This window comes from Schinkia azotoformans (assembly GCF_035811335.1).
Taxonomy (GTDB): domain Bacteria; phylum Bacillota; class Bacilli; order Bacillales; family Bacillaceae_J; genus Schinkia; species Schinkia azotoformans.
Map to the genome: position 1 here is coordinate 1 of NZ_JARSMD010000022.1, position 57671 is coordinate 57671.

Consider the following 57671-nt stretch of genomic DNA (forward strand, 5'->3'; position numbering starts at 1 on the left):
CTTTTATAGTTTAATAATAGGTAACAAGTTACTACTTCATGATTGATTCGTTTATCAGCACGTTTTTCAGTTCGATTTATGTCACTGTCGTGCCTCACAAGTTATATTAAACTACTTTTCAACGATCATCTCAATGACAATTTTCTTCCAGTTTGGGTTAAATCTCCTTATAGACAATATTCTAAAATAATAAAACTCTTATCCATTAAACAGACAAGAGTTTTATTAGTCTTTTCAATTAATCTTATTAATCTTCAGTTCCCACAGCAATCGAATTTTCTTCATATGTAATCCAATCGCTCCAGCTTCCTACATATAGTTTTACATTATTAAATCCTATTTCATTTAATGCAACAATATTAGGACAGGCAGATACTCCTGATCCACAATATACAATGATTTGATCGTCACTGTTTAATTTCTTAAATTGTTCCTTTAACTCGTCTAAGGACTTCCACTCATTTTGCTCATTGATGACATCTTTCCAGAAGTAATTAACCGCTCCCGGAATATGACCTGCCTTTATATCAATGGTTTCATTTTCACCTAAATATCGGTCTTCTGCTCTTGAATCAAGGAGAACTGCTTTTTTTGTTTCAATGTTTTTCTTAACTTCTTCTACACTGCTTAAAAGATCGTGTTGAATGCTTGCTTGAAATTCTTTGCGTGGAAATGAAGGAATTTCATCATTTACCGGATATCCTTTTGACAGCCATTTGCTAAAACCACCATCTAATACATAAACTTTTTCATGTCCTAAATATTTTAGCAGCCACCAAAAGCGTGATGCCATCATACCGCCTTGATCATCATAGGCAACCACTTTCGTATCAGCATCAATTCCTGCAGTACTTAGCTTGTCTATCATTCGGTCTAATTCCGGCATAGGGTGTCTTCCACCATGCTCAGTAACCTTGCTAGACATATCCTTTTCTAGATCAAAATATAATGCACCGGAGATGTGTTCCTTTACATAATAGTCAAGGCCTTTTCCTGGGCTTCCTAATACAAATCGACAATCAACAATACAAACGGAAGGATTATCAAGGTTCTCATAAAGCCAGTCTACATTCACAATATTTTTCAAATTCTCCACTCTCCTTAAGCAATCTTTCTTTTTTAGTTTGATATCTTTTCAACATACTCCTTCACCATTTCAACAGTAACCTGTTTTCTAACAGGTAAAGAGGTAACAATTCCTTTTTTGCCAAGTTCATTCATTTCTTTCGTAACGGCATTAATTTTATCTGTTGAAAATGCCTCACCTTTTTTACACAATTCAACCGCTTCTTCTATGTAAGCTTCTCTTTGTTGGTCTAATTCAGTAAATCTTTTCACTATGTAATGTTGTTTTTCTGAATGATCGCTTATCGCATGATGTACACTCACCGCTAGTCTCTCCTTTATAATTGTTTCTATATTATTATTCATTTTATATGAATTAGATAAAAAGTACAAAAATACTTTTGCTTTCTTTTTTAGTATTCACCAAAGAAGTCTATCTTCCTTTAAAATTTTAAAGGAAAATTAAAATTTTAAGCGAAAACTAATATATGTCAGTATAATATTTCATTTTTTACATTACAAAGGAGATCGATATAAATGAAAATTGGTTTTATCGGACTTGGAAATATGGGCTTGCCTATGGCAAAAAATTTAGTGAAGGCAAACTTTGAAGTTGTAGGAAAAAACCGCAGCAAAGGCAAAGAAGATCTTTTCGTTGAGGCGGGCGGGAAAAGCGGAATATCAGTTGCCGAAATGGCAAAGGAACTTGACGTAATCTTAACATGTCTACCTTTACCTGCAGATGTGGAGGCTGTTTATTTCGGAGCAGATGGCTTAATCGAAAATGGCCATGAAGGACTAATTTTAGTTGACCATAGCACGGTTGCTCCAGGTTTAAATAAGAAAATTGCGGATGTAGCAAAAACAAAGGGAATCGAATTTTTAGATGCTCCAATCAGCGGTGGTAATTTCGGAGCAGAGGATGGAACGTTAACCATCATGGTTGGCGGTAAAAAGGAAATATACGAAAAGGTCCTTCCCTTATTTAATGTAATGGGTAAAAACATCTATCATATTGGAGAGATTGGAAGCGGATCTGTGGTTAAATTAATCAATAATTTGATGGTTGCCTTTCATACACAGGCCGTTAGCGAGGCTGTAACATTGGGTAAAAGAATGGGTGTGGACTTAGACCTCTTATTTAATATTTTAAACAACAGCTATGCTCAAAGCCGTATTTATGATCGTCATTACAATAGCTTTATAGCAAAAGACCAATTTGAAGCTGGATTTGCAATTAAGCTTTTACATAAGGATATGAAACTTGCTGAAGAAATGGCAAGTGGAGCCAATATGGAATTGCCGATCGGTGGACAGCTGACCAATATTTTGAAGGATGCGATTGAAAACGACCTCGGTGAACAGGATATGTCCGCACTGTATGTTCTTTTAAATAAGAAATTATCAAATTTAAATTAACGATAAAAGCCAACATTTCTGGGAATCATAGAAATGTTGGCTTTTCATTCATTAAGCTAAAAACGGTATTCGTACCATATCAAACGGGGTGGCCAGCCCTAGTAATTCTTCATCGGAATGGCCATTTTCAGTTATTAACACCGCTTCAAGTCGTGTTGCAAAAATGTCAAAATGATTTAAAAACTTTTCACGGACATCATATATATTTTGATTTTTATTCATAAAAATATAGTTTCTTTTAATTTTTTCAAAAGACATTACATCTGAAAGATAGGCGTCTAAACAGCTGTCCATTGGAGTCTTTTCGATATTCTGGGAAATCCACATTGTTATTCCCTGATTCGTTAAAAGACCTACAAATTTGTTATTATCGTAAACAGGGAATTGCGAATAACCATGTTTTTTTATAGTTTTTAAAACAGCTGTTAAATGGTCCGTTTTCTGGAACGTTTTAACCTTTCGTTCAAAAAACGGAATAATCGTTTTTGGTTTTGTTAATTCGCCTGCAATCTTTTCAACTAGTTCAACGACTGATAGATGCGGCTCCGCAATTGTAAACGCTGGATAGTGACGTCCATGGACAATCGCATTTCTAAGTTCAGATAATTCTTTTAGATCGTCTTTATAGGTCATAATTAAACCACTTTTCTTCTTCGCCATATCAACCAGACGATAAAAAGGAATATGACCACGTGCATCGACCATTTTTTCAATTTCACTGTTAATGATATTAAATGCACTAAGAAAACGCTCGGAGTTTTTTAAATCTTCTCTATTAGCTGTATTTTCCATGTTTAGTTCTCCTCATAGATTGTGTATCCATTGTCTAGATCCAGCGCCTATCGCCTAGCAAACTTCAGGTCTCCTCCCTACGATAAGTCAACATCGATTCATTTCGTTCATCGTGTTTCCATTATCTCAGTCGAAGCCCCTCCAGTTTGTACGGCGATGAACAAGGCGCTTGCGCTTTTCTTATAAAATAGATTGAATTTTTGATCTTGCGCTTTCAAGTTTTTCAATATCAATTGTTTCAGACAGTGCTGCAAAATACCCTTCAAAATAGTCATCAACTTCAATAGCGATTTCTTTTAAAACGTCTTCAAGAGACGACAATAAATAGGTATGATATACATCTTTTAATAGAGCTGTTTGTTTTTCAATATAGGAATGAACAGGTTCCTTAAGCTGTTCTTCGAGTCCATCCTTTAATTTACCTTTACCACCTTGTTCAAAAAACGATTTTGGACTTTTAAATATGGATAAAACAGATTTAAAAGGATCCCGTGAAATTTTTTCAAGGGCATTCTCAAAATCCATTGTCTCAAAATGGCGGGCTTCAACAGGTAATAAAGGAATTGGATGAAGCTCATCAATCATTCCTTCCATACTACGGTGTACTTCTTTCAATAATTTATTAATATGGTTTTCAATACGTAATGACGTAGCTCGTAATTCCTGGGACAAGTCAAAACCGATATGAACTAGCAATTCATCCAAACAGCTTTGGATTGCCTTTTTCAAATCCCGACCATCATCTCGCAATGATGATGGGTTAAAGGCTTCATTGTAAAAATCACTAAAGCGGTAAAAGACACGTTGGGCCACGTAGAAAAGTAATTCTTCGACTTCCTGTGCTAACGACCTTTCTTCTACCTTGAATTCCTTTGATTTTAGTTTATCATGAATTTGTCCTTTAGCTTTCTCGGCATTTTGACGTTTTTGTTCCTTTACCTCATCACTTTCCTTAGCTGTCGCAATAATATTTTGAAGCGCAGCTACAGATCGTTTTAAGTCCTCGTGTGCCGTTTGAATGGAAATTTGGACTAAATCGTTCATAATAAACGAATAGAATGCTTGTTCAAAGGCGGTGATTCTAGATTCACTTGAAACGGACTTCCCTTCTTTTGCTTGTAATTTCTCTTCTAGCGCCATCTTACTTGATAACGGATAAATCCTTGGGAAGCGAATTCCAAATTTCTTAAGCTCATCACCTACATAATCAACAACCAATTTTAATTCTTCCTCAGACTTCGCAAGATCGGCTGCATTGACAATAAAGAACATCTTGTCCATTTCAAATGCTTCTTTCACCCGTCCAAGTTGAATTAAAAACTCTCGATCCGCTCTTGAAAACGCATGATTATAATAGGTTACAAACAAAATGGCATCTGCATTTTTGATATATTCAAAAGCAACTCCTGTATGTCTTGCATTAATAGAGTCCGCTCCTGGCGTATCTACCAATGTGATTCCTTGCTCTGTTAGTGGACAATCATAATAAAGCTCAATCCATTCCACAAAACAAGATTTTTCCTCTTTGGCAACATAATCTTCAAATGCCTTCAAATCTACAGTTAACAATTCCCCTAAATGTGGAGCAATGAAATCATAGCCAATATGAACAGCCTTCAAAAACGAATAATGCGGCTTTTCCTTCGGATCATTCCCTTCGTATAATAACGAGTTAATAACTGAAAGGGCATCTTCCATGGAAGCACATTTCTTTTGAAACAAGGCTAATGACTGTTCAACATCTTTAAAAATTTGCTCTTTCGTTTTTATTTTAACTAAAACAGTCCCATGCGGATGTTCAGCGCTCGATGGCAATATTTTATTTATCGTCGCTGTAGTCGGGTTTGGTGAAACAGGAAGCAACTTATCACCGATTAAAGCATTTGCAAACGATGATTTACCAGCACTAAATGCTCCAAATAATGCAATCGTAAAACGATTGTCATTTAATCTATTTGCTTTTGCCGCCATATCACTAGCAAGGGTATGAATACCTTTAATCCCGTTTAATGAACTAATCGCCGTTTTTAATTTTGCAACCGTTTCTCCTAAACGTTCTTTAACATTAAAGCTATCTACAGATTGAACAAGATCTTGCTCAGGGTTCATTTCTAAAACATTGTCAATCACTTGATCAGTAGGCTCAATAGATGCTCCATTCAACTCTTTATGTTCCGCCATTTCCATTTGCTTAATTTCAATCGATGGCGTAGTTCCCTTAAACTGTTTCAACCAGTTATTAGTAGCTTCAAGAACATACTGCTCTAATGTTTCCGATAAAAGCGCCAATAATTTTATTTCTACGCTATTTCTTTCTTGTTGAAGCATTTTCAATCCATCAACAGCGCGCTTATATTGCGTGTAGTTCGCTAGGTTTGCTTCAACCTCGGAAAGTTCACGATCGATAACTGAATAAATGAGGTCCTTACCCTCTTCAAATTTTTCCAATGCACGATTTTTATATAATCGTTTTAATTCATTCGAAACATCGTTTGTATAATTTAAAATATATTCCCCGGTTAGGCCTGCTCCCTTTTTAACAAGCCCTTCTAAAAGCTCCGAACTAAATCCTACTGTTAATTCTTCAAAAATACTGTTAATAAAATCCTCATTATCTATTTGATTTTGCTTGAAAAATTTAACGGAAAAATCTTTTATATGCCAATCAAGCTGTGCCTCTACTTGCTTCTTAAAACTCTCATAAAAAGCATTTAATCTTAATACTCTTTCCTCTTCTGTTTTCTTTTTCGAAAAAAGAAATCCAATCTTAAAATCAGGCTGACAAGCCTCTATAAAAGAATGGGCTAAATCCCTTGTTGCTGCAGGCATTAAATAAGCATTATCAAGAATTTTCTTAATTTCATCTTCATATTGCTCTTTAAGGTTATTTTTTCGATATTGTAATGAAGCTTGACTTTCTTCTAAATCAGTAACCTCTTGAAGAACCTGCTTTCTTTCATTTTCAGGTAAATCCTCCAGTTGGGCTTCAAAATCCTGCCGCGCGTCATCATGCTCATTGTCAAAATATAGCAAATGGTCTTCTATCAGCGGTTTTGCTGAATTTAATACACTTTGAAGCAACAGTTCTTCTTTATTATTAATCTGGTTTTTCAAAAATTGGTCGAGCTTGCTATATTCATTTAACGGATGATTCAAGTCTTTTAATGATGTAAAAAATAAACCATCGATATTGACGCCCCAGCTTTTGAACGACTCTACTACACTAGTTTTGTACGATTCAAAGCTTAACTCTTCCTCATTGTGTTTATCGATCATGTTGATTACAAGGTAAACTGGTTTTTCGCGGTCTTTTAATGTTTTCGTAAACGAAAAATTCAGCTCTGATTGAACATGATTGTAATCCATTACATAAAGAACAATATCTGCTAAATGCAGAGCAGATTCAGTAGAAATACGATGGGCATCATCTGTTGAATCAATTCCGGGCGTATCCATAATGGCAACACCTTCTGGGAGGCTTAATCTATCGTCACTAATTTCAATTGAGATGATGTTTTCGCCATCTTTTGCAAAGTTTTTAACTGCTTCAAAATCATATGGAGCCGGAAATTCAACAGGATCGGCTTCTTTGTAATAAACCCTTGCATAGCTTTTTCCTTTTTTGATTTTAACAAGGTTCGCACTTGTCGGAATTGGACTGGATGGTAAAACTTCCTTTCCCATAAAATGGTTCATCATTGTCGATTTTCCTGCAGAAAAGTGCCCGCAGAAAGCGATCATAAATTCTTTGCTTTTTACTTTTTCGACAAGCTGCTTCACTTTTTCAGCGTTGTCATTGTCCCCTTTTTCTTGCAATTCTAAGTATAGTGCTGCTAAACGATTAATTTCTAACATAATAGTAATCTTTCCCCCATATATAGTGCGGTAACTAAATAAAGTAAACCCCTTTTTATGTTATCAATTGTTAAGCTTTTGCTCAATTGTTTTTCACATCCAGTATCAAATTTTGTCAGAAAAAACAAAAAAGACATAAGGAATCAACCGATCATTCCTCATGTCAATAAGATACATTGAAAATTATGTAGTTTAAAAATACACGGTCTTAGGTCTTTAAAGGCTTAATTTGACCGTGTACGTGGGTCGACTTTGTGAAGGATATAATACATTAAAGTTCCATAAGTAACAAATGTAACCGAAATAAACGCAAATACCATTTTCCAACACCATCCAATCCCGAGTTATTACCATACCGATAGTGATAATTATTATCAATTACCCGTTACCTTTATTATAATACCATTGAGACACATTTTCAATAAGAAATTTGTAACCGATTTCTTCCTTGCCCAATTTTTTATGTTCGCTCTCTCGTAGGTGCAAATCGAGCCCGTTGATGAAATACTGCTTTGTAATTCGTTTCCCTAATTAACGCATTTTCCTCGATTGGTATGCGTATGCTTAAGACAACCATGTTTAGAAGGGTAAAAATGATGGCTGTTAAAAACGCATTAAACATCAAAGGTATAACCAATAGTTCAACTACCACCACTAAATAATTGGGATGGCGGATAAATTTATATGGTCCAGTTGAAATAATATTGACATTAGGCATGATAATGATTTTTGTATTCCAAAACTTTCCTAAGGATAAAAGGCTCCACACTCTAAGGCCCTGAGCTAAAGTGAAAAAAAATAAAAAAACGATCCATTGTGATGAAGTTGCTTTATTAAAAAACGATACTTCCATCATTAATGACATAAAAAACAGAATGTGGACGATCACAATATACTTGTAATGTTCCCCGCCAACTTCAAAACCACCATTGGCTTTCATCCATTTTTCATTCTTTCTGGCAATCCCAAGCTCCGCTAATCTTTGTAATATGACTAAGGATATGAAAAGCGAAAAAAACATAGTATTCCCTCTATTCCCAACGTAATAGTAATAATTCAGAGCTAAAGCCCGGTCCGACAGCTGCTGCCAGTCCTAAGTCGCCTTTTTTAGAGCTATTTTCAAGAAATTTCTTCAAGACATATAAAATTGTTGCCGATGACATATTCCCATAATTCGTTAAAATCTCAAGTGAATTGTTTATTTTTTCTTGACCCATTCCCAAGGTTTCAACATAGGCCTCTAAAACCTTTTTACCTCCAGGGTGAGCAACAAAATGTTCGATATCCTGAATTGTCAGTTCTTGCTCGTCCAAAAAGTTTTGAACGTTTGATTTTACCCATGTCCGAATGATCGTCGGAATATCTTTTGAAAAAATAACAAAAAATCCTTCCTTTCTAATGCTCCAACCCATGACATCCTCTGAATCGGACATCAGCATGGATTGTGTTGCTAAAATCCTAGGTAAAGCTATACTTGAATCTTTAAGTGAAAGATCAGCTTCTGAACCCGTTATTAAGGCACAAGCAACACCATCAGCAAAAAGGGAGGTCCCAACCAAATTACTTTTGGAATGATCATCTTTTTGAAAAGTTAGACTGCAAAGCTCAACACTTAATACGAGAACTTTTGCTTTCGGAAATGCCTTACAATATTCAAAAGCCCTTGAAAGACCTGATGCTCCTCCAGCACACCCCAACCCCCAAATCGGGATTCGTTTACAAGACTTCCTAAACAACAATTGATTCATAATTTTCGCATCAATACTCGGTGTTGCTAGACCACTGGACGTTATGTAAAAAATAGCATCTATGTCCTCAAATGGAATTGGTTTCTGTAAATAGGTTGGGTTATGCAAACATTCTTTAATCGCTGAAATGCCAAACTCAACGGCTTTTTCAATAAAGATTTCATTCTTTTCAGCGAAGCTATGGTCCTTGCTAAACCATTCCAACGGAACAGAAAAATAACGTTCCTTTATTTGACCGTTTTCAAACACCTTCAACAAGCGCTCGATTTCATGAAAGGAATCCTGAAACAACTCTCTTGCAAATTCGACTGTTTTTTCCTGTGAGATCCGATAGGGAGGTGTACAAAGACCTACAGATACAATACTAGCCATAAGTTCCCTCTTCTCTTTATCCATTTACTGTTATATTTTCCAATTAATAATATTTTAGTCATTAGAAAATTTTACTTATCAGTGCGAAAAAAAACCTCCCTGAATTAGAGAGGTTGAAAAAGCGGAATTCATTTAGAAAACCGACGTTTTGAAGGTTTGTTGTGCAGTTTTATTATAACCGATTCTACCCTTCATTACATTGTAAATTATTGCAAAATTAATATAAAATTTATGAATATGGAAGATTCCTAATTTACGATAATCATTTTTATGGTATCATGTACCTATTCTATTTTACATAAAAAGAAATATAGGGGGGTGGGTAAACTGTCTTTAAGCGGGAATATTACTCATATATTAAACGGAACGTTGGAATCGGTTAAAAGTGTAATCCCAATGCCACTTGTAGTCGGACAACCTTCACTTATGACAGCACCGTTGGAACAAACCGAGATTGGAGTTTTAATAGGGATGGTTGGTCATGTAAGAGGTCGGTTGGTTTTAGAAAGCGCAGCCAAGACATTCGGGGCTATTGGGGAAGCAATGTTCGGCATGCCTTTAGAAGGTGAAATGCTTCAATCATTCACAGGTGAGCTTGGAAATATGCTTGCAGGTAAGCTTTGCACAATCGTGGCCTCACATGGAGTGGATATAGATATTACTCCTCCAACGGTAATGGTTGGTTCCTCCAAATTATATGGATTTGATCGTGCTTTTCGCGTACCTGTGGCAATTGAAGGAAAAGGCGAAATTCATATTATCCTAATGCTGGAAACGAAATAGAAAAGCGGAAGCGCCCGTTTAGCGACGAGCGCTTCGACTGAACCTTTATCATATAATGGGCAGGTGTTTCACTAGCGAATCGGTTTATTTTTTTTCAATTTTTGTTCTGCCTCTGATTTGAATTTTTTCAAATTCAGCACAAAATCGCGATTCTAATATAGCTATTTCTCCATCTAAAACTAATGGTTTATGTTTTTCTAAAATATCTATTTTTCCTTTAATTTTTAATATGGCTAAAAAAAGACATTCTATTAGATAGAATGTCTCAAATCATCTTTATTCGATTTCTCAATATGTTCATTTCCATCAACAATGACATCTAATTTGCCTGTTTCTGGATCAATAATTAACCCATGTACTGGAACATCCTTTGGAAAAAGCGGGTGATTCCTTATACTGTATACAGATTCTTCAACACTTTCCGCACCATTAGTAAAACCTTTGAGCCAATTATCAATGTCAATACCTGCATGACGTAGAATGTCAATTTTCTCTCTCGAAATACCGCTTAATATGGACTTGTCCAAAATTTGATTTGCGGACAATCCTGTCATCCCACAATCATGATGTGCTACTACGAAAACTTCCTTAGCGTTTAATGAATAAACAGCAACGAGAATACTTCTCATAATACTTCCGAATGGGTGAGAGACAAGAGCCCCGGCGTTTTTAATAATTTTCGCATCCCCATGACCCACATTCATTGCTTTCGGCAATAAGTCAGTCAACCTCGTATCCATACAAGTCAAAATAACCATATTCTTATCTGGATATTTAGTTGTTTTAAACTGTTCATACTCTTTGTTGTTCACAAATTGTTCATTATGGGAAAGAACTTCCTGTAAACGATTCATAACCATGACCCCCTAGATGTTTTTTAATTTTATTATTTTGATGCATGTTTCTTCCAAAGAATAACATTTTCTCTAAATAAAATCCAAAAGCAAATGATATTTTCCAACTATGGAATGAACATTTTTGAACACTGTCTTCACATTATGTTCACATTTTTCAAAACAAAAACCCTTATGCATCAAGGTTAAAGTAATTTTCACTATTTCAATAGTAATTATACTACTTATGAACATTTTGTGAAAAGTAAAAAAATGTGATGGATTCGATTTATTTCTTTTGTAATATAAAAGCATACAGAAGGTTCACTTTTTACACTAAAATGTTTTAAAACTTAAGATCAATCGAAGGGAAGTGATTCTATGGCGAAACCAGAGCTACATCGTAAAACTGAGGTAGAAGATAGCAATTCTTTAAAAGGAACCCTACTATCTGTAGGAATACTTGGACTTATTCTTGTTGGTACTTGGCTTGGTGTTTTTAATCTATTCTTACAACGTTAATCACACAATTTGAAAGGAGTTTCAGAATCCATGCACATTCATAAGTATGAAAAGATTTGGTTGCTATTTGGTATTATATCATTACTCGCATTCACAGTCACAATTGGAGTTAGTGCATTCTACATGGGTAATCAACCACCAAGCTGTCTTGTAACGGTCGACCCTACTAAACTTGATACAACTGCTCCATTTGATCAACCCGGTCTAAAGCAGGTTGGAGAAAAAGATTATGAATTAGTTATAGTTGCTTCAGCATTTAACTATGACGTAGGTCCTGAAAAGGTAATTCAAGTTCCTGTTGGATCTAAAATAAACTTTATTGGTACTACGAAGGATGTAATCCATGGTTTTGAAGTAGCTGGTACAAACGCAAACATGATGCTTGAACCCGGCTATATTAACACAGTTGAAACAACTTTTAATAAACCTGGTAAATACACAATCGTATGTAATGAATATTGTGGTTTAGGACATCACTTAATGTTCGCAACTGTGGAGGTGGTTGAATAATGAAAGGTGTTGCAAGTATCGATAAACGAGATGCAAAACTTACAATGGCGCATCTTTACGTTGCATTTGTAGCTTTATTTTTGGGTGCTACCGCTGGTCTACTTCAAACTTTAGTTCGTTCAGGTAAGGTAACATTACCAGCTGGAATTAATTATTATCAAGTATTAACTGTTCACGGTGTTTTATTAGGTCTCGTATTAACTACTTTCTTTATTATCGGTTTTATCATAGCGGGACAAAGTAAAGTTTGTGGAACACTATCAGCTGGCGAACGTCGCTTTGGTTGGATCGGTTACTGGATGATGACAATCGGTGTTGCCATCACTGCAACATTCATATTGCTTGGTGAGGGTTCTGTTCTTTACACAATGTACGCACCATTAATGGCACATCCATTACACTATACCGGTCTTACACTAGTAGTTGTAGGTAGCTGGGTAGAAGGATTTGTTGTATTCCACCGTCACGCACGTTGGAAAAAAGAAAATCCTGGTCAAACAACACCATTATTAAGCTTCATGGGTGTTGCAACATTGATTCTTTGGTTAGTAGCTTGTCTTGGTTTAGCAACAACTGTTTTAGTACAAATTATTCCTTGGTCTATCGGACTTGTACCAACAATCGATGTTTTAATTAGCCGTACTTTATTCTGGTACTTCGGTCACCCATTAGTTTATTTCTGGTTAATGCCGGCATATATGGCATGGTACGTAATTATTCCTAAAATTATTGGCGGTAAAATCTTTAGTGACTCTTTAGCACGTCTCTCATTTGTATTATTCTTGTTATTCTCAATGCCAGTTGGATTCCACCATCAATTATTAGAGCCAGGTATTGATCCATTCTGGAAATACTTACAAGTAGTATTAACATATTTAGTAGTTATACCTTCATTAATGACTGCATTCTCTTTATTCGCAACATTTGAATTACGCGGTCGCGAATTAGGAGCAACAGGTATTTTTGGTTGGTGGAAAAAGCTTCCATGGAAAGATGCTCGTTTCTTAGCTCCATTCCTGGGCATGTTATTATTCATTCCTGGTGGTGCCGGTGGTATCGTTAACGCATCCCACCAAATGAACCAAGTTGTCCATAATACGATCTGGATTACTGGACACTTCCATTTAACAGTTGCATCAGCTTGTGCTTTAACATTCTTTGGTATCACATTCTGGATGGTTCCTTCTATTACTGGACGTAAGTTGACAGAAAAAATGAATAAAGTAGCTCTAGCTCAAACTTGGTTATGGACGATTGGTATGGTATTTATGTCTGCATCAATGCACGCAGCAGGCTTATTCGGAGCACCACGTCGTTCAGCGTTCTCAACATATGCTGGTAACGAAGATTCCCTAGCTTGGATTCCTTACCAAATTGCTCAAGCTGTAGGTGGTACTATTCTTTTCCTAGGTGCTTTATTAATGGTCGTAATCTTTATTAACTTAGCATTCTTTGCACCTAAAGGTGAAGAAGAATTCCCTATCGGAGAAGTACACGAAAAAGCTGAAAAAGTTCCTGCTATCTTTGATAATTTTAAAGTATGGATCGCAGTTACATTTACACTAATCCTATTCGCTTACACCATTCCATTTATTGATATGATCCAAAACGCACCTCCAGGATCTCCTGGTTTCACTAACGTAATTGGACGTCAATAAAAACAGCAAAAGTCTAGGGTACAATCACTGGACAATTATGGAAAATTATATAATATTCTATCAAAAATTACAATCCCCTTGTTATAGTACAAGGGGATCATTTTTTTAAAGATCATATATTTTTGTGTATTTTTCTTCAAGGTATTGTATTAAATAATTAGGATTTAATCCCTCACCTGTTACATCCTTGACAATTTCTAAAGGTTTTTTTATTTTTCCGTACTGATGTATATTTTCTGCTAACCATTCTTTTATCAGTACTAGATTTCCAGCCTTCAACAGATCACCTAAGTTTGGTAAATCTTTTAACAGGGCTGCTCTAAATTGCGCTGCATATATATAACCTAGTGCATAGGATGGAAAATAGCCGAAGCTTCCACCGGCCCAATGAACGTCCTGTAAGACCCCTTCCCCATCATGTTTAGGAGTAACCCCAAGATATTCTTCCATCTTTTGATTCCAGATCACCGGTAAATCCTTTACCTCTATTTCATCATTAAATAAGCCCTTTTCAATTTCATAACGAACCATGACATGGAGCGGATAAGTCAGTTCATCTGCTTCAATTCTTATTAATGATGGTTTTGACTCATTGATTCCTTTGTAAAAATCATCAATAGCAACATTGTCAAATTGTCCATTTGAATAAGCTTTTAATTTTTCATAGAAGTAAACCCAGAAATTATAGTCCCTGGCAATATAATTTTCCCAGAACAACGATTGAGATTCATGAATTCCCATCGATGTCCCTTCGCATAATGGTGTCCCAATTAGATCTTTAGATATATTTTGCTCATATAGGGCATGGCCACCTTCATGAATGGTTCCGAAAACAGCAACTCTAAAATCATTTTCAACATATTTTGTTGTCACTCTCACGTCACCTGGATTTAAGGTAATTTCAAAAGGGTGAACAGTTTCATCAAGCCGCCCCGCTTCAAAGTCATACCCCATCTGCTTCAAGACGTCTATACTGAAAGCTTTTTGTTCCACTTTAGGAAATGTCTTAAATAAAAAGTCCGTCTTTGGCTGATCTTGTGATTCTGAAATTTTCCGTACAAGCGGTACAATTTTCTCTCGTAGTTTGCCGAAGGTCTCATCTAAAATTGCCACAGTTACACCAGGTTCATACTGATCCAATAATATATCGTATTTATTTCCACCCTCCTTAGGTGGTCCCCAGTAACCAATAAATTTCTTATTAAATTCAACCAGCTTTTCTAAATAAGGGCGAAACATTTCAAAATCTGCTTTTTCCTTTGCTTCCTCCCATACTGATTCAGCTTTTGATTGAAGAATGACATATTCCTTATATTCCTCTTTTGGAATTTTCGTGTTGTGCTCATAATCCTTTTTGCACTCTTCCACCGTTTTTTTCGTTATTTCAGAAAGGTCTTTCACTTTCTCTAAGGTATCAATGTAATTCTTCATTTCTTCGGATACAGACATTTGAAATACTTCCTGCGAAATCATCCCGACGACTTCTGACCGCTGCTCGATTCCTTTTTTTGGCGCCCCTGTTCTCATATCCCAGAAAATTAACGACAAGGCTTCATTATAGGCAGACATTTTTTTTACATATTCTAAAAACTCGGATTCCACTTTTTGAATTGATTGTTCCATTAACAATCCCCCTTACTTTATTCAACTATATATATTCTACATTTGTAGGTAATACTCCTAGTACTTGTTCTACAACCTTTTGATCCCTTAATGGCATAAAGATTGTTACCATTCCACTGTCATGATGTGTCCTAATCAAACGGCCGACACCCTGTCTTAAACGCAAAAGCATATAGGGGATGTCCATATCCCAAAAGGGATCTTCAACCGTTTTTCGTTTTGAATCGAATACTGGATCATTCGGTGGAAATGGCAAGGACCAAATGATTACATTTTTAAGTGAGGGACCAGGGATATCAAGTCCTTCCCATAAATGGACTGAACAAAGGACAGCTGTTTCATCGTTTTGAAATTTAGAGACAAGGTCACTTATTTCTTGATCTCCTTCAAGTAATACCGGCCATTCCACCTTAATATTAGATAGGTATTTTTTAAATCCTTGCAAATCTTCCTTTGAATTAAAAAGGACGATGGCTCGACCACCGGTCTGATTAATTTGATGAATCGTCAACTGGCACTTTTCATCATGTGAAAGCTTTTCCTCATTATTTGGAACATAAATCTTCATTTGATTGTCATAATCAAATGGAGAGTCTACTGAAAAAGAAAGATATTCCTCAATCCCTAAACTATCCGCCATATATTGAAAACTTTCATTTTCCGAAAGAGTCGCAGATGAAAAAATATAGGGCTGCTTTTTCGAAAATAAGTTTTCCTTTAACGTTTCTTTTACAGCCCTTGGCATAATCACAAGTGTAAGATGATAATGCTCCTCCTGCACCCAGGCAATGCCATGAGCTGAATTTAGGAATAAATGTAAGGCATATTCTGCTCTTTCAATATGTTCATCTACAATATGTAATAAATAATGATCAATCGTATAGGTTTCACTTTCAAAAACAAGTTCATCAGCTAAATTTGCCAGGAGATTTTTTAAAGACCGTGCTTCTTTTTCAAGCTTATCTGTAAAAATAATTTCTTTTCGAATTGAACCTTCTATACTAATAATACTTTTACGTAATTCTTCAAAAAATACGACACTTTGATCAATCGTAGCTTCAATTAGTAAAGCAAATTGTTCGCGAACATCATTTTCAAGTAATCTAGTTAAAATATCTTCCATGATATTTTCTTTCAATCTGTAGGTTAAAGCTTTTTGAGCAGCAAATTCCAAAAGATGCCCTTCATCAAAAATAACGGAACTGCTTTCCGGTAGTAACGGCAGCTGTCCTTCCCGTTTTCTTGAATCATGGGTCCATATATGTTCCATATAAAAATCATGGGAACAAACAATGATGTCAGTCGTTTTTCGATAATAATCTCTTGATAATGTTTGCCCACAACGGTGACGGCTTTCACAGGCGAAACAATCTTTGAATGGATCCCAAGCCACCTGTTCCCACTCATTATCGTTTAAGTGAGCATAGTCCTTTCGATCGCCATAGTGGTAAAAAGATTTCATTCCTTTAGTATCAAACACAAAGGACGGAAGGGATTGATGGATTCGATCATACATTCCATCTGAATCATTTAACAGGGCTCCATCCAATTTTTGAAGGCACAAATACTGATCAGGAGATTTAGCTAACCTCACATCTATAGATAAACCCAAGTGCTTTTCAAGCTTTTTGATATCTCCCTCTTCTTTTACAAGCTGTTCAATTAATGTTTCATCAGCGCAAGCAATGATGGCGGGTTTTCCAGTATAACGTGCATAGCATATGGCGTAAAGCAGATACACAAGCGTTTTCCCAGTACCTACCCCAGCCTCCGCAAACATCACTTTTTTCTCTTTAAAAGCACGTTCAAGTTGAAAGGCCATAAAAACTTGCTCATCACGAATTTCAAATCCTGCATCTGGCAGAATCTCATAGAAAACATCGCCAATCCAATCACTTAGTTTTTGATAAAAATTTTCTGTTTTGGAAAAGGCAAATGGAATACGTTCAATTGACTTCAAAATATTTCCTCCGTTAACAATGACTTCTTTGTTACTATATCATTTCCATTATGAGCATGTCTTTCTCCAAATACCCTTTTATGCTAGGAAGAACAATCTAGCATAAAATTGTTATTAAATGTAAATACTTTTTCTAACATAACTATTGGAGGTTCAATTATAATGGAGATACTCGTTCTTATTGGAAAAGATATTGCAATAACAATCGCTGGGATGGCAGTTTTCACAATGTTTTTTTCCTTCTTGGCTTACACTTACGTAAATATGTTAAGATGACGAATGACCAAATCGCGGTTGATTTGGTCATTTTAATTTGATCATTTCTTTTGTGGGCGCTTGCCCCAATATTGATAATAATTTGTTTGAATAAAGCCATTAAATAGCTTTCTTTTCTTTGTTGCATCTTTTCCGTATAATTTTTCAAAATCCGGATGCGAGGTTAACATGTAGACGGACCAGGTATCATATGGCTCAAAAGCTTTTCCCATTTCTCTGTACATGTGTTCCACTTCTTCTTTTTCCCCAAGCCGTTCTCCATACGGAGGGTTGCCAACGATGACCCCGTACTCTTTCTTTGTTGTGAAATCTTTAACTTGCATTTGTTTAAAATTAATAATATCACCAAAACCCGCTTCTAGAGCATTCCCTTTTGCGATTTCAATCATTCTGTGATCAATATCTGAGCCGGAAATATCTAGAGCTTGATCATATTTGGCTAAATCCTCCGCTTCTTCGAAGGCTTTATCCCAATCTTCCTGACGAATCCAGTGCCAATTCTGTGAGACAAATTCACGGTTAAAACCCGGTGCAATATTTTGACCAATGAGCGCTGCTTCTATTGGGATTGTTCCGGAACCACAGAAAGGGTCCACAAACGGACGATCTGGATGCCAGTTGGTTAACAGGACGAGGGTGGCTGCCAATGTCTCTTTAAGGGGCGCAATCCCCTGTTCTGCACGGTATCCACGTTTATGCAATCCTACCCCACTCGTATCAATTGTTAATGTTGCTATATCTTTTAATAAAGCAACCTCTATACGAAATAATGGCCCATTTTCCTCAAACCAGGTCGTACGCTTATAGTGATCTTTTAAATTTTCAACCACTGCTTTTTTAACGATCGCTTGACAATCGGAAATACTAAAAAGTTTAGATTTATGCGATTTCCCAATAACCGGAAATTCTCCATTTTCGGGCAGAATATCCCCCCAAGGTAATGCTTTAGTTTTTTCGAACAGCTCATCAAACGTAGTTGCTTTAAACTCGCCCACTTTTAATTTGATGCGGTCTGCTGTTCTAAGCCAAAGATTCGTGCGGCAAATCGCTGATTCATCAGCTTCAATTGTCACTTTCCCATTATCAACGGTAACATTTTCATATCCTAAATCTCTTACTTCCTTTGCTACTAGTGCTTCAATTCCCATGGCTGCTGTTGCTATTAACGTTATTTTACTCATCGTATTTGCTCCTAAAAAAAGCCCCCTCTAACATCAGTCTTTTAGAAAGAGCTTTTTCACATTTTCATATGTACTTTTAATCAAATAATTTACTACCGAAAACATGCTTCTCTAAATTCGATAGACGTTTTAAAATATCATAATTTGTATTGCCGGTACCAACACTGCTAGCTGGCGGAGTTGTACCTTTTCTATGATTTTCCTCAAGCTGCTTTTTTAATCGGAGATTCTCTTGTTGAAGGGTTTCGATCTCCTGATGAAAGACTTCATAATCTTTAATTATTAAATCAAGGAATTGGTCGACTTCATCCTTGTTATATCCTTTAATACCACTTTTAAAATCTTTTTCTAATATTTCTTTAGCCGTTAATTTTACTTTATCTGAAAGCATGAATATTCACCTCTATATTATACCCCTACTATATTATTTTCTTCTATTTTTTCAAAATATGTGTAAAATGTCAATGGGACTGTTGTCACTAGCATCACCAATATTCTCCATCTTCCATCTGTTCTTCTTCCGCTAAAACCTGTATATCATACGGTGTAATTGATTTAATATGAAAAGTTTCGTCTTTCTCTTGTTTCTTCCTTGCTATTTCAAGAATATATTTCGGTGACCCCAGCGTATCTTCATCATATAATATTAATAACCCATTGCTTTTATTAATAAAAAATTGGTTTTTCATTCGAAACTGTGATGGGTTCTCATACGGTCTCTTTGTTAAACTATCAACAAAATCTGCTTGGGCAAGGATAAATTGATAATATTCCTGCTTTTCCTCTTTCCAGTTTGCTTCCTGTTCTAAAAACGGAGTGATAATTGCTAGTTTTAAATCAGGAAAATCTTCCTGCAACTCTATCGTAACCTCTGCCGCCCAGAGCTCTACACCAAGTTGACCGCTGACAAGGACCCATTCCAGTGCTTCATTTTCTATTAATTGAATGATGTTCTTTTTTAATGCTTTTTTAATATATTCTACTCCAGGGTGCCGGATATCATTAAATATTCCTATTTCATGGGGCTTGTAGCCTGTAACAGTATAAATACTCAAACGCAAAACCTACCTTTGACTTTTTGCAAATAAAGAGGAATCGGTCTAATACTACGACCAATTCCTTTTTATTATACTACTTACGGTCTAAAAAATGGATTTAAGCGAGGAGCTAACATCATTTCTGGTGCCATACCCATGCCCGGTCCTGGTACCATGCCTGGTGCAAAGCCAGGTGCCATGCCTGGTGCAAAGCCAGGTGCCACGCCTGGTGCAAAGCCAGGTGCCACGCCTGGTGCAAAACCAGGTGCCATGCCTGGCGCAAAGCCAGGTGCCACGCCTGGTGCAAAGCCATCAGCAAAGCCATCAGCAAAACCAGGTCCTACTCCCACACCTCCCATAGGTCCTGAACAGCAATCGAAATGCTGTTGAGCAACATCGCAAACTTGAGAAACTGTGTGCGGGCACGTGTGTACATGTTCAAATAACTTGTGGTTATGGAATGTTGTGTGTGTTGGATGAATATGAGGTACTTGGAACACCTCCAAATTATGAACATCGCAACATTTCGTTGGGTGTATAATTGGGCATAATACTTTAGGTCCACATTGCATATCTTCCAATCTCCTTTCTTTTTATCAGGTTCACTAATAACCTATGAAATCGAAAGGGTACATGTACTAATTGAAATACCTATTTTTATGAATTTATTTTTTCTTGCAGTCTTTCAATCCTTTTTAAAAATGCTGTTTTTTCCTGTCGTGCCGTAGTTCGTATAATTCTCTTTTTATTTTTCCAAGCATTATAGCTCATTGTTGCATAATATAACGCTTTTTCATAATCCTTGTGTTGGTGTTCATACAATTTAGAAAGTTCAGTAGCAATTTCGACATCAACTGCAGAATTGCTTTCTATTAATCTTGTCCAAATTTGCGAAGCTTTCTCATATCGCTTTTGCTTTTTATAAAGCCCGCCCAAGGCTTTCGCTGCATTATTTGCCACCTGATTTGGACTGTACGCAAGGTTTTCATACAGGCTGATTGCAAGGTTTATTTGTCCTACCGCTTCATACCAGCGAGCAATTTCATACTTTTCCTCCATGCTTGTGTGAATAGTCGGTATAATTAATAGTTTTTTTGCAATATGAATATATAACGTTATTAAAGATAAAACATCAATCTCATTATGGATAAATACACCTTCAAGTCCTTTTGGATTATGGTCCTTTAAAAAGTCAAAATAAAGCATAGGTGCCAAATACCCAGGAACATCGTGATCACGCTTAATATTTAATATTTCTTTTTCTACTATCGACAACCGGACAGATGGAAGATTATTTTTCCAAAGGCGCCTTGCCGCATGAAGCAAATCAAAATGACCAAAAGCCGGTAATTTGGGAACGGTATCCCGTAATAGGGTATGCCTTGTTTTGATCTGAGGCCAATCAAAAGCCTTGCCATTATAGGTTGTTAATTTCATCGACTGATAATCACCAATATCAGTTAAAAACCCTTGATACAAAGCAACCTCGTTGCTTGGGCTCGGTAAAAAATGCTGCTTTACAACAACATAATCAGAAAATACTTGGGCATAACCAATAAGGAATATAGTATTTCCAACCCCACCGCCAAGTCCCGTCGTCTCCGTGTCAAAAAACACCATTCTTGAAGGCTCTTCCTTTGAAAATGATAATGGATGTTCAACAGCCTTTTTCCCCCAAAGATCAACAACATCATAAAGTTCATTAAAACGATGGAAACCATGGAGATAATCCAGTGGGTAAGAAACTTCACGGATGATAGAATATTGATTGTCAAAATAAAAAGGTTTTGCTTGGAACTCAGTCCATTTTTCCCTATGAGGAATGTCTATTGTCTCTACTATCTTCATTTCAGAAAGGCTATCAATATTAGCAGCTTTATGATCCTCTTCTATGTTAACCATATGTTTTTTAAAGCGATTCAGCTTGTTTTTTAATGTCATTGTTGTTCACCCTGCTTTTACTCTATCAATCTCACTAGAATTATAACATATCGACAAAAATTAGATTGTTCTAGACAAAAAATGATAGTTTTTAATAATTTTTTTATTGATAATTTTCAGTTTATTGTGTAAAATAATAATAACCTCTAAATTCGGAATGTGGGGGTTAAGTGAAACCGGGTATTGTAAACGGTTACAATATATTAGAGGAGGTAGTATCAATGGATCATGATTGCTGTATTAATTGTGGTGAAGTATTATCTGTTATCGAAAGAAACAGGAGCGAATGTTTAGATTGCAGAGACAGAACTTCACCTACCCATTCAGATGATTTAACTGAGGAATAAATTTTGCCACTTAAGAGTTACCCCACTTATAACCTATTGAAATCGTAAAGTCATCGCTAATCCGTCACCAAATTTACCTTAGCTAAGTATTTTCTAGAAAGGAACTCCTATAATTCAAAAGTGAATTATAGGAGCATTCTCTTCTGTCCATCACGAAACAATTCAATAAGCTTTAATGACAATTGTTTTCCGTCTTCTCCAGTCGCTTCCATTCCCACACAGGATGGACAACCTGATTCACACCCACAATGACTGATAATTTGCTCTGCTTCAGCAAGCAATTCCTCCATAATCTCGTAAACTTTTTCACTTAATCCTACACCGCCAGGGTAGCGGTCATACAGGAAAATGGTCGGTTTTTCGGAATGTACGGCCTTCACCTGCGGTACAACATGGAGGTCAGAAGGATCACACATAACATGTAATGGGGCTACATGCCGCAATAAATTGGCGATCCCAATAAGCCCTTCTTCCAGTTTCTTATCAGTCAATTTATTTTTAATGCCTTCATTTAAACTGATCCATGCGGCATTTGTATGAAGCTCCTCTTCAGGAAGATGGATGGGCCCCGAGCCAATGTTTTCATGCGTGTCAAACTTAATCTTTTTAAAAACGGTCGCCATTGCTTGGACCGTGACTTCCCCATACGATACAGAGGCAAACTCTGTTTCCCGCTCTTTATCAACCTCTAACACCCGTAATTGTACAGCTAAATTAGCATCTGTATAATAATCAACATCAACTTCTCTGACGAAGGCTTTCTTTTCCTCCCAGTCTAGTTTTTCAACCTGGAACTGAACACCTTCATGCAAATAGATCGCTTCGTCATGTAATAAAGTCATGGCGCTAAAGCGGTCCATTTCACCGATGACCTTTACATGGGCTACATCGGATTGATCAATAATGACAACATTTTCCTGAGATGCTGAGCGGAGGCTGATATTATGAGCTGGAAATGATTGATTCATCCAAAACCACTTTCCATTATTAAAATGGAGAACTTGTTCTTCCGTTAAAAATTCGAGGATATCTTCAAGTTCTACTCCGTCAAAAGTGTCCCCTTTCTTAAATGGAAGCTCATAAGCCGCACATTTTAAATGATCGACTAAAATGATTAGATTATCAGGGTTAATCTGTGCTGTTTCCGGGCTACGGTTAAAAAAGTAATCTGGATGCCCGATAACATATTGATCAAGCGGTGCCTGGGATGCAACCATAAAAATTAGCGCTTCACCCTGTCTCCGACCAGCTCGACCTGCCTGCTGCCAGGCACTGGCAATTGTCCCAGGATAGCCAGTCATGATACAAACTTGAAGTTGACCAATATCAACGCCTAATTCAAGCGCATTTGTACTAACTACACCGTAAATATCACCATTTCGGAGACCATGTTCGATTTCACGCCGTTGTTTAGGAAGGTAGCCTCCCCTATAGCCACGGATTGACTTCGGTCCTAACTCCTTTTGGACAAGCCCTTGTAAATAAGTTAAGAGAATCTCAACACGGACTCGGCTCCGTGCAAAAACGATGGTCTGTATTTTATTTTTCAAAAATTCACTTGCAATCTTTCTGACTTCTAATGTTGCACTTCTTCTAATGTTTAATGGTTTGTTAACAACGGGTGGATTATAAAAAACAAAGTGCTTCTTGCCTGCTGGCGCCCCGTTTTTATCAATAAGAGTCACTATTTCACCGGTTAATCTCTCCGCCAGTTCTTTCGGATTTGCAATCGTAGCAGAAGTACAGATAAAGATTGGATTGCTTCCATAAAATGCACAAATCCGCTTTAAACGTCTGATGACATTAGCCACATGGCTTCCAAACACACCACGATATATATGAAGTTCATCGATTACGATAAATTTAAGATTTTCAAATAATGCGACCCATTTCGTATGATGCGGCAAGATCGCAGAGTGAAGCATATCGGGATTTGTAATGACAATATGCCCGGCTTGGCGGACTTTTTGCCGAATATTCGAAGGTGTATCCCCATCGTATGTATAGCTATTAATGTTAATCCCAAGTGCCTCGATCAATTCATTTAATTCACTTTTCTGATCTTGGGCAAGTGCTTTTGTAGGAAAAATGTATAATGCTCTGCTGCTCGGATCATCTATTATTTGCTGCAGTACCGGCAGATTGTAGCAAAGCGTCTTTCCTGATGCTGTCGGCGTAACCGCCACAAAATTTTCTCTTTTTCTAGTAATATCAATGGCTTGCCATTGGTGAGTATAAAGCTCTTTAACGCCTCTTGATTGCAAAGCTTCTTTAAGCCGAGAATCTATTGAAACAGGAAAAGGAACTGTTTGTGCCTCCCGTTCCGGAATTGTATGCCAGTTTACGATATTATTTGAATACTGTTCATCAGTTTGAATATGTTCGATGATTTGTTGAAGATTTTTTCGAAATTGCATTATTATTCACCTCATTTGCTCTACCTCTATTTTAGCAAAAAAAGACTAACTAAAAGGAGTTTTCGATTCCTTTATTGTTAGTCTTTTTACTATGACTTCTCTTAATAAAGTTAAATTTTCGTAAACACAATTCCAAGTACTGCCGCAACAACACCAAATAATTGATATTTTTTTAGTTTTTCCTTAAAGACCCAACAGCCGCCAAGGACTACAATCAAACAGTTTAGACTAACAATTGGAAAGACAATGCTCGCAGTTCCAGTATTTAACGCGAAGAAATAGCTGCTATAACCAATCACACTTATTAAACCAACAAGTGCCCCGGTATTAGCCTCCCGCAGTATCCATTTCTCTTTCCCTACTAAACTATTAATTGCGAGATAGATACTTCCTCCCCCATACATGGAGATTAAAGTATTTAAAGAGTCAAAGTGCAAATAGGATGACGTTTTCATCAGAATTCCAAGGGCACCAAACGAAAAAATAGCCAAGATGATTCGTATAATCCATGATGAATATTGAATATTCCCGCCTGCCTTTGGTGAATATTGAATAACAATGGCAGAACCAAGCATCAATACAATGCCGACCCATTGCATCGGCGTAATATGTTCATGGAAAATAAGAGCCGCACTTAGAATTGGAAATAATGCATTCGTTCCAATCAAAGGGGACGTTAAGCTTGCCGGACCTTTTTCAAATGCTTTTGACATTTGAATATTCCCATTTGCATTTAAAATCCCTATCAATGCACCAAGACCAATGGTCAATAAGTTAAATTGGGCCATTCCGACGATCATCCCATAGCCTAGCGATAACAAAAACGCCACAAAATAAAAGAAGAACTGAATATGGACCTTAGAATATCCCTTTCCTGTACTCCATTTAAAAATAATGTTATTAAGCCCAAAGCAAATCATAGTTATAAATGCCGCTACAATCCACAAAGTGATCCTTCTCTCTATTTATTGTTTCTATTATTCTAATCCCGACACAATTATTTCACAATACTTTTTAACATATTTTATTATTTTTTAAGTTTTGATATTGATATACCAGTAATACCAGCAATAATCGTTAAAACAGGTGATAAAAGACAGAAAAACGCAAATATAGAGTACTCAATTGTAGGAACTCCTAAGACCCTTGTTAAAAAAATTCCACAGACGCTCCATGGGACTAGAGGATTAACAACAGTTCCCGCATCCTCTAATACCCGGGACAAATTCTTAGGATGAAGATTGATTTCTTTATAGGATTGAGCAAATGTGTTTCCTGGCAATAGGATAGAAAGGTATTGCTCCCCCATCAAAAAATTCACCCCGATTGAAGAAAGGGCTGTCGAGAAAATTAAAATAGAAGGTTTAATTAAGTACTTTTTAATACCATCTAATAGTGCTGATATAATACCCAGTTTTAATAGTAGCCCCCCCATTGAAAGGGCTAATAAAACTAAAGATATCGAAAACATCATACTCTCCATCCCACCTCTTGTTAAAAGAGAATCGATCTCTGCATTTCCGGTTTCAGACTTGAAGCCAAAGTATAAAAGAGACAATATCTTTTCTAAAGGAAAATTCGTCTGCACAAATGGAGTTAATATAAGTGCTGATAAAGTACTAGTTCCAAGAGTCACAATGGCGGATACTTTTTTCATGGATAAGACAGCAAGCAATATAAATGGAATAACTGAATACCAATGAACGAAATTCAACTCCAATAGCATTTCTTTCAGTTCGTCCATCTTGTCGATATTTGATATTTGTTTCCCCGGTGACAAAAATATAAATAAAACAAGAGATATGATAAACGCAGGAACGGTGGTCCACAGCATATTTTTAATATGTTCAAAAAGATCAACACCTACAACCATCGAACTAAGGGTCGTTGTATCCGATAATGGTGATAATTTATCCCCGAAAAAGGCACCAGAAACAACTGCACCTGCTGTTATCGCCAAAGATAAATCTAATGCAGTTGCTACGCTTATAAATGTAACTCCTAAAGTCGCCGCCGTTGTCAACGAGCTGCCAATAAATAGTCCAATAATTGAGGTTACCAAAAATACGATTGTATAAAAATATTGACTGCTATCCAAGCTGAGGGCAGCATAAATAAAGGTCGGTATCGTTCCGCCCGCAATCCAACTACTTATCAACATTCCAATAAAGAAAAATATAAAGACGGCCCCTATACCTGATTGCACACCGTTTGTCATACCTTTTTCTAAATCTTTGATAGACACTTTTTTTACAAGTCCATATGCTATTAACCCAATAATGGATAGGGTTATTGGAATATGGGGCACAACTCCAAGGCTAATCATGGAATAGCTAATAAAAACGAGTAATATAATAATAATAATTAAAGCTTCAAATGACTTCATTCTCAAAACAGGTATATCTTGCTGCATACATTTCCTCCTAGCCCACAAGCCATCGCTTAAACGCTTTTACGCGCTAAATAATTTTATCTTAATATATTATTCTAACAAAAATATGTCAAGGGAAATCTTTTACACTGAAATACGGATAAAATTGTAAAAGTTGGGTATTTTTAATACTATATAAGAAATGTAAGTTAATCAGGAGGAAGATTATCATCATGAACCTATCTAGTAACATGGAGTTTGAGATTAAAGGAAATTTTATGCCTAATCTACACAACTCTGAAAGGCTAAAAATATTAGAAGTATCACCAGAAAGTGTAGTTATTCAAATGCAAAATTCTAACAGTCGTGGCGTCTTTCCGTTGGACAACTTTCAATATTGGATTCGAAAAAATTCTCTCATTTATATATCTGACCATGACGAAAGAATGAATGGTACCGAAAATTAGAAAAGCGAAAGCGCACGTTTAGCGAAGTTTACGAGCCACTGGGCGCTGGAGCTGGACAATAAAACGGGCTGACTCCTAAAGTCAGCCGTTTATGTTTGTTATTTTAGCTTCGTAATAAAATGTAATTCGTTTTGAAATTTATCTAACAGCTCTGCGAAGGAGTAATTAATAAGGAAAGGAAACAGTGTTTCAAGCACTTCGATGTAATCCTGACCCAACGCTTCACGCAAGGTCACATATTGATGAAATAGAAGCGCTTTTTCAAAATCTACTCCTAAATCATATAAACCACTATAAAGGTTTTCCTTTGGAATTAGTTTAATTTTTTTTAAGATTTTTTCATTGTTTTCCACTAAATTCCTTTCTAAGTAATAGGTGACATAATCGGTATATATCATTTGTCCAATATCATCTGTATCCTTTTTCTTATTATTAAAACCGATTACTTGCTGGTCCATATTTTCACGAATGATAAATGTTTTGTTTCCTTGTAAATGTGTAATAAAATTCTTCACACTTTTATCAAATATTTTATTGAATTGTATTATTTCATGAAGCTTAACAGCAAAATCTCGATGTTCATCACCAACAACAAATAGTCTGTCTACAATTGGTAAAATTTTAAGAACACCATCGGATAATTGACTGGATGCATCGTATATGATAATGTCGAACTGCTTTTTCAATTGTTTTACTTTCCGCTTTTGTTCTATTAATGTTAATTTAGAAAATTCATGAATAAGTTCATTTGATATTTCTTCTTTCTCTAATGATCCGTAAGAAATGAACGCCACCAATAAAGTTGTGTTTGATTTAAGCCAGTTATAAATGGATAACGACAGCTCTGTTACACCTGACTTTGCTTTCGGTGAATAAAAACCAACTAAATACATGTTAACTCACCTGCCTTTATATATCTTATTCAAAAACCCCATAAACGTTTGGACAAACTCCTACAAAACGAAATTCAAATTACGTTTGATAAATCTGAAAATTGCGAAATTTACTTTTTTATGATATAATCGTTTTACGGCACCAATTCCAATTTTTGATGCCATGTAAGGTCAATTGGTGATGGGGATTCTAAATTAAATTAGAAGGAGGGCTTTTATGTACCAAGTAAAAGAAAAAGAAAGAATTTTTATTTATACAGGGCCGGATGGTTCTGGAAGGAAAACAATCGCTAAGATGGTTTCCACAGTTTTCGATATGGAGACTGTTATTTCTTATACAACTAGACAACCTAGACATTATGAAACAGATGGGAAGGACTACCATTTCGTAAGTGAAGATGCATTTGCAAAAATGGAAGAGCAACAGGAATTTTTGGAAAGTGTTGAAATCGACGGAATTAAATATGGTATTCGTGAAGAGGATATTATTAAGGCTTTTGAAAACCATGATTTTATATACTTAACACTAAATCCCGAAGGAACAGAAAAACTTAAAAAGATGTATGGAGATAAAGTAATCCGCCTCTTCGTCTACGCTGATAGGGACACTGTCGTTAGCCGACAAAAGGAAAGACAGGACTCAGAAGAAGACATCCAAAGACATTTATCCCATTATGATGAAACGATGAATTACAAAAATGAATGTGAACATGCCTTTGAAAACTTCGATTCACCACAGGTCTCCTTCCAAGTTAGTGAAGTGATTGAAAAATATCTTGATCGAAACCTTGTGCAAACTGATTATTAATAAGAAAAACGGAAGCACCCGTTTAGCGAAGTTTACGAGTCGCTGGATGCTGGAGTTAGACAATTGTGCGCTATAACTATGTTTACTTTTCATAAATCAAAAAAGCTCAGACCCAACCTCTGAGCTTTTGATTTATTCAATTTTCCCTTCCCATTCTACCATGCCACCGCTCATATTCGTTGCATTGAATCCATGTCCTTCAAGGAATCGAGTCACTGCCCCGCTCCTTGCACCTGAATGACAAACGATAATATATTCTTTTGATTTATCTAATTCATCCATTCTAAATTCAATAGATCCTATTGGAATATGGACTGCACCTGGAATTTTACCGGTGGCGACTTCGAAATCTTCACGGACATCGATAATATCTATCTTTTTTCCTTCATTTATTAAAGTTTCAACTTCTTTTGCGGAAATTTGTTTCATCGATTTTACCTCCTAATTGCCTACCCATAACGGTATCCTAAAATAAATAAAAAAGAATGTCAAACATCATGCTTTTAGTAATACTACATGACGGACATTCTTTTTTTGTGATGAATTAAAACCCGGTTATTTCGTCAATTTGACTAAACATGGCGACGTAATTTTTGATTTCACCACCATTGTTTTTTACAGTATTTATGGTTACCCAAACTAAATACAACTGTCCATCTTTTCTCTTATTCCAAATTTGTCCACTCCAAATTCCGTGTTCCTTTACTGTTTTCCACAGTTCTTCATAAAAATCATTTGAGTGTTTATCCGATTTTAAAATCCGTGGATTTTGTCCAATTACCTCTTCCTCGCTAAAACCGGTTACCGTTGTAAAGGCTGGATTCACTTTTTGAATTTTGCCATTTAAGTCAGTAACAAAAATTCCTTGGGTTGAGTGGTCAATGATCTCATCGGCCATACTTAATTTATCTTGATAGAACATCCAAATCACGATAATTAACGATGCCATTGCAACTTGCGATAAAGCCATATAACCGATTGCGTAATGACCCGTTAAATTAAATAAGAAGGATAATAATAATGGTGGGAAGAAACCACCTAATCCCCCCATTGCCGCAACAAGTCCATTCACAATACCGCCTTGTTTAGAGAAATACATTGGAACCAGTTTGAATATGACTCCATTTCCGATACCGGCAAATAATGAAATCGTTAAGCATCCAATTGTGTAATAAAGTAAGGATGGGTTAAATGCTAATAAAACACCAGATAAAGTTAAAGCCGCAAACACAATCATTAATATTTTGAAAGAATTAAATTTGTCTCCAAGCCATCCACCGAGTGGACGAACAAAGGTTGCAAGCGCAATAAATCCAGCCGTTCTTAAGCCAGCATCCACCTTATCCAAGCCAAAATTTGTAACCAAGAAATTCGGTAAATAAACTGTAAATGTTACAAACACACCGAATGTTAGGAAATAAAATAAACATAAAAACCAAAGTTTTTCATCCTTGTATACACCTTTGATTTGTTCCATTAAAGGTGTGTTTACTTTTGTTTCTTTTTTATCTCCTAAGAAAAAGTTCAATATTGCAATAAAAATGACTAGAATGATGAAAAACCTTACCGTTGTTTGCCAACCAAATTGGTTAGCAAGCACTGGTGCTGAAAATGTAGTAATGGCTGTTCCGACATTACCAACCCCATAAATACCATTAACAAAACCATGGCGTTCCTTTGGATAATACTTAGGTAGTGATGTAACTCCGACTGAAAAGACAGCCCCACTCAAGCCAAGTACCAAACCTCCTATCAAAAGGTCAACAAACGAATCGGCAATGCTAATATAAAATATTGGAAGAACTAATAACAAAAAACTAATGGAAAATAATTTTCTCGCCCCAAAACGATTGGTCCAATATCCAATTGGAATTCTCATTAATGATCCAAGTACTACTGGAATAGCAGTAATTAAAGCCAATTGATTTGTTGATAGGCTAATCTCTTCTTTTATAAAAGGCATTAAAGAAGATAAAATAACCCACACCATAAATCCTGCAATTAAACTAAATGTTTGCAATGGCAGTTGAATTTTTGTATTCATTTTCAAACTCCCCTTTTCTTTCAAACTTCTTTGATAGAACACATGGTAATGAAAAGTAACCCCCTAAAGATGTGAGGAACCTCACATCTTTTTTCGAGTTCAAACATTTGTCACAAAGGACAAAAATTTTTATGTAATCTACAATGTTTTTTCGGCAATTTGTGTCTTTTTTGTGACAAATGATAATTGTGTGAACAACCTCACTGTTGAGAGTTGTATCTTTATTGTTTCATTGTCATTAGGAAATGATTCAAACATTCTAATACAAGATGTTTAGAAAATTTGAAGTGAGGAGAGATTTTTATGAAAAATAATCGGCGTTCCCCATTACTAAATCGCTTAAAATATTTAACTCCTATTGAAAAACAAGCTAATAATCATAGTCAGACCACATATGAAAATCGTGACTGGGAGCAAGCGTATCGCAATAGATGGCAGCATGATAAAGTAGTTCGTTCTACACATGGAGTAAACTGTACCGGGTCATGCAGCTGGAACATCTTTGTGAAAAACGGAATTGTAACTTGGGAAGGACAGAATCTTAATTATCCTTCAACAGGTCCTGATATGCCTGACTTTGAACCTCGTGGTTGTCCGCGTGGAGCAAGCTTTTCTTGGTATATCTACAGTCCACTTCGCGTTAAATATCCATATGTTCGCGGGATTTTATTAAATATGTGGCGTGAAGCTTTAAAGGAAAACTCTACACCACTTGATGCATGGAAAAGCATTGTTGAAAATCCTGAAAAAGCAAAAGCGTACAAACAAGCAAGAGGAAAAGGCGGCCTAGTCCGTGCTGAGTGGGATGAGGTTTTAAAACTTATAGCCGCTTCGATTTTATATACGATAATCAAATATGGGCCTGACCGCAATGTTGGATTTTCTCCGATACCTGCTATGTCGATGCTTAGCTATGCTGGCGGCGGTCGCTTTATGTCACTAATCGGTGGTCCAATGTTAAGCTTTTATGATTGGTATGCAGACCTCCCACCTGCTTCCCCTCAAATATGGGGAGATCAAACTGACGTACCAGAAAGTAGTGACTGGTATAATTCCGGCTACATCATGACTTGGGGTTCGAATGTACCGCAAACCCGTACACCTGATGCTCACTTCTTAGCCGAAGTTCGCTATCGTGGTACAAAAGTTGTGTCCGTAAGCCCTGATTACGCTGAATCAACTAAATTTGCGGATGACTGGATGAAGGTCAAGCAAGGTGCCGACGGTGCGTTAGCAATGGCTATGGGCCATGTTATTTTAAAAGAATTTTATGTAGAAAATCAGCATGATTATTTTATCAACTATGCGAAGCAATACACTGATTTCCCATTCGTCGTTACATTGAAAAAGGATGGCGACCACTTCCTTCCTGATCGTTTCTTAAACGCAAATGACCTAGGTAAAGAAGTGCAAAATGGTGAATTTAAACCAGTCTTATTTGATGAAAAGAATGGAAAACTCGTCATCCCTCATGGCACAATGGGCGCTCGTTGGGAAGGCAAAGCAAAATGGAATTTAAAAATGGTTGATGAGGAAACTGGAGAAGGCTTTGATCCTCGACTATCCTTCCAAGGTATTGAGGAAGAAATAGCAACTGTCAAACTTCCATACTTCTCACATCAAGGCAATGAAGTATTGTACCGCAATGTTCCAATAAGAAAAGTAGAGAATAACAGTGAAGTATTCTATACGACAACTGTCTTTGACCTAACTCTTGCCAACTATGGAATAAACCGCGGTCTTGGTGATCATGCGGCAAAAGCATTAGATGATAACATTCCGTTTACACCAGCTTGGGCAGAAAACACGACTGGAGTCAAGAAAGAGCTTATTACAAAAATCGCTCGTGAATTTGCACAAAATTCACTTGATACAAATGGTCGTTCGATGATCATTGTCGGTGCAGGTATAAACCATTGGTTTAACTCTGATACAATTTACCGTGCTGTCTTAAACCTTGTTTTATTAGTTGGTTCCCAAGGTGTGAACGGAGGCGGTTGGGCGCACTATGTTGGTCAAGAGAAGCTAAGACCAGCAGAAGGATGGCAAACTATTGCAACAGCAAAGGATTGGACAGGTCCAGCGAAATTACAAAATGGTACATCTTTCTTCTACTTTGTAACGGACCAATGGCGTTATGAAGAACAACCGGTAAGCGACCATATTTCGCCGATTTACGAGAAGGCTCGCTATAATCATTATGCCGATTACAATGTGATGGCAGCAAGACTAGGATGGCTCCCATCCTACCCAACATTTAATCAAAATGGCATTGACTTATATAAAGAAGCAGTTGCATCAGGGGCTAGCTCTCCACAAGAAATTGGTCTATTTGTTGCTAAACAGCTAAAAGAAAGAAAATTACAGTTTGCAATTGAAGATCCAGATAATCCAATCAACTTCCCGAGAAATCTATTTGTATGGCGCTCCAACTTGATTTCAAGTTCCGGTAAAGGCCACGAATATTTCTTAAAACACCTACTAGGTACAACGAACGGATTATTAAATGATGATGCGGAAAGCTTACGTCCAGAAGAAGTAAAATGGCATGATCAAGCACCGGAAGGAAAACTTGATCTATTGATTAATTTAGATTTCCGTATGGCTGGTACAGCCCTTTATTCAGATATCATCCTTCCGGCAGCAACTTGGTATGAAAAACATGATTTAAATAGTACGGATATGCATCCATTTATTCATCCGTTTAATCCGGCTATTTCAACTCCATGGGAAGCACGTTCTGACTGGGAAATTTTTAAATCGATGGCAAAAACCGTATCTGAAATGGCGACAGATCTAAATCTGGACCCAATGAAGGAAGTTGTCGCTACTCCGCTTCTACATGATACACCGCAGGAGTTAGCACAGCCACTAGGTGCAATTAAGGACTGGTCGAAAGGTGAATGTGAGCCAATTCCTGGCAAAACTATGCCACAAATTCATGTTGTCGAAAGAGATTATAAACTTATTTACGATAAATGGATTTCTATCGGTCCAAACGTGAAAAATGCACCACATGGAATTAAGGGAATCTCATGGTCTGCAGCAGAGGAATATGAAAAGTTGAAAAACGTGCTTGGTACGGTCAGCGGCGGTGTTGGTGACGGATGCCCTAACATCAGCACAGCTAAAAATGCCTGTGAAGCCGTATTGACTTTATCGTCTACTTCTAACGGTAGAATGGCTGTAAAGGCTTGGGAAGCACTTGAAAAGACTACTGATCTTGAATTAGTGGACTTAGCTGCTGAGCGTGAAGAAGAATGCTTTACGTTCGAGCAAATTACAGCACAACCAAAAACGGTTATTACTTCCCCCGCCTTCAGTGGTTCTGAAAAAGGAGGAAGACGCTATTCTCCATTTACAACAAATGTAGAACGTTTGATTCCTTGGAGAACTGTAACAGGAAGACAATCTTTCTATGTGGATCATGAAATGATGCAGGAATTCGGCGAAGCGATGGCAACATTTAAGCCAATCTTACAGCCGAAGCCATTCAGAAAAAATCGCCCTGAAGTTGAGGGAAAAGAAATCGTATTGAACTATTTAACACCGCATAATAAATGGTCCATTCATAGTATGTATTTCGACTCACAGCCAATGTTAACCCTCTTCCGCGGCGGTCCAACTGTTTGGATGAACAAAGATGATGCAGAAGAGGTTGGTATCGAAGATAACGACTGGATTGAATGCTTTAACCGTAATGGAGTTGTTGTAGCGAGAGCTGTCGTTTCGCACAGACTTCCACGTGGTATGGCCTTTATGCATCACGCACAAGACCGTCATATCAACGTACCGGGATCAAAATTAACAGGTAATCGTGGGGGAACACATAATAGCCCTACGCGAATTCATATGAAGCCAACCCATATGATTGGCGGCTATGGACAATTAAGCTACGGCTTTAACTACTATGGACCGACAGGAAACCAACGTGACTTAAACGTTGTGATCCGTAAACTGAAGGAGGTTGATTGGCTTGAAGATTAAAGCACAGATCGGCATGGTCATGAATTTAGATAAATGTATTGGCTGCCATACATGTAGTGTAACTTGCAAAAACACCTGGACAAATCGTCCAGGTGCAGAATATATGTATTTTAACAACGTTGAAACAAAACCAGGTATCGGTTATCCAAAACGTTGGGAAGATCAAGAGCATTATCGCGGCGGCTGGGAAGTTAAAAACGGCAAACTGCAATTAAAATCAGGTACAAAAACAAATCGCTTACTAAATTTGTTTGCTAACCCTAATCTTCCTGAAATCGATGATTACTATGAGCCTTGGACCTATGATTATGAAACATTAACAAACAGCCCTGAGCGAAAAACACAGCCGGTTGCCCGTCCAAAGTCTTCTTTAACGGGAGAATATATGGAAATTCTTTGGGGACCGAACTGGGAGGATGACCTTGCTGGTGCTCACGTTACAGGTCTTAGGGACCCTAACGTTGAAAAAATGGAAGAGCAAATTAAGACGGAATTTGAAGATGTATTCATGATGTACCTGCCAAGAATTTGTGAACACTGCATAAATCCATCTTGCGTTAGTGCCTGCCCATCTGGTGCTATGTATAAACGTGATGAAGATGGAATTGTCCTTGTCGACCAAAACGCTTGCCGCGCATGGAGACATTGCGTATCTTCATGTCCATATAAAAAGGTTTATTTTAACTGGCAAACAAATAAAGCAGAAAAATGTACACTTTGCTTTCCAAGAATTGAAGCTGGTATGCCAACCATCTGTTCCGAAACTTGCGTAGGACGTATTCGTTACCTCGGTGTTATGCTATATGACGCTGACAAAGTGGAAGAAGCAGCATTAGCTGATGAAAAGGACTTATATCATGCTCAATTAGGGATTTTCCTAGATCCAAATGATCCTGAGGTCATTAAGCAGGCAAAAGCAGAAGGCATTCCAAATGAATTCATCGAAGCTGCTCAAAAATCACCAATCTACAAAATGATCATTGATTGGAAAATAGCACTTCCCCTTCATCCGGAATATCGGACAATGCCAATGGTATGGTATATTCCACCACTCAGTCCAATCATGAATATGTTTGAAGGCGTTGGAAGTACATCAAATGCGGAAGACATCTTCCCTGCTATCGATGAAATGAGAATACCGATTGAGTATCTTGCCAACCTATTAACGGCAGGAGATCAATCCCATATCCGTCAAGTATTAAAGAAGATGGCGGTCATGAGAACATATATGAGAAGTGTACAAACGAACAAACAGCCAAATATTGGGGTTGTAGAACAATTGGGCTTAAAAGAACAAGATATTAAAGATATGTACCGTCTACTTGCTATAGCAAAATATGAAGATCGTTTTGTGATCCCTGCTTCCCATCGTGAACACGTTGCTGATCTTTATGATGAGCAAGGAAGCTGCGGTTTAGCATTTGCAGGCGGACCAGGTTCTTGTGGAACGCTGTAAGGAGTGAAAACTATGGATAATACAGATAGCCAGCTAACCTTTCAGATTTGCTCATACTTATTAAACTATCCTGATCAAGAATTTATGGATTCACTTCCAGAGGTTCTAGAGGAAATTAGTTCCATTCAAAGTTCTGAAACTAAACAGGAGCTACAAAAATATTGTGAAAAGGCAAAAAAGCAATCCTTGTCAAAACTAGTTACTACCTATATTAACACATTTGATTTTGGCAAAAAGACAAATCTGTATCTTACCTATATGTCTAATGGGGAACAACGTGAACGGGGAATGGAGCTATTATTCCTTAAAAACTTTTACAAGCTACATGGTTTTGATGTAACTGACAAAGAATTGCCTGATTATTTACCGATTATGCTTGAATTTGCTGGACAGGTTGATGAAGCAGCGATGAAGACGATATTCGAAAGATATCTTTCCAATATTGAAGAAGTTTCTAAAAACTTGGATTCTGGCAAAAACCTTTATGGTCATATTATCAAGGCTATATTGTTGGAGCTTGGTAAAGCAGGTATAACTAATACGCGACAAAGGAGTGAAGCTCTTTGATTAATCAATTTTTATGGGTCGTCCTCCCCTACATTGTGCTCACAATTTTCATTGGCGGTCATATTTATCGTTACAATCATGATCAATTTGGCTGGACAACTAAATCAAGTCAGCTTTTAGAGAAAAAGCTACTTCGCGTAGGCAGCAATCTATTTCATTGGGGAATTATCTTTGTCTTTGGCGGACATGTTATGGGATTATTAATTCCGATTGGAGTTTACGAAGCAATGGGAGTTAACGAACACCAATACCATACGATTGCTCTTCTTGGTGGAATTCCCGCTGGTATAGCGGCAACGCTTGGGATTATCATTCTTACAAACCGCCGTATGACGGTAAAACGCATCCTTCAGACGAGTACGAAAGGAGATTGGGTTTCCCTATTTTTCTTACTGATCGTCATTTTATCTGGTATGTCAGCAACATTATTAAATTTAGATTCACATGGTTTCGATTATCGTACAACAATTGGACCTTGGTTAAGAGGTGTTTTAATGTTACAAGCGGATGCAAGCTTGCTTACAGAGGTACCCCTGTGGTTTAAAATTCATATGATTGCGGCAATGGGACTCTTTGCTGCATGGCCATTTACACGTCTTGTACACGTATTTAGTGTACCTCTTCGTTATTTAACACGCAGTTATGTTATTTACAGAAAGCGCGAGCCAAAGCAGCAAAGCCTATAAACCCTACTTTTAACAAAGCCGCTCGGATTATTCCAGCGGCTTTGTTTTACTATAAAACAGTTAAAATCAAAATAAATACAATATAACAACAATTTTGATTGTTATTGACGAATATCCCTTCAATTGATAACATTTAATCTATTATATCTATATAATTAACAACCTTGTATAAGTTCAAGAATACGGCTTGAACGTTTCTACCAGCTACCATAAATAGCTTGTCTACAAGGATTAGAAAGTGCCATACTTCCTATTTCCTTTGTAGAATAAAACTTTGGTAGCTATTTTACCAAAGTTTTTTTATTTTATATCATTCAAAGGGGAAAGACACCATGGAGAAATTTTTTCAATTTAAAGAACGACAGACAACCTACAAAAAAGAAACGTTGGCAGGGATTACAACTTTCCTTTCTATGGCTTATATCCTGGTCGTAAATCCGATTATTCTTAGTCAATCGGGTATGGACCAAGGTGCCGTATTTACAGCTACTGCCCTTTCTGCCATTGTTGGAACATTATTAATTGGAATACTAGCAAACTTTCCAATTGGAATAGCTCCGAGTATGGGTTTAAACTCATTTTTCACATTCTCAGTTTGTATCGGAATGGGCATCAAATGGGAAGTCGCCTTAACAGGTGTGTTTGTAGCCAGTATTATTTTCGTAATCTTAAGCTTGTTTAAAATCCGTGAAAAAATTATCAATGCTATTCCGCAGGATTTAAAGTTTGCTATTGCTGGTGGAATTGGTTTCTTCGTGGCCTTTGTCGGTCTAAAAAATGCAGGAATTATTGTTTCCAATGAAGCAACATTTGTATCAATTGGGGACTTAACTTCACCTCTAACAGCACTAGCTGTCATTGGTTTTGTAATAACTGTTTTAATGTTAGTGCGCGGTATTCATGGAGCAATCTTTTACGGAATGGTCATTACAACAATAATCGGGATGTTCATTGGCTTAATTGATATCCCTTCTTCGATTGTAGGTACTATTCCTAGTCTTGAACCAACCTTTGGTGTTGTCTTTTCTAATTTAGATAGGATTCTAAGTCCACAACTATTGGCTGTTATTTTTACCTTCTTATTTGTCGCTTTCTTTGATACAGCCGGGGCCCTTATTGCGGTTGCCAGTCAAGCCGGCTTAATGAAAAATAACCAAATTCCTAATATTGGACGAGCATTACTTGCTGACTCTACTTCTGGTGTTGTCGGGGCTGTTTTAGGTACTTCGACAACTGCTTCCTTTGTAGAATCTTCGGCTGGAATTGCCGTCGGTGGCAGAACAGGATTTACATCCGTCATTATTTCGACTTGTTTTTTTATTGCTCTATTTTTTTCACCGATATTATCAGTCATAACGCCCGAGGTTACAGCCCCTGCTCTTATCATCGTAGGAGCATTGATGGCAATGGAAGTGAGTAAGGTTAATTGGAATAAGATAGAGGTCGTCATCCCAGCCTTTGTTACAATCATCATGATGCCGTTAACCTATAGTGTGGCAACAGGAATTGCCCTTGGTTTTATTCTTTATCCACTAGCATTACTATCACAAAAACGATATCGTGAAATACATCCGATTATGTATGTACTTGCTCTTCTATTTGCCTGTTACTTTATTTTTGTTTAATAATTTAAATCCGAAAAGAAAGGCCGATCATTTTTGATGAACCGGCCTTTCTTATGTCGATGATTCTTCTTCCGGCTTAATTGCCATAAATGTTGCAATAGCTGCAATAATACTTAGTCCTGCTAATATATAAAAAAGAGAGTTTTCCGCATTCTTCATCATAATAGCCATTAGTGGGGGCCCCGCTGCCACACCTATAAATCTCATCGAACTGTATATCGATGATACCGTTCCACGTTCTGATTTATCGATTCCTGATGTTATGAATGCATCAAGGCATGGTAAAGCTACCCCTATCCCAATTCCAGCGGCTAAAAATAACCAAATCATAAACCACATATCTTTAGAAAAGCTCAGTACTGCTGTAGAACTAGATAGTAAAACAATTCCTCCAAAGGTAAGCCATTTCATCAGCACTTTATTTTCTTTAATTAATTTACCAGTAATATACGAGGCAAAACATAGGCCCCCCAATGGTATTGCTAACAGAAGGCCCTTTTTTACATCCTTTACCCTATAAACCTTTTCCAAAAAATCAGATAAATAAAATAAAACAGCAAACAATACAAACATTAAAATAATCCCAATCAAAAACACAGCGTATAGCCATTTCCAGTTATTTTTAAAAGTATCCTTCATATTGGCTATAAACTTTTTGAAAGGAATCGGTTTTTGCCGCTTATTCGGAGTTTTCACTAAGAAAAACATAAGTAAAATTGAAATCAAGCAAAAAACTGGAATGGAAAAGAAAGGAAGATACCAAATAACTCCTGCTAAAAAGGCTCCTAAAATCGGACTCAGTACTTTACCAAGGGTATTGGATGTTTCAATTAGCCCTAATGAGCTGCTAACCTCTTCATCACTTTTAAACATATCACCAACGAGCGGTAGCACAATAGGAAAGGCTCCTGCTGCACCAACCCCCTGTAATGCTCGACCGATTAATATAACCCAATATGGGTTATCCATTTTCCAGCCTGCCCATGCCGCAATTAGTCCGCCAATAGCCGATATCATCAGACTAGGGATTATGACCTTCTTTCTCCCAATATGATCAGACAGGAATCCTGCAAGAGGAATAAGAAGGATCGCAACAATCGAGTAAATCGTAATAATCATACTCGCTTGAAAAGCTGTAATCTTCAATTTACTTTCCATAACAGGGAGGACTGGAATAAGCATCGAATTCCCTAGTGTCATAACAAGTGGAATGGATGAAATAGATAATACAGCCCATTTTTGATTATTAGGTTTAGCCTTGGAATCACGTTTTGAGCCCTTTTTCATCTTAACAGCATGAAGGTTTTCAACATAATCCATCTGTGACACGCCTTTTTATATTATTTTATCGCGATTAATTATTTTACATTAATCTTAATATGGTCAATCGGTGATAAATTATCCTTCCTCCATTCTTAATTGTTTGATTGATTCTTTAATAATTCCTCATAAGATTCAAAAATATAATGTAACCATTGTTCATGTATTTTTTGACTTCTATTAGTGAGCCGGTCATAGATGCTTTTGTCAGGTAGCATAGAAAACAATTTTTGTTCTGGCCCCCCAAAAACATCATCAGTATTTACCTCAATTAACCACAGGTTGCCAGTATCATCGAGACCATAATCAATTCCGACCTCCATGAAATAATGATATTTATCTAATATACCACAAATCGTTTTTGAGGCACTTTTCATTTTATTAAGAAAGAATTCATAAGGTTTTTGTGGGAATAGCACAGCTAATATTTCATTAGTCGGCATAACCATCCCATTACTTATTTCAATATTTGATACAATTGAATCTGTCCCACCAACTCTTACCAAATCACCTTCATAAACCCAAGTTTCATCTAATTCCCGTTGCAAATGGGAGCGAATATCAAACACGCGGTTTTGGTAATGTAAGAGAGGGGCTTGTTGTTGTATAATTGTTGTTCCATCATTGTAAAAGTGTCGAAGATCTTTATACAAATCGTCTATGCTTGCATAAGAGTTATTTGTTATTGACTGTATTATCAAGCCATAACCATTTTCTTGTTTTTCAATTTTCCCGATTTTTTCCCCACCCCAGGTAGAAACAGACTTGACATATAAACATAAATATCTATTTAACATTCGATTTAACGATTCAATACTCAATACATCTGTTTCAGGAAAATTAAATTCTTTAATAGCGGATGTTTTTAAAATTTTATACATTTCCCATTTATTTATAAAAAATCTCTCTGGATCAACAATTGAGGCCAATTTAATCCTCCTTACTCATCCACTCAGATAAATCATAGTGATGAATATTAGTTATTTTGTTTTCATTATCAACATTTACAACAACAGGTTTTAATTGAAGAACCTCTCCTTCCTCGAATAAACCCAAACTTAAGATAATGGCAACATCATTCTCTTTAAATAAATGTGCTGGAGGACCATTTAAACAAATCGTACCTGATCCAGGATGCCCTGGAATTGCATATGTTTTCCACCTTGCTGCATTTCGGAGATTCGTTATTTGAACCATTTCATAAGGGAAAATATTGGCTGCTATCATAAGTTCTTTATCAATCGTAACGCTACCTGGATAATCAAGATTAGCCTCTGTAACGGTCGCTCTATGAATTTTTCCTTTACACATCAAACGTTTCAGTGAAATCACTCCTTTTAGTGGCATATTACATGGTTATACTACACAAAGTTCCATCGAATGGTGCTTAATGTACATCAGGTTATAGATAAAAAAACGAGGGATTATAAAGTTCCCTCGTGTTAAAAGACAAATCAATCCTGTTCCTTATTCTGTTTCTTATCACTCATCGAACGATATAACTGAGTGGTCATGCTACCCTGTATGATGTTTTCTAGAAAAAAATCACCAATTAATTTCAAATACTCTTCGTCATCAAACATCTTTTTGTTTTGTAACTCCATTTCAGCCAATCCATCATATGTTGCAAGAAGAGCATATGTATAATCCTTTCCAGTAATAGGTGTTAATATATCTACCTTATGATCATATTTTTCATTTCGAAAATTTTTAATTTCGGTTAAATTTTCGAGCCCTTCCTTAAACTTCTCTTGTTTTATCTCAAATGTTTGATAAACATAAATAATCACGATCTACACCTCCCTACTATTCTTTAAGATATGGATTAATTTGGTGAATTAAATTTTGCAGTTCTTTTGATTGGTTATAATACATTTGCTTTGCAGCAACATCATCCGTTTGTAAGGCAAAGCCTTCTAAATTAGCTTGTATTTTTCTTAATTGAGCAGCCAGAAGCGGTTTTTGTTTGATTTGTTGAGTTTTAATATTATCATCATATAAATCAACATATACGTTTCCCTGGGAATCAATTTGGGCTAAAAATACATCATCAATAGAGTTTGCCCCCTTCTTCATTATTTCCCCAAGAACCCATTCTTTTGAATAGCCTAAATAATGTAATCGTTTTTCCATTAGTGAGCCATCGATAATGATCATGGATGGTTTATGTTCCTCTTCAACGATCATATTAAGATCCTTTGGAGTTAAAGGTTCATATTCCGCTTTTTTCATAACACTCATTTGCCCATCTGTTTCTAACACTGCTAATTCAATTTCAGATAATTTAAAAGCGTTTTTCTCCCTAAGACCTGCCATTAGATCATTATAGGTTAATTTACTTTTTAAGAGGTTTTTCTCCAATACCCTTCCTTCTTTAATAAGAATGGTTGGGCTCCCTTCGACAATTTTCCTAAACCGATAAGATTTTATGGCCCCAAAAGCAAGAAGGATCGACAAAGACGTATATACTAAAAGTCCAATTATTCCATTTAAAAATTCAACTGAAGAATCTATTCCAACAGCAGCAGCCATATTGCCAATTGTAATTCCAATTACATAGTCGAAGAATGTTAGTTGTGATATCTGTGATTTACCAAGGATTCTGGCAAGGATAAAAATAATAATAAAAGAAGCAAGTGAGCGAACAAGTATTACTTCATATTCAGTCATGACAATCTCCATCCTGTTTAATATCTTTTTTATTATTGGATAAAATAATTAGAAAAATACTTATCGGAGGAATTTATGCAAGTTAATCTAAAATTCATCATGATGTCTGTTTGTTTTTTTATCCTAGTAGGATGTTCCGATGAAAAAATAAAAAATAAGCCCATTTACCAAAAATCCGAGGAAATTATGGACCTACTTAATCATTCACAATGGGAAAAAGCAGGAGATGAAGCAAAGGCTATTAGCGATCTTTATAAAAAAAACAGATGGAAATTACAATTATTAGGGGGCGAAATGGAATACAGTGAATTAGAACAAGAAATATCTAAGTTAAAAATATCGATTGAAGAAAAAGATAAACGGGAAGCAAAAACTAATATTGTCTTAATTCAGGATTATATTAAAGCAATTTATTTCAGGTAAGCACCAAAAAGGCTGTCCCTTTTTAGAGACAGCCCTACTTTTGACATTAAAAACCTTGGAACTCTGGCTCTTCCTGTTCAATATATTGAACACGCTCTTCGAGTTGTTGGATCATTCCTTTTGCTTGGGTAGCGCAGTTAGCATAGAGCTGTTTCGCAGCTTGATCCTGTGTTTGCAAGGCAAATGATTCAAAATCAGCTTGTGCGCTCTTTAGACTAACTAACGCTTGTTTCACTTGTGTACCTACTGTCATTGATTAAAACCTCCTTTATCAATTATATTATCTTCTGCTTGTGAATAAATATAATTGTAAATAAATGGGGTTAAATAAATTTTAGATAATTACGGTGATTGAACTGATCAATTTTTATATCCCTGCCAAGGAATTCACTAAATATCTGATCCGTTAATATATTATTTATTAATCCTTTAGCAAATATTTGTCCAGCTCGAAGTAGCGTAATGTACTTGAAAGCGGGCAAAATCTCTTCGACATGGTGTGTTACATAAAGCATGGACGGTGCCTCAGGGTCATCTCCAAGTGTATTTATAAACTCCAAAACTTGCTCACGGGCAAGAACGTCTAATCCTGCACATGGCTCATCAAGTATTAATAGTTTTGGCTTAGCCATTAAAGCCCGCATGATCATAACTTTTTGTTTTTGACCTTGTGATAAAGTTTCAAACGTTCGATGAATGAGGTCTGTACAACGGAAACGTTCCATGATTGATAGAGCATAATTGATATCATCCTGATTAGGATCCTCGTGCAAGCCAAATGAAGCATATTTCCCACTTAATACGATGTTTTCCGCATAATCATAACCAGGCATTAAATTATCGATGGCGGAACTTACAATGCCGATTTGCTTACGTAGTTCATACAAGGGATACTTGCCAAACTCTTTTCCTAATACCGTTACTTTCCCGGAAGATGTCCAAAGATAACCAGTTATAATAGAAAGAAGTGTTGTTTTTCCGGAACCATTTAATCCAAATAACACCCAATTTTCACCGGTATGTATATCCCAATTTATGTTTTCTAGTACTAGTTTTTCATCTAATATTTTAGATACATTTTTTAAAGAAATCATCATTATGAGCCTCCCCCAAATACTATTAATTCTCCTATTATACCAAATAAACGAAATTACATATTGACGAAACGTGTAGAAATTGGTAATGATAAAATAAAAAAGCAATTAAAATTATTTTCCCCCAATATTATATGAGGTGATTTAAATGACAAACAGACGTGCAGTAGTAAGTGTAATTGGTAAAGACCAAGTTGGAATTATTGCAAAAGTTACAAATGTACTAGCTGACAATAAAGTAAATATTCTTGATATCAGCCAAACCATTCTTCAAGACTTTTTTACAATGATGATGCTTGTCGATGTTTCCGGAATCGAGAATCTAGATTCACTTCAACAAAAATTTGATGGAATTAGTGAGGAAATGGGATTAAAAATTAATATACAGCTTGAAGAAATTTTCCAGGCCATGCATCGTATTTAAGGGGGAGAAAATAATTGAAGATGAATATTGCAATTGATGAAATGATTGAAACGATTCGGATGGTCCAAATGGAAAATTTGGATATACGTACAGTCACAATGGGAATCAGTTTAAAGGATTGCGCCGATTCCGATTTTGATAAAATGAATAAAAAAGTTTTTGATAAAATTACAACGCATGCGGCGAGATTAAGAGAGGTGGCTGAAGAAGTTAGTAGGGAGTTTGGTATCCCCATTATTAATAAAAGGATTTCGATTACTCCAATTGCTGAACTTCTTGGAAATGCAACTGTCAATCAAGCCGTTGAGTTGGCTAAAACACTTGATAAAGCTGCTCACCAGCTCGGTGTTGATTTCATCGGAGGATATTCTGCCCTTGTACATAAAGGAATTACAAAAGGTGATCAAACATTATTAGATGCTCTGCCAGAAGCCTTAACTGTAACGGAGCGGGTTTGTTCCTCTATTTCTGTGGCAACGACAAGAACTGGCATTAATATGGACGCCGTTCGTCAGATGGGCAACATCATTAAGGAAGCCGCAGAGCGAACCAAAGACCGAAATGGTCTTGCTTGTGCAAAGCTTGTTGTATTCTGCAATCCGGTAGAGGATAATCCATTCATGGCTGGTGCCTTCCACGGTGCCGGAGAAGGTGAAGTCGTTATTAACGTAGGAGTTAGCGGTCCAGGTGTGGTCTTAAATGCATTGAAGCGCTACCCAGAGGCTGATCTTGGTCAAGTTTCTGATGTTATTAAACGGACAGCGTTTAAAATAACCCGTGCAGGGGAATTAATTGGTCGGGTTGTCGCTGAGCGTCTTAATGTGCCATTCGGAATTATGGACCTATCATTAGCCCCAACCAATGCCCTGAATGATAGTGTTGCCGAAATTCTAGAAGAAATTGGGTTAGAACGAGTTGGAACACATGGAACGATTGCTGCCCTTGCGCTTATGAATGATGCCGTAAAAAAAGGCGGTGCAATGGCCAGTTCCTATGTTGGAGGCTTAAGCGGTGCTTTTATCCCTGTTAGTGAGGATAACGGAATGATCAAAGGGATCGTGGATGGTGCACTTTCATTGTCCAAGCTCGAAGCAATGACATGTGTTTGTTCCGTAGGTCTTGATATGATTGCCATTTCAGGTGATGCCTCTCCTGAAACAATTGCTGCAATGATCGCAGACGAGGCTGCTATCGGAATGATTAATAAGAAAACAACAGCCGTACGCGTTATCCCTGTTCCAGGTAAAGCTGAAGGCGAAATGGTTGAGTTTGGCGGACTTCTTGGGCGTGCACCTGTTATTGGAGTAAATGCTTTTAGCTCTGAAAAACTTATTAAACGCGGTGGACGAATTCCTGCGCCACTTCAGGCATTGATTAACTAAAAAACGAAAAAACAAATCTTAGCTACAAATTAGCATCAGAAAAAGCAGAGGTTTTTGCCCTCTGCTTATTTATTATTGAGCTACTTTTTACTAGTGAACAATAGAGGATTATTGTGCAGTAGGCATAGCAGGAGGACCGAAACTGGCTTTCCAACATTGCGGACAGGGAGAGTGGGTTCTGCCCTTGGCGTGGCCGCATTTTTTTGAAGAATAAAAGAAATGGTCTTCTGTGATTGCCATATTCCTGTTCATCCTTAGACTTTGGGAATCATACTCTCTCTTTGATTCCCATTTTCTCGATATTCCTTAGACTCCGGGAATCCCCCCCTCTATGGTTTCACATTTTTCCAATCCTAAAAATTTTAATGGAAATCAAATGCACATTACGCCCGATATTATTCACTAAAAACATCAAAGAACTTTGGCGACGTGTCAATGTCCATATTCTGGTAGACAAGTGTATAAATATAGGGCCAGCTACAAGATATTAAGTAATGGCATATATTTCATATGTTTATTAGGAAATTTCCCTTTATGGCTGCTTTATAAAATTTGTGGATGTATTAACATTAAATTCCTTGACAGGTTCACCAATCATCATGTACGAGACCATTATGAACACATCTCACATAGTAGGGACTCCTTCATCTTAATATTGTGATGTAGGCCTTGCGCACTATAGTGGTGCAGTAAGAAACTGTAATTTACCACTATTGGCAAATTACAGTTTTTCTAATGAATATTTTTCTGGACAAGTCTCATATAATATACTGTTACTACATCGTAAAGGCGGTACTTGGGATGAGATTTGTTTTCATTTTTTGTTTATTTATATTTCTGCTAGGGTGCAACCAACAAACAAGTTCAACTGAAATGCCTGTAAGCAATGCTGATTCTAACTATAGGATTGAAATAAACAACGCTGCTGATAAAGAAATAGCTGAATCTCTATTCAAACAAATTCTAGAAGTAAATCAGTTAATTGAAGAACTAGACCTATTAATAATCAAGCTTCAAAAAACGGATGAATTACCTGAAGCTATTGAAATGATGGAGACGGCAACGAGTGAAGCAAAAAAAATTCTCAAGGACTTGAAAACTTTACAAACTGAAAATAAGAGTTTAACTGAATTTAAAGGTATGTATGAAGAATCGTTGAACGAGTATACCAATGGCCTAAAACTCCAAATAGATGGAATGGAAAATTGGGATGGTCAAAAAACAACGGAAGGCTTTAAACAAACTGAACTTGCTAAAAATAATTTGAAACAATATCACGAAAAAGTAAAAAACCAATTCAAATAAAAATGGCTGTCTTCTAAAATTTAAGACAGCCTGAAATTATTACTAACTATTATTAACCCATTCACTATACAAACCGGTACCGTTACAACCACAACATTGAAGGGGTTCACCAAAATAGAATTCTGTACCAGCAAAGTAGTGAATCCCTTTCCCCTTGCAATCTGGACACATATTTCTTTCTTCATATTTTGCCATTCTAGACATTTGCCAATTACTAAAAAAGCCCATATAAACACCTCACTTCTTAAAAGGTAGGCAAATTATCAAGATTGTTTTCTTTTATACCGTCTGGTTCACTTCGAATAATATCTCGGCCATATTTATGGAAAACATCAATGTGTGCAATTTTCCCTTCTTTAGCCTCATTTAATGCTGTTACATAATCTAAATCCCGACCGCTTTCCATTCGAAAGGCAATAATATCTCCGTCATCATTTTTCTTAACAGCCTTAATTACGTCTTTTCCATTATTGTCTATATTTGTTACTACATTCGCCTGTTCCTTGCTTTCTTTTTTGTAATCATTATATTTTTGTTCATAATTTTTTGTGTCCACTAGAACACCTCCATAATTTATTATGTACTTTATATTTGGTTATATGTGTAATACACTATTATTTAAGGTTACAAAGTAAAGTAACTGTTAATAATGGCTACTAGATAGAACATAATAGGAGGAAAATAAGAAATGTCAGGACCATCTTTACATAAACTAACAGCACACCGTTCCATTCATAATGGTGCTTTAACAGAAGCAAGAGATATATTGGAAATACTTGAACAGGTTTACGAAGAAGGGAAAGAAGATCACGCAATCCTTGCCGCTCGCACTCTTTGTGAACATTGGGAAACTAGGACAATTGCCCATGCAGATTCTGAGGAGGATGGTTTCTATCAAAAAAAGCTGGAGGAAAATCCTGATTTAGAGGAACTAATCATCATGCTTAAAAGGGACCATCAATTGTTTAGAAGAATTATTAACGAAATTAAACAAATAGTTGATGAACATGGCGTAAACAATGACGTAATTGACCGTTTTAAAACAATTTCAATACTTGGTCAAATTCATAATTATGATGAAGAAACACATTTATTAGATGAACATTGATAAAGATTGAAAAAGCCACTTTAAAGTGGCTTAATTTCTTTCTTCATACTTAACGGCTTTTTTCGGATTCATTTTACGATAAACGATATATTTTCGAGATAAATATTCCAAAGGCAGGCTCCATACATGGACTAACCTCGTATATGGCCATACTGCAAATAAAACAAATGCTGCTAAAATATGAAGCTGAAATCCAAGCGGTGCAGCAGCCATTAATTCAGGATATGGACGGAAGGTTAAAATCCCTCTAAACCATGGACCGATGACTGCTCGATAATCAAACGTCCCTCCTGATGCTGTGTAACCAACTGTATTACTAAATCCTATAACTGTAACTAATCCAAGAATTAACAGTACAACAACATCCATAACGGAACTTTGTTTCTTTAAGCGCGTACTATTAACTCGACGAATCGTTAATAAGGCACCACCGATGACCATGGCTAACCCTGCTGCCCCACCAAACCACAACGCTCCGAAATGATACATGTGCTCAGAGACTCCGATTACATCATAAAAACCTTTAGGAATGAGAACCCCGGCAACATGACCAAAGAAAACAAAGATTACACCATAGTGAAAAAGGATGCTGCCCCATTTTAGGAGATTATCTTTTTGCAAAAATTCACTTGATTTTGCTCCCCAACCATATTGATCATAATTATAGCGATGAATATGGCCGACTACGAAAATCGTAAGCGATAAATATGGGATTAAGACCCACAAAAAATAATCAAATGCTGTCATAAAGTACCTCCATTCAATCTGCGGGTTGATGCCGGCTTACATGTTAGCCGGCATTATGGTTAACGTTTACTTTCTGGGCTGGCAAGTATGCTGCCATTGCCGTTACGCAAGCTTTCAGCAAATACCCATAAGGATTATCATCTTTTTCTAACTCAGACAATAGCTCATCAATCGGTTTTTTATGAATCAAAAACACTTTTTGAACGGAGGCTGTATCTGCTTCCGACGCAAATTCCAAAACAAGCGGCAAATAATCAGGAAGTTCGTCACCGGTAATGTAAAAACCCGCTTTTGCAAACTCCATTTTAAGTTTGACAAAGGCTAGCCCCCGCTCTCTCTGCTCTCCAAAAGTACTATGCGTTAAATACAGGGTTGTGCGTTCACTAAAATCAAACCACCTAACATAGTTTTCAGTCAGCTCTTTATAGGGTGTCCGTTGCACATAATCAAGAAATTGTTCAAAACAAAATCGAATTCCCTTATTTTCAATTGATCGAACAAATTCGTTTATTTCCTCGTTTGCTCCCCATTCACTTTGTGGATATCGTAAAAATAAGGAACACAACTTAAAAGTATATTTACATTCTTCCGTCCATTGCTGTTCCACCTAAATCACCCCAATATTCTTCACTGAACGCATACAGGTTATCGTAATTCTCAGTACCAAGGCTACAGCCATTGCAGCTTTCCATAAACTCATAGCCAACCGAGCCTTGACCCTGATACATATTTCCAGCTTCCTCACGATGAGATTTCGGTATTACATAGCGGTCGTCATACTTCGCGATCGCTGATAGCTCGTACAACTCAATCGTACTTTTTTCAGTTAAACCGGCTTCCTCTAATATTGATTTATCAAAATCTTTATTTAGGTTCATACTCCGCATATAGCTTCTCATCGCAACCAACTTCTTCAATACGCGTTCAATCACTTTTGTATCACCGGCAGACATTAAGTTAGCTAAATATTGTATGGGTATTCTAAATTGCTTAATTGTTGGAAAAATCACATTCGGGCTCAAATCATCGATTTGTCCACCCAATGCACTTGTAATTGGGCTTAATGGCGGAATATACCAAACCATCGGTAATGTTCGATACTCTGGATGTAATGGCAGTGCAACCTTATACTTTACAGCAAGTTTATAAACTGGTGATTCTTGAGCCGCTTCAATCCAATCCTCTGGAATCCCATCTTTTTTAGCTTGTTTAATGACGTCTGGATCATTGGGGTCAAGAAATAACTTTAATTGAGCTTCGTATAAATCTTTCGGATCATTGACTGATGCCGCTCTTTCCACTTCATCCGCATCATATAAAACAATACCAATATAGCGTAGCCGGCCAACACAGGTTTCAGAACAAACAGTTGGTTGTCCATTTTCAATCCGTGGAAAACAGAATGTACATTTATCTGCTTTGTTTGTTTTCCAATTGAAATAAACTTTTTTATACGGGCATCCTGACATACAGAATCTCCAGCTTCGGCATGCATCTTGGTCAACTAAAACGATACCGTCTTCATCCCGTTTATAAATGGCCCCCGAAGGACAGGAGGCCAGACAGGAAGGGTTCATACAATGCTCGCAAATCCTCGGCAAATACATCATGAAGGCCTGCTCAAATTCTTGAATGATCCCTTCATCAACGCCTTTCATGTTGTAATCTCTTTTTCCTGTTTGATATACACCGGCTAAGTCATCTTCCCAGTTCGGTCCCCATTGTAAATCCAGATATTCACCTGTTATCTGTGATTTTGGCCGGGCAACGGGTTGATGTTTTTTCTCAGGGCTTTTAATTAAGTTTTCATAATCGTACGTCCATGGTTCGTAGTAATCTTCAAGCTTTGTAAGGTTCGGATTGTAAAAGATATTCAGTAATTTGCTTACTCTTCCTCCAGCTTTCAATTCAATCCTGCCATTTTTCAACTCCCAGCCGCCTTTATGGGTTTCCTGGTTTTCCCATTCCTTCGGATACCCAATCCCGGGCTTCGTTTCTACATTGTTCCACCACATATACTCTGCACCTTGGCGATTTGTCCATGTATTTTTACATGTAACACTGCACGTATGGCAACCAATACATTTATCTAAATTCATGACCATCCCAAATTGTGCTTTAATCTTCAAGCCAATCCACCTCATCACGTTCTAGTTTCCGGATAATCACCTTCTCATCCCTTTGGGTGCCGGTTGGTCCGTAATAATTGAAACCGTAGCTTAACTGCGCATAGCCTCCAATCATTTGTGTTGGTTTAACATAGATTCTTGTTGGACTATTAAAAGTACCTCCGCGATCATTTGTGATCGTTGTCCCAGGAACATTAATTAACCGGTCTTGTACATGGTACATAATCGCCATTCCTTTCGGTAAGCGGTGTGTAACGATAGCTCGTGCAGCAACAACACCATTGCGGTTGAACATTTCAAGCCAATCATTATCACTAATCCCTACCGATTCTGCGTCTTCAATATTCATCCAAACACATGGTCCACCACGGAACAACGTCAACATATGCAGAGTATCCTGATATGTACTATGGAATGACCATTTAAAATGCGGTGTTAAATATCGTAATTCTATTTCCTTCCCCTTTGATGCAGGTCTGCCATCCTTATCATAAAAAGCTGCCTTTCGGAGTGGTGCCTTAAATGTCGGCAACTCTTCCCCAAATTCAAGCATCATTTCATGATCAAGGTAGAAATGCTGCCTGCCTGTTAGCGTACGGAACGGTATCAATCTTTCAACATTTGTTGTAAACGGGCTATAGCGACGATTTCCTGTTTCTGTTCCACTAAAAACAGGCGATGAGATTACTTTCTTTGGTTGAGCTGTGATCTCATCAAATGACATATGCTCTTCTGCCCGTTCCTCTGCCAAATCCTTTAATTTCTGGCCTGTTTTCTTTTCCATCGCATCCCAGGCCTTTATCGCAAGTGAGCCATTCGTTGTACTTGAAAGTGTAAGAATAGTTTCTGCAGCATGACGATCAAATGACAGGTCTGGGCAGTCGTGATACTCTTTACTTTTGGATGCCCCTAAAATATCCTTCAATTCGTCATATTCCTCTTTTGCATCCCATGATAGACCTTTTGCTCCAATTGATTCGCGGACATTTGTACCTAAGGAAATAAATTTCTCGTAAACTTTTGTGAGATCCCTCTCGACTACATGGATTCGTGGGAAATTTTCACCTGGTACAGGCTCAGCACCATCCTTTTTCCAGTCTGGTATTAATCCTAACGCTTGTGACGTTTCATCCGGTGTGTCGTGTAATAAAGCAGTTGCCACGATATCCTTGACCGGATTTGGAAAATGATTTTTGGCAAGCTCCTGGAATGTTTGAGCGAGCTTTTTGAAAATATCCCAATCGGATCTGCTTTCCCACGGAGATGTAATCGCTGGATTAAAAGGATGGATGAATGGATGCATATCAGTAGAACTGACATCATATTTCTCATACCATGTGGCTGCAGGTAGGACGACATCAGAATATAGTGCCGAACCAGACATTCTAAAGTCCAATGTAACTAATAAATCCAATTTTCCTTCAGCTGCTTCAGCTGGCGCCTCGATTTCTACAGGCATTTGTGTTTCTTCCTGGCTACCTAATATATAAGAGTGTGTTCCAAGTAAATGTCTTAGGAAATATTCATGTCCTTTCGCCGAACTTCCAATTAAATTCGCCCGCCATACGAACATTGATTTTGGAAAATTAACAGGGTTCCCCGGTTCTTCGATTGCAAATTTCATTTTCCCGTTTTTCACTTGGTCAACGACATATTTAACGGCTTCCTCATTCGATGTTGCCTTCGATTCTTCATAGATGTTAATAGAATTTTTATTAAACTGCGGATATGAAGGCAACCAGCCTAGACGAGCCGCCATCACATTATAATCTCCCATATGGCTATATCTTGGTTTATCTACCAAAGGTGATATGAGGTTATCCGTCTTTTGCTCATCATAGCGCCACTGCTCTGTTACAAAATAAAAGAAAGAAGTTCCATTTTGTAACCTTGGTGGACCTCCCCAGTCACGGGCCATCGCAAGCGTTTGCCAGCCCTCCAGAGGTCGAACTTTTTCCTGTCCGACATAATGGGCCCAACCGCCGCCATTGACACCTTCACAACCCGTTAATAACACTAGATTTATGATCGCACGATAGATGACATCTGAGTGGAACCAGTGATTAATTCCTGAACCCATAATAATCATCGAACGACCTTTACTATCGATCGCATTTTGGGCAAACTCTCTAGCAATTTGGGCTGCCAATTTTCGATCAACACTGGTAATCCCCTCTTGCCAGGCAGGTGTGAATGGTTTTGGATCATCATAATCTTTAGGATAATCGCCTGGTAAGTCCCCACGATGAACCCCAGATTGCGCCAGCATTAAATCAAGAACTGTTGTTACGTATATGGTTTCACCATTTTGTTCAATTTCTTTGACAGGCACGCCGCGTTCGATAATATATCTTTCATCTTGACTAAAATAAGGAAACTGACAGATGACCTGTTTATCCTCAATCCCTAACATCGTTAACACTGGATCAATATCACCAAGCTGATTGTCGGTATCTTTTAAGTGCAAATTCCAATTTCCGCCCTCTGACCAACGATGGCCAATTGAACCGTGTGGAGCTGCATAATTATTTGATTTTTTATCAAAAACAATCGTTTTCCATTCGGCCTTATTAATATTCATGCTAAGATCAGAGGCGCGAACGAAACGGTCAGCTGTATAATGTTCTCCACGTTTTTTTAGTTTCACTAAAAATGGTAAATCAGTGTATTGTTTTACATAATCCTCGAAATATGGAGTCTGTTTATCAACATAAAACTCTTTTAACACAACATGGGTCATTGCCATCGCAAGCGCTGCATCAGTACCTGGATTCACTGCCATCCAATTGTCAGCAAACTTAACAAAAATAGCATAATCAGGACTAACCGCTACAACCTTCGTTCCGTTATAACGCCCTTCAGCATAGAAATGGGCATCTGGTGTTCTCGTTTGTGGAATATTGGAACCCCAAGCAATAATATAGCTTGAGTTATACCAGTCAGAGCTTTCCGGAACATCTGTCTGCTCTCCCCAAATTTGCGGTGAAGCAGCTGGAAGATCAGCATACCAATCATAAAAGCTTAAAAGGGGAGCTCCAATTAAATTTAAAAAGCGTGCACCCGATGCATAACTGACCATCGACATCGCAGGAATCGGGGAAAACCCAAAGATCCGGTCCGGTCCATATTTCTTTAGGGTATAAATGAGTTGGGATGCAATCAAGGTATTGATCTCATCCCAGGATGCACGTACAAATCCCCCTTTTCCGCGGGCAGATTTATAGGATTTCTTTGTATCCGGGTTTTCTGAAATTAACCCCCATGCCTCTACAGGATCACCTGTTTTTCCAAGTGCTTCCTTCCATACCTTTAACAATGCACTTCTAATATATGGGAAACGAACTCGTAATGGGCTATATGTATACCAAGAAAAAGTTGCACCACGAGGGCAACCCCTAGGTTCGTATTCAGGCATATTGGGTCCTGTTGTAGGATAGTCCGTTTGCTGAGTTTCCCATGTAATAATTCCATCTTTTACATGAACTTTCCAGCTGCAAGAACCCGTACAATTGACACCATGTGTCGTGCGTACGACCTTATCATGCTGCCATCGCCTTCGATAATATTTTTCTGACTCACGGTCGGCGTGAGACAATGTACTATGATTCGTTATATCGGTTGTTTTACCAAAAAAGGTCATCTTTTTTAGTAACGGAGGAACTTTTTTCTTCATCTCTTTACTCCCTTCATTATTTTTGTCTATTTTTTACAAAAAGGATGCTTGGCAATTTTTAGACAATAATCATAGTGTTTCCAAAAAAACAATTTATACTAATGAAGAAGGAATTTTTATTGGAAAAAGTGATAAGACTCACTTTTTAAGTATTAAGGTTTCGATAGAATGGTATTGAATAAAATAAATTTAGAAATAGTTTTTCGATTGTGTTGTAGAGGAGGAAAATGTAACGATGGAAAAAGACTGGTCAATGGATTTGGAGCATAATGAATATGAATTTGATAAAGACCTCATTATCGAAGATGGTATAAAAGCTGTGGAAGAGACAGCACCAGGATATTATGTCAATTTAGTAACTTCTAACAATTTTGGAGATCCTGAAGAATATCTTACGCCACTATTACGCGAAAAATTTGGTGATGCTATTAAAACAAAATTTATCGACCAATGTGGTTGTGGAGGGTATGTTTTACGAGTATGGAAACTGAAATAAAGATTATTCAAGAGAGTTTAAATCAATATAAGAATTGTCAAGCTGTTCTAAATTATTATGAGGATGAAGAGTTAGTTCAAAGAGATGGACTTGATTTTGAAATCATTCATGTAACTGACGCTGAAATACAATTTTTAATTGGCGACAAAATTAAGGAAGCTATTGATTTATCAAAATATAAAACGTTTGAGCGCTCCAATGAGTTTTTCAAGAATTATTTCGAACTTAAAAACGGAGTCAATATTCTTCGCATTTATTTCCCATAAAAAAACAGGAAGACACCCACTTCCTGTTTTCCTCACTTCCTTCTTATATAAAAATATGAATTAGAAAGAATGTTAAAAATATAAATGCCATCCGCAGATGAAACAATCGCCTAAAACCAGATGCTTTTTTTCTCCTTAGCCACCCACTAAATAAATGAACCGATAATATCAGAATCGCCAATATTCCACTCAGTTTTTTGATATCGATTATTTCTAGCGGATGAAAAGAAATCATAATAATCGCGTGAATACATATTAACGCCGTTGCTGTAATGGCAATCGGAACATGAAACTTCATCATTTTTCTTGAGAAAAGCGCTAAAGTCTTCTTAATCCCCTTTGTTTTACTTTTACGAATAATTAAAAAGATAAAATACATATTGACATTAATAATAAATAAAATTACCGCGATTACAGCAAAGGTTTTACCAACAACAATAACCGGTGAGGAATATTCTCTATGCCAAAAACTCCAAAAGATAACAAGTAAAATAAAGAGTGCATTACTGATTAACCACCCTTTCACCAAATCCCCCCTTTTCTTATAGTATAAAAAAGGCTGACATTTTGGATGCCAGCCTTTAATTCTATTATTTTTTACCGATAGCTACACGCCATACATCAGGACCTTCTTCAAGGTATTCCCAAGTAAATTGCTCGGGTCTTTCCATCATAAATTGATATTGTAATGGACGTGGATCATGGTCATTCGTTAACTCCATAAATTCACCAGGTTGTAGGCCATCAAATGTTTTGAAAATTACTGGATGCTTCTCTCTTGGTGGATAATCAGGTGCATTTACTTTTGCTGCAAATTCCATTTTGTGTTCCCCCTATTGATGATTTATTTTTATTATAATTCCATTATGTCTGATTAATTAAACATAGGGTGTGTTTTATGTCACTAATTCGACACTATTTTGTCACTTTTTTTATAAAAGTATCCCTTGAAATTTATTAATCTTCGTCAATTGCTAAATCTTTAACTGGTAATGGCTCGCCTTCTTGATGTGTTGGCTTACGTAGGTTGAAGATTGCTTTTACAGCCACATACATAATTAATAGTACACCAATTAAGAAAATTGTATCTGGAATCGCACGAATAGTAATTAAGTTTACTACAACATCTTGCTGTAAAAACTCTGGTGAACGTGACACCCAGTAACCTTTCATGAATGCCTCTTTTAATTGTAACCAACCAACTGGAAGTAATGAAATAGCAATCATTCCTGCTAAACCGATGTTCATTAACCAGCAAGAAATTTTAATAATTTTATCATCCCATTTTTCTGGTTTAACAATATTACGTAAAGAGAACACTAGAACAGCAAGTGCGAAGAATCCATAAACACCCATCATTGATCCATGACCATGTGCTGGTGTTAAGAATT

At 36.9% G+C, this 57671-nt stretch carries 55 protein-coding genes, 1 pseudogene and 1 riboswitch (1 of these 57 running past the window's edge); of the genes and pseudogenes, 20 read left to right on the plus strand and 36 right to left on the minus strand.

Annotated features, from left to right (window positions below; genetic code table 11):
• Window positions 1–247: 247 nt before the first annotated feature.
• Complete coding sequence (locus P9E47_RS13800; RefSeq protein WP_326163711.1) at window positions 248–1087, minus strand: sulfurtransferase; 840 nt, start codon at window positions 1085–1087, stop codon at window positions 248–250.
• Window positions 1088–1119: 32 nt separating this feature from the next.
• Complete coding sequence (locus tag P9E47_RS13805) at window positions 1120–1389, minus strand: YpbS family protein (RefSeq protein WP_003331478.1); 270 nt, start codon at window positions 1387–1389, stop codon at window positions 1120–1122.
• A 213-nt stretch (window positions 1390–1602) separates the two neighbouring features.
• On the opposite strand from P9E47_RS13805, the gene P9E47_RS13810 reads away from it, so the two are divergent.
• Window positions 1603–2484, plus strand: a complete 882-nt coding sequence (locus P9E47_RS13810; protein ID WP_326163713.1) for an NAD(P)-dependent oxidoreductase — start codon at window positions 1603–1605, stop codon at window positions 2482–2484.
• A gap of 51 nt (window positions 2485–2535) precedes the next feature.
• Here the strand turns inward: P9E47_RS13810 and P9E47_RS13815 are convergent, their stop codons facing one another.
• The 4 genes from P9E47_RS13815 to P9E47_RS13830 all read right to left on the minus strand — a co-directional run bounded on the left by P9E47_RS13815 (window position 2536) and on the right by P9E47_RS13830 (window position 9251).
• Window positions 2536–3276: a CBS domain-containing protein gene (locus P9E47_RS13815; protein ID WP_003331476.1), complete on the minus strand. Its 741-nt coding sequence runs from the start codon at window positions 3274–3276 to the stop codon at window positions 2536–2538.
• A 180-nt stretch (window positions 3277–3456) separates the two neighbouring features.
• Entirely contained in the window at window positions 3457–7131 is a 3675-nt protein-coding gene (locus P9E47_RS13820; RefSeq protein ID WP_326163714.1) for a dynamin family protein, read from the minus strand.
• 460 nt (window positions 7132–7591) lie between these two features.
• Window positions 7592–8152 (minus strand): isoprenylcysteine carboxyl methyltransferase family protein, encoded by a 561-nt coding sequence (locus P9E47_RS13825; protein WP_003331474.1) that lies wholly within the window; start codon window positions 8150–8152, stop codon window positions 7592–7594.
• A gap of 10 nt (window positions 8153–8162) precedes the next feature.
• Complete coding sequence (locus P9E47_RS13830; protein WP_003331473.1) at window positions 8163–9251, minus strand: type III polyketide synthase; 1089 nt, start codon at window positions 9249–9251, stop codon at window positions 8163–8165.
• A gap of 327 nt (window positions 9252–9578) precedes the next feature.
• Between P9E47_RS13830 and P9E47_RS13835 the strand changes: the two genes are divergently transcribed.
• Window positions 9579–10034, plus strand: coding sequence for a chemotaxis protein CheX (locus P9E47_RS13835; protein ID WP_035197320.1), 456 nt, complete (start codon window positions 9579–9581; stop codon window positions 10032–10034).
• A 251-nt stretch (window positions 10035–10285) separates the two neighbouring features.
• Here the strand turns inward: P9E47_RS13835 and P9E47_RS13840 are convergent, their stop codons facing one another.
• The gene (locus tag P9E47_RS13840) at window positions 10286–10888 is read right to left on the minus strand and encodes a beta-class carbonic anhydrase (protein WP_003331471.1); all 603 of its coding nucleotides are present in this window, start codon (window positions 10886–10888) and stop codon (window positions 10286–10288) included.
• Window positions 10889–11248: 360 nt separating this feature from the next.
• On the opposite strand from P9E47_RS13840, the gene P9E47_RS13845 reads away from it, so the two are divergent.
• Genes P9E47_RS13845 through P9E47_RS13855 form a run of 3 tightly spaced genes read left to right on the plus strand, consistent with a single transcriptional unit; the run spans window position 11249 to window position 13557 of the window.
• Window positions 11249–11389 carry a cytochrome c oxidase subunit 2A gene (locus tag P9E47_RS13845; RefSeq protein WP_087946160.1) on the plus strand — a complete coding sequence of 47 codons (141 nt, stop codon included), beginning with the start codon at window positions 11249–11251 and terminating at the stop codon, window positions 11387–11389.
• Between the two features lie 30 nt (window positions 11390–11419).
• A complete protein-coding gene (locus P9E47_RS13850) occupies window positions 11420–11899 on the plus strand; it encodes a cytochrome c oxidase subunit II (RefSeq protein ID WP_003331469.1) in 480 nt (159 codons plus the stop codon).
• Window positions 11899–13557, plus strand: a complete 1659-nt coding sequence (locus P9E47_RS13855; RefSeq protein ID WP_003331468.1) for a b(o/a)3-type cytochrome-c oxidase subunit 1 — start codon at window positions 11899–11901, stop codon at window positions 13555–13557. The genes P9E47_RS13850 and P9E47_RS13855 overlap by 1 nt, the downstream gene beginning before the upstream one ends.
• 105 nt (window positions 13558–13662) lie before the next feature.
• Here P9E47_RS13855 and P9E47_RS13860 read toward each other — a convergent pair whose 3' ends face one another.
• The 8 genes and pseudogenes from P9E47_RS13860 to P9E47_RS13895 all read right to left on the minus strand — a co-directional run bounded on the left by P9E47_RS13860 (window position 13663) and on the right by P9E47_RS13895 (window position 21575).
• Window positions 13663–15180 carry a carboxypeptidase M32 gene (locus tag P9E47_RS13860; RefSeq protein WP_326163716.1) on the minus strand — a complete coding sequence of 506 codons (1518 nt, stop codon included), beginning with the start codon at window positions 15178–15180 and terminating at the stop codon, window positions 13663–13665.
• A gap of 25 nt (window positions 15181–15205) precedes the next feature.
• Window positions 15206–17131, minus strand: coding sequence for an ATP-dependent DNA helicase (locus P9E47_RS13865; RefSeq protein WP_326163761.1), 1926 nt, complete (start codon window positions 17129–17131; stop codon window positions 15206–15208).
• Between the two features lie 326 nt (window positions 17132–17457).
• Window positions 17458–18597, minus strand: a complete 1140-nt coding sequence (locus tag P9E47_RS13870; protein WP_003331465.1) for a THUMP domain-containing class I SAM-dependent RNA methyltransferase — start codon at window positions 18595–18597, stop codon at window positions 17458–17460.
• A gap of 76 nt (window positions 18598–18673) precedes the next feature.
• Window positions 18674–18988 carry a cell division regulator GpsB gene (gpsB, locus tag P9E47_RS13875; protein WP_003331464.1) on the minus strand — a complete coding sequence of 105 codons (315 nt, stop codon included), beginning with the start codon at window positions 18986–18988 and terminating at the stop codon, window positions 18674–18676.
• Between the two features lie 94 nt (window positions 18989–19082).
• A complete protein-coding gene (locus P9E47_RS13880; RefSeq protein WP_326163718.1) occupies window positions 19083–19652 on the minus strand; it encodes a DUF1273 domain-containing protein in 570 nt (189 codons plus the stop codon).
• 80 nt (window positions 19653–19732) lie between these two features.
• Window positions 19733–19984 (minus strand): hypothetical protein, encoded by a 252-nt coding sequence (locus tag P9E47_RS13885; RefSeq protein ID WP_326163765.1) that lies wholly within the window; start codon window positions 19982–19984, stop codon window positions 19733–19735.
• Between the two features lie 3 nt (window positions 19985–19987).
• Window positions 19988–20206, minus strand: a pseudogene (locus P9E47_RS13890) (CotD family spore coat protein); the annotation flags it as partial.
• Window positions 20207–20291: 85 nt separating this feature from the next.
• Window positions 20292–21575: a ribonuclease H-like domain-containing protein gene (locus P9E47_RS13895; RefSeq protein ID WP_003331461.1), complete on the minus strand. Its 1284-nt coding sequence runs from the start codon at window positions 21573–21575 to the stop codon at window positions 20292–20294.
• Between the two features lie 170 nt (window positions 21576–21745).
• On the opposite strand from P9E47_RS13895, the gene P9E47_RS13900 reads away from it, so the two are divergent.
• Window positions 21746–21922 (plus strand): hypothetical protein, encoded by a 177-nt coding sequence (locus P9E47_RS13900; RefSeq protein ID WP_326163720.1) that lies wholly within the window; start codon window positions 21746–21748, stop codon window positions 21920–21922.
• Window positions 21923–22047: 125 nt separating this feature from the next.
• Here the strand turns inward: P9E47_RS13900 and P9E47_RS13905 are convergent, their stop codons facing one another.
• The 3 genes from P9E47_RS13905 to nhaC all read right to left on the minus strand — a co-directional run bounded on the left by P9E47_RS13905 (window position 22048) and on the right by nhaC (window position 26752).
• On the minus strand, window positions 22048–24339 hold the full coding sequence (locus P9E47_RS13905; protein ID WP_326163721.1) for a DEAD/DEAH box helicase: 2292 nt from the start codon (window positions 24337–24339) through the stop codon (window positions 22048–22050).
• Window positions 24340–24449: 110 nt separating this feature from the next.
• The gene (locus P9E47_RS13910; RefSeq protein ID WP_003331459.1) at window positions 24450–25286 is read right to left on the minus strand and encodes a DMT family transporter; all 837 of its coding nucleotides are present in this window, start codon (window positions 25284–25286) and stop codon (window positions 24450–24452) included.
• Window positions 25287–25366: 80 nt separating this feature from the next.
• Window positions 25367–26752 (minus strand): Na+/H+ antiporter NhaC, encoded by a 1386-nt coding sequence (gene nhaC / locus P9E47_RS13915; protein ID WP_003331458.1) that lies wholly within the window; start codon window positions 26750–26752, stop codon window positions 25367–25369.
• A gap of 191 nt (window positions 26753–26943) precedes the next feature.
• Between nhaC and P9E47_RS13920 the strand changes: the two genes are divergently transcribed.
• Window positions 26944–27177, plus strand: a complete 234-nt coding sequence (locus tag P9E47_RS13920; RefSeq protein ID WP_003331457.1) for a hypothetical protein — start codon at window positions 26944–26946, stop codon at window positions 27175–27177.
• Between the two features lie 98 nt (window positions 27178–27275).
• Here P9E47_RS13920 and P9E47_RS13925 read toward each other — a convergent pair whose 3' ends face one another.
• On the minus strand, window positions 27276–28070 hold the full coding sequence (locus P9E47_RS13925) for a hypothetical protein (RefSeq protein WP_326163722.1): 795 nt from the start codon (window positions 28068–28070) through the stop codon (window positions 27276–27278).
• 217 nt (window positions 28071–28287) lie between these two features.
• Between P9E47_RS13925 and P9E47_RS13930 the strand changes: the two genes are divergently transcribed.
• Window positions 28288–28878, plus strand: a complete 591-nt coding sequence (locus tag P9E47_RS13930) for a guanylate kinase (RefSeq protein ID WP_326163723.1) — start codon at window positions 28288–28290, stop codon at window positions 28876–28878.
• 132 nt (window positions 28879–29010) lie between these two features.
• Here P9E47_RS13930 and P9E47_RS13935 read toward each other — a convergent pair whose 3' ends face one another.
• Window positions 29011–29307, minus strand: a complete 297-nt coding sequence (locus P9E47_RS13935) for a rhodanese-like domain-containing protein (protein WP_326163724.1) — start codon at window positions 29305–29307, stop codon at window positions 29011–29013.
• A gap of 115 nt (window positions 29308–29422) precedes the next feature.
• Window positions 29423–30922: a nitrate/nitrite transporter gene (locus P9E47_RS13940; protein WP_003331452.1), complete on the minus strand. Its 1500-nt coding sequence runs from the start codon at window positions 30920–30922 to the stop codon at window positions 29423–29425.
• Between the two features lie 303 nt (window positions 30923–31225).
• On the opposite strand from P9E47_RS13940, the gene P9E47_RS13945 reads away from it, so the two are divergent.
• The 5 genes from P9E47_RS13945 to P9E47_RS13965 all read left to right on the plus strand — a co-directional run bounded on the left by P9E47_RS13945 (window position 31226) and on the right by P9E47_RS13965 (window position 39243).
• Window positions 31226–34909, plus strand: a complete 3684-nt coding sequence (locus P9E47_RS13945; RefSeq protein WP_003331451.1) for a nitrate reductase subunit alpha — start codon at window positions 31226–31228, stop codon at window positions 34907–34909.
• A complete protein-coding gene (gene narH / locus P9E47_RS13950) occupies window positions 34899–36365 on the plus strand; it encodes a nitrate reductase subunit beta (protein WP_326163726.1) in 1467 nt (488 codons plus the stop codon). The genes P9E47_RS13945 and narH (P9E47_RS13950) overlap by 11 nt, the downstream gene beginning before the upstream one ends.
• A 12-nt stretch (window positions 36366–36377) precedes the next feature.
• Window positions 36378–36932, plus strand: coding sequence for a nitrate reductase molybdenum cofactor assembly chaperone (gene narJ / locus P9E47_RS13955; protein WP_326163727.1), 555 nt, complete (start codon window positions 36378–36380; stop codon window positions 36930–36932).
• Window positions 36929–37618 (plus strand): respiratory nitrate reductase subunit gamma, encoded by a 690-nt coding sequence (gene narI, locus P9E47_RS13960; protein WP_003331448.1) that lies wholly within the window; start codon window positions 36929–36931, stop codon window positions 37616–37618. The genes narJ (P9E47_RS13955) and narI (P9E47_RS13960) overlap by 4 nt, the downstream gene beginning before the upstream one ends.
• Window positions 37619–37762: 144 nt before the next feature.
• Window positions 37763–37863, plus strand: a riboswitch (purine riboswitch).
• 87 nt (window positions 37864–37950) lie between these two features.
• Complete coding sequence (locus P9E47_RS13965; protein WP_326163728.1) at window positions 37951–39243, plus strand: NCS2 family permease; 1293 nt, start codon at window positions 37951–37953, stop codon at window positions 39241–39243.
• Window positions 39244–39294: 51 nt separating this feature from the next.
• On the opposite strand, the gene P9E47_RS13970 is transcribed toward P9E47_RS13965, so the two are convergent.
• From P9E47_RS13970 to P9E47_RS13990, 5 genes are all read right to left on the minus strand, one after another.
• Window positions 39295–40563 (minus strand): MFS transporter, encoded by a 1269-nt coding sequence (locus P9E47_RS13970; protein ID WP_003331446.1) that lies wholly within the window; start codon window positions 40561–40563, stop codon window positions 39295–39297.
• A gap of 95 nt (window positions 40564–40658) precedes the next feature.
• Window positions 40659–41492, minus strand: coding sequence for a YheC/YheD family protein (locus P9E47_RS13975; protein ID WP_326163730.1), 834 nt, complete (start codon window positions 41490–41492; stop codon window positions 40659–40661).
• Between the two features lies 1 nt (window position 41493).
• Window positions 41494–41886, minus strand: coding sequence for an aspartate 1-decarboxylase (gene panD, locus P9E47_RS13980; protein WP_039957387.1), 393 nt, complete (start codon window positions 41884–41886; stop codon window positions 41494–41496).
• Window positions 41887–42017: 131 nt separating this feature from the next.
• Window positions 42018–42353: a hypothetical protein gene (locus tag P9E47_RS13985; RefSeq protein WP_003331443.1), complete on the minus strand. Its 336-nt coding sequence runs from the start codon at window positions 42351–42353 to the stop codon at window positions 42018–42020.
• A 16-nt stretch (window positions 42354–42369) separates the two neighbouring features.
• Window positions 42370–43233, minus strand: a complete 864-nt coding sequence (locus P9E47_RS13990; protein ID WP_326163732.1) for a DUF421 domain-containing protein — start codon at window positions 43231–43233, stop codon at window positions 42370–42372.
• A 75-nt stretch (window positions 43234–43308) separates the two neighbouring features.
• Here P9E47_RS13990 and P9E47_RS13995 point away from each other — a divergent pair, with 75 nt between their 5' ends.
• Window positions 43309–43656, plus strand: a complete 348-nt coding sequence (locus P9E47_RS13995; RefSeq protein WP_003331440.1) for a DUF4363 family protein — start codon at window positions 43309–43311, stop codon at window positions 43654–43656.
• A 46-nt stretch (window positions 43657–43702) separates the two neighbouring features.
• On the opposite strand, the gene P9E47_RS14000 is transcribed toward P9E47_RS13995, so the two are convergent.
• Both P9E47_RS14000 and P9E47_RS14005 read right to left on the minus strand, forming a co-directional pair.
• Window positions 43703–43909: a DUF1657 domain-containing protein gene (locus P9E47_RS14000; RefSeq protein WP_003331439.1), complete on the minus strand. Its 207-nt coding sequence runs from the start codon at window positions 43907–43909 to the stop codon at window positions 43703–43705.
• A gap of 70 nt (window positions 43910–43979) precedes the next feature.
• Window positions 43980–44753: an ABC transporter ATP-binding protein gene (locus tag P9E47_RS14005; protein WP_326163733.1), complete on the minus strand. Its 774-nt coding sequence runs from the start codon at window positions 44751–44753 to the stop codon at window positions 43980–43982.
• A 145-nt stretch (window positions 44754–44898) separates the two neighbouring features.
• Between P9E47_RS14005 and P9E47_RS14010 the strand changes: the two genes are divergently transcribed.
• The 3 genes from P9E47_RS14010 (at window position 44899) to P9E47_RS14020 (ending at window position 47861) form a co-directional block, all read left to right on the plus strand.
• Entirely contained in the window at window positions 44899–45174 is a 276-nt protein-coding gene (locus P9E47_RS14010; RefSeq protein WP_003331437.1) for an ACT domain-containing protein, read from the plus strand.
• A 20-nt stretch (window positions 45175–45194) separates the two neighbouring features.
• Window positions 45195–46556 carry a PFL family protein gene (locus P9E47_RS14015; protein ID WP_003331436.1) on the plus strand — a complete coding sequence of 454 codons (1362 nt, stop codon included), beginning with the start codon at window positions 45195–45197 and terminating at the stop codon, window positions 46554–46556.
• 801 nt (window positions 46557–47357) lie between these two features.
• Window positions 47358–47861 carry a hypothetical protein gene (locus tag P9E47_RS14020; protein ID WP_326163734.1) on the plus strand — a complete coding sequence of 168 codons (504 nt, stop codon included), beginning with the start codon at window positions 47358–47360 and terminating at the stop codon, window positions 47859–47861.
• A 244-nt stretch (window positions 47862–48105) separates the two neighbouring features.
• Here P9E47_RS14020 and P9E47_RS14025 read toward each other — a convergent pair whose 3' ends face one another.
• Window positions 48106–48417: a DUF3892 domain-containing protein gene (locus P9E47_RS14025; protein WP_326163735.1), complete on the minus strand. Its 312-nt coding sequence runs from the start codon at window positions 48415–48417 to the stop codon at window positions 48106–48108.
• A gap of 132 nt (window positions 48418–48549) precedes the next feature.
• Between P9E47_RS14025 and P9E47_RS14030 the strand changes: the two genes are divergently transcribed.
• Window positions 48550–48969 (plus strand): hemerythrin domain-containing protein, encoded by a 420-nt coding sequence (locus P9E47_RS14030; RefSeq protein ID WP_003331052.1) that lies wholly within the window; start codon window positions 48550–48552, stop codon window positions 48967–48969.
• Between the two features lie 30 nt (window positions 48970–48999).
• Here the strand turns inward: P9E47_RS14030 and narI (P9E47_RS14035) are convergent, their stop codons facing one another.
• The 4 genes from narI (P9E47_RS14035) to P9E47_RS14050 are packed head-to-tail and all read right to left on the minus strand — an operon-like array spanning window position 49000 to window position 55518.
• Window positions 49000–49716 carry a respiratory nitrate reductase subunit gamma gene (narI, locus tag P9E47_RS14035; RefSeq protein ID WP_326163736.1) on the minus strand — a complete coding sequence of 239 codons (717 nt, stop codon included), beginning with the start codon at window positions 49714–49716 and terminating at the stop codon, window positions 49000–49002.
• A 43-nt stretch (window positions 49717–49759) separates the two neighbouring features.
• Window positions 49760–50323, minus strand: coding sequence for a nitrate reductase molybdenum cofactor assembly chaperone (gene narJ / locus P9E47_RS14040; protein ID WP_003331054.1), 564 nt, complete (start codon window positions 50321–50323; stop codon window positions 49760–49762).
• Window positions 50295–51845 carry a nitrate reductase subunit beta gene (gene narH / locus P9E47_RS14045; RefSeq protein ID WP_326163737.1) on the minus strand — a complete coding sequence of 517 codons (1551 nt, stop codon included), beginning with the start codon at window positions 51843–51845 and terminating at the stop codon, window positions 50295–50297. Before narH (P9E47_RS14045) ends, narJ (P9E47_RS14040) begins: the two co-directional genes overlap by 29 nt.
• Window positions 51835–55518 carry a nitrate reductase subunit alpha gene (locus tag P9E47_RS14050; RefSeq protein WP_326163739.1) on the minus strand — a complete coding sequence of 1228 codons (3684 nt, stop codon included), beginning with the start codon at window positions 55516–55518 and terminating at the stop codon, window positions 51835–51837. Before P9E47_RS14050 ends, narH (P9E47_RS14045) begins: the two co-directional genes overlap by 11 nt.
• A gap of 235 nt (window positions 55519–55753) precedes the next feature.
• Between P9E47_RS14050 and P9E47_RS14055 the strand changes: the two genes are divergently transcribed.
• Complete coding sequence (locus P9E47_RS14055; RefSeq protein WP_326163741.1) at window positions 55754–56014, plus strand: CGCGG family putative rSAM-modified RiPP protein; 261 nt, start codon at window positions 55754–55756, stop codon at window positions 56012–56014.
• Window positions 55999–56280 (plus strand): hypothetical protein, encoded by a 282-nt coding sequence (locus tag P9E47_RS14060; protein ID WP_326163743.1) that lies wholly within the window; start codon window positions 55999–56001, stop codon window positions 56278–56280. Before P9E47_RS14055 ends, P9E47_RS14060 begins: the two co-directional genes overlap by 16 nt.
• A gap of 43 nt (window positions 56281–56323) precedes the next feature.
• Here the strand turns inward: P9E47_RS14060 and P9E47_RS14065 are convergent, their stop codons facing one another.
• The 3 genes from P9E47_RS14065 to P9E47_RS14075 form a co-directional block, all read right to left on the minus strand.
• Complete coding sequence (locus tag P9E47_RS14065; RefSeq protein ID WP_326163745.1) at window positions 56324–56806, minus strand: hypothetical protein; 483 nt, start codon at window positions 56804–56806, stop codon at window positions 56324–56326.
• Between the two features lie 64 nt (window positions 56807–56870).
• A complete protein-coding gene (locus tag P9E47_RS14070; RefSeq protein ID WP_003331061.1) occupies window positions 56871–57101 on the minus strand; it encodes a DUF2249 domain-containing protein in 231 nt (76 codons plus the stop codon).
• A gap of 136 nt (window positions 57102–57237) precedes the next feature.
• Window positions 57238–57671: the 3' end of a nitric-oxide reductase large subunit gene (locus tag P9E47_RS14075; RefSeq protein WP_326163747.1), read on the minus strand. It continues 1930 nt past the right edge of the window; only the last 434 of its 2364 coding nucleotides appear in the window; its start codon lies beyond the right edge, outside the window — the gene reads right to left on this strand; the stop codon is at window positions 57238–57240.

Coding starts and splice junctions, on each gene's coding strand:
- P9E47_RS13965 (WP_326163728.1), top strand. CDS start 37,951: ATGGAGAAATTTTTTCAATTTAAAGAACGACAGACAACCTACAAAAAA.
- narI (WP_326163736.1), bottom strand. CDS start 49,716: ATGACAGCATTTGATTATTTTTTGTGGGTCTTAATCCCATATTTATCG.
- P9E47_RS14010 (WP_003331437.1), top strand. CDS start 44,899: ATGACAAACAGACGTGCAGTAGTAAGTGTAATTGGTAAAGACCAAGTT.
- P9E47_RS13990 (WP_326163732.1), bottom strand. CDS start 43,233: ATGACTGAATATGAAGTAATACTTGTTCGCTCACTTGCTTCTTTTATT.
- P9E47_RS13940 (WP_003331452.1), bottom strand. CDS start 30,922: ATGAATACAAAAATTCAACTGCCATTGCAAACATTTAGTTTAATTGCA.
- P9E47_RS14055 (WP_326163741.1), top strand. CDS start 55,754: ATGGAAAAAGACTGGTCAATGGATTTGGAGCATAATGAATATGAATTT.
- P9E47_RS13945 (WP_003331451.1), top strand. CDS start 31,226: ATGAAAAATAATCGGCGTTCCCCATTACTAAATCGCTTAAAATATTTA.
- P9E47_RS13855 (WP_003331468.1), top strand. CDS start 11,899: ATGAAAGGTGTTGCAAGTATCGATAAACGAGATGCAAAACTTACAATG.
- narJ (WP_326163727.1), top strand. CDS start 36,378: ATGGATAATACAGATAGCCAGCTAACCTTTCAGATTTGCTCATACTTA.
- P9E47_RS14060 (WP_326163743.1), top strand. CDS start 55,999: ATGGAAACTGAAATAAAGATTATTCAAGAGAGTTTAAATCAATATAAG.
- P9E47_RS13925 (WP_326163722.1), bottom strand. CDS start 28,070: ATGTATTTAGTTGGTTTTTATTCACCGAAAGCAAAGTCAGGTGTAACA.
- P9E47_RS13825 (WP_003331474.1), bottom strand. CDS start 8,152: ATGTTTTTTTCGCTTTTCATATCCTTAGTCATATTACAAAGATTAGCG.
- P9E47_RS14070 (WP_003331061.1), bottom strand. CDS start 57,101: ATGGAATTTGCAGCAAAAGTAAATGCACCTGATTATCCACCAAGAGAG.
- P9E47_RS13870 (WP_003331465.1), bottom strand. CDS start 18,597: ATGAGTAAAATAACGTTAATAGCAACAGCAGCCATGGGAATTGAAGCA.
- P9E47_RS13840 (WP_003331471.1), bottom strand. CDS start 10,888: ATGAATCGTTTACAGGAAGTTCTTTCCCATAATGAACAATTTGTGAAC.
- P9E47_RS13850 (WP_003331469.1), top strand. CDS start 11,420: ATGCACATTCATAAGTATGAAAAGATTTGGTTGCTATTTGGTATTATA.
- P9E47_RS14005 (WP_326163733.1), bottom strand. CDS start 44,753: ATGATGATTTCTTTAAAAAATGTATCTAAAATATTAGATGAAAAACTA.
- P9E47_RS14020 (WP_326163734.1), top strand. CDS start 47,358: ATGAGATTTGTTTTCATTTTTTGTTTATTTATATTTCTGCTAGGGTGC.
- nhaC (WP_003331458.1), bottom strand. CDS start 26,752: ATGCAGCAAGATATACCTGTTTTGAGAATGAAGTCATTTGAAGCTTTA.
- P9E47_RS13905 (WP_326163721.1), bottom strand. CDS start 24,339: ATGCAATTTCGAAAAAATCTTCAACAAATCATCGAACATATTCAAACT.
- P9E47_RS13930 (WP_326163723.1), top strand. CDS start 28,288: ATGTACCAAGTAAAAGAAAAAGAAAGAATTTTTATTTATACAGGGCCG.
- P9E47_RS13830 (WP_003331473.1), bottom strand. CDS start 9,251: ATGGCTAGTATTGTATCTGTAGGTCTTTGTACACCTCCCTATCGGATC.
- P9E47_RS13935 (WP_326163724.1), bottom strand. CDS start 29,307: ATGAAACAAATTTCCGCAAAAGAAGTTGAAACTTTAATAAATGAAGGA.
- P9E47_RS13995 (WP_003331440.1), top strand. CDS start 43,309: ATGCAAGTTAATCTAAAATTCATCATGATGTCTGTTTGTTTTTTTATC.
- P9E47_RS13845 (WP_087946160.1), top strand. CDS start 11,249: ATGGCGAAACCAGAGCTACATCGTAAAACTGAGGTAGAAGATAGCAAT.
- P9E47_RS14050 (WP_326163739.1), bottom strand. CDS start 55,518: ATGAAGAAAAAAGTTCCTCCGTTACTAAAAAAGATGACCTTTTTTGGT.
- P9E47_RS14015 (WP_003331436.1), top strand. CDS start 45,195: ATGAATATTGCAATTGATGAAATGATTGAAACGATTCGGATGGTCCAA.
- P9E47_RS13815 (WP_003331476.1), bottom strand. CDS start 3,276: ATGGAAAATACAGCTAATAGAGAAGATTTAAAAAACTCCGAGCGTTTT.
- P9E47_RS13895 (WP_003331461.1), bottom strand. CDS start 21,575: ATGACATTAAAAAACAAGCTGAATCGCTTTAAAAAACATATGGTTAAC.
- gpsB (WP_003331464.1), bottom strand. CDS start 18,988: ATGCTTTCAGATAAAGTAAAATTAACGGCTAAAGAAATATTAGAAAAA.
- P9E47_RS14000 (WP_003331439.1), bottom strand. CDS start 43,909: ATGACAGTAGGTACACAAGTGAAACAAGCGTTAGTTAGTCTAAAGAGC.
- P9E47_RS13920 (WP_003331457.1), top strand. CDS start 26,944: ATGAACCTATCTAGTAACATGGAGTTTGAGATTAAAGGAAATTTTATG.
- P9E47_RS13810 (WP_326163713.1), top strand. CDS start 1,603: ATGAAAATTGGTTTTATCGGACTTGGAAATATGGGCTTGCCTATGGCA.
- P9E47_RS14030 (WP_003331052.1), top strand. CDS start 48,550: ATGTCAGGACCATCTTTACATAAACTAACAGCACACCGTTCCATTCAT.
- P9E47_RS13820 (WP_326163714.1), bottom strand. CDS start 7,131: ATGTTAGAAATTAATCGTTTAGCAGCACTATACTTAGAATTGCAAGAA.
- P9E47_RS13860 (WP_326163716.1), bottom strand. CDS start 15,180: ATGGAACAATCAATTCAAAAAGTGGAATCCGAGTTTTTAGAATATGTA.
- P9E47_RS13970 (WP_003331446.1), bottom strand. CDS start 40,563: ATGGATTATGTTGAAAACCTTCATGCTGTTAAGATGAAAAAGGGCTCA.